This window comes from Acinetobacter sp. P37 (assembly GCF_057480965.1).
In genome coordinates, this window is the sequence record NZ_JBLIYY010000007.1 from 115,343 (window position 1) to 173,013 (window position 57,671).

51 protein-coding genes and 1 pseudogene (1 of these 52 cut by a window edge) are annotated in these 57,671 nt (G+C 41.0%); 22 read left to right on the plus strand and 30 right to left on the minus strand.

Annotated elements, in window-relative coordinates; all coding sequences use genetic code 11:
- Positions 1-52: 52 nt before the first annotated feature.
- Positions 53-646 carry a LysE family translocator gene (locus AC25JC_RS08430; protein ID WP_078192265.1) on the minus strand — a complete coding sequence of 198 codons (594 nt, stop codon included), beginning with the start codon at positions 644-646 and terminating at the stop codon, positions 53-55.
- Between the two features lie 437 nt (positions 647-1,083).
- Here AC25JC_RS08430 and AC25JC_RS08435 point away from each other — a divergent pair, with 437 nt between their 5' ends.
- Genes AC25JC_RS08435 through AC25JC_RS08445 form a run of 3 tightly spaced genes read left to right on the plus strand, consistent with a single transcriptional unit; the run spans position 1,084 to position 4,572 of the window.
- A complete protein-coding gene (locus AC25JC_RS08435) occupies positions 1,084-2,091 on the plus strand; it encodes a TAXI family TRAP transporter solute-binding subunit (RefSeq protein WP_168379308.1) in 1,008 nt (335 codons plus the stop codon).
- Positions 2,069-2,563 carry a DUF1850 domain-containing protein gene (locus AC25JC_RS08440; protein ID WP_227591861.1) on the plus strand — a complete coding sequence of 165 codons (495 nt, stop codon included), beginning with the start codon at positions 2,069-2,071 and terminating at the stop codon, positions 2,561-2,563. The genes AC25JC_RS08435 and AC25JC_RS08440 overlap by 23 nt, the downstream gene beginning before the upstream one ends.
- Positions 2,560-4,572: a TRAP transporter permease gene (locus AC25JC_RS08445; RefSeq protein WP_486923848.1), complete on the plus strand. Its 2,013-nt coding sequence runs from the start codon at positions 2,560-2,562 to the stop codon at positions 4,570-4,572. The genes AC25JC_RS08440 and AC25JC_RS08445 overlap by 4 nt, the downstream gene beginning before the upstream one ends.
- Before the next feature lie 500 nt (positions 4,573-5,072).
- Here AC25JC_RS08445 and apbC read toward each other — a convergent pair whose 3' ends face one another.
- A complete protein-coding gene (gene apbC / locus AC25JC_RS08450; protein WP_180034518.1) occupies positions 5,073-6,344 on the minus strand; it encodes an iron-sulfur cluster carrier protein ApbC in 1,272 nt (423 codons plus the stop codon).
- Between the two features lie 347 nt (positions 6,345-6,691).
- Here apbC and AC25JC_RS08455 point away from each other — a divergent pair, with 347 nt between their 5' ends.
- Positions 6,692-7,030, plus strand: coding sequence for a hypothetical protein (locus AC25JC_RS08455; RefSeq protein WP_486923849.1), 339 nt, complete (start codon positions 6,692-6,694; stop codon positions 7,028-7,030).
- 49 nt (positions 7,031-7,079) lie between these two features.
- Here the strand turns inward: AC25JC_RS08455 and AC25JC_RS08460 are convergent, their stop codons facing one another.
- A complete protein-coding gene (locus tag AC25JC_RS08460; protein WP_180114713.1) occupies positions 7,080-7,478 on the minus strand; it encodes a hypothetical protein in 399 nt (132 codons plus the stop codon).
- Positions 7,479-7,720: 242 nt separating this feature from the next.
- Entirely contained in the window at positions 7,721-8,515 is a 795-nt protein-coding gene (locus tag AC25JC_RS08465; RefSeq protein ID WP_180114859.1) for a hypothetical protein, read from the minus strand.
- Positions 8,516-8,686: 171 nt separating this feature from the next.
- On the opposite strand from AC25JC_RS08465, the gene metG reads away from it, so the two are divergent.
- Positions 8,687-10,744 (plus strand): methionine--tRNA ligase, encoded by a 2,058-nt coding sequence (metG, locus tag AC25JC_RS08470; protein WP_180114711.1) that lies wholly within the window; start codon positions 8,687-8,689, stop codon positions 10,742-10,744.
- A gap of 111 nt (positions 10,745-10,855) precedes the next feature.
- Here metG and AC25JC_RS08475 read toward each other — a convergent pair whose 3' ends face one another.
- Both AC25JC_RS08475 and AC25JC_RS08480 read right to left on the minus strand, forming a co-directional pair.
- The gene (locus AC25JC_RS08475; RefSeq protein WP_180114709.1) at positions 10,856-12,454 is read right to left on the minus strand and encodes a DUF6119 family protein; all 1,599 of its coding nucleotides are present in this window, start codon (positions 12,452-12,454) and stop codon (positions 10,856-10,858) included.
- 336 nt (positions 12,455-12,790) lie between these two features.
- On the minus strand, positions 12,791-13,414 hold the full coding sequence (locus AC25JC_RS08480) for a LysE family translocator (protein ID WP_078192408.1): 624 nt from the start codon (positions 13,412-13,414) through the stop codon (positions 12,791-12,793).
- A gap of 171 nt (positions 13,415-13,585) precedes the next feature.
- Here AC25JC_RS08480 and AC25JC_RS08485 point away from each other — a divergent pair, with 171 nt between their 5' ends.
- Complete coding sequence (locus tag AC25JC_RS08485; protein ID WP_180114707.1) at positions 13,586-14,044, plus strand: DIP1984 family protein; 459 nt, start codon at positions 13,586-13,588, stop codon at positions 14,042-14,044.
- A gap of 236 nt (positions 14,045-14,280) precedes the next feature.
- Here the strand turns inward: AC25JC_RS08485 and AC25JC_RS08490 are convergent, their stop codons facing one another.
- A complete protein-coding gene (locus tag AC25JC_RS08490; protein WP_180023154.1) occupies positions 14,281-14,484 on the minus strand; it encodes an NF038215 family lipoprotein in 204 nt (67 codons plus the stop codon).
- A 306-nt stretch (positions 14,485-14,790) separates the two neighbouring features.
- Between AC25JC_RS08490 and AC25JC_RS08495 the strand changes: the two genes are divergently transcribed.
- The 5 genes from AC25JC_RS08495 (at position 14,791) to AC25JC_RS08515 (ending at position 20,430) form a co-directional block, all read left to right on the plus strand.
- A complete protein-coding gene (locus AC25JC_RS08495; RefSeq protein WP_180059305.1) occupies positions 14,791-15,339 on the plus strand; it encodes a TetR/AcrR family transcriptional regulator in 549 nt (182 codons plus the stop codon).
- A 6-nt stretch (positions 15,340-15,345) separates the two neighbouring features.
- Positions 15,346-16,995 carry an MFS transporter gene (locus AC25JC_RS08500; protein ID WP_486923850.1) on the plus strand — a complete coding sequence of 550 codons (1,650 nt, stop codon included), beginning with the start codon at positions 15,346-15,348 and terminating at the stop codon, positions 16,993-16,995.
- Positions 16,996-17,057: 62 nt separating this feature from the next.
- Positions 17,058-18,176, plus strand: coding sequence for an HlyD family secretion protein (locus AC25JC_RS08505; RefSeq protein WP_486923851.1), 1,119 nt, complete (start codon positions 17,058-17,060; stop codon positions 18,174-18,176).
- Between the two features lie 130 nt (positions 18,177-18,306).
- Positions 18,307-19,197, plus strand: a complete 891-nt coding sequence (locus tag AC25JC_RS08510) for a 1-aminocyclopropane-1-carboxylate deaminase/D-cysteine desulfhydrase (protein WP_111884903.1) — start codon at positions 18,307-18,309, stop codon at positions 19,195-19,197.
- Positions 19,198-19,230: 33 nt separating this feature from the next.
- Positions 19,231-20,430, plus strand: coding sequence for a BaiN/RdsA family NAD(P)/FAD-dependent oxidoreductase (locus tag AC25JC_RS08515; protein WP_486923852.1), 1,200 nt, complete (start codon positions 19,231-19,233; stop codon positions 20,428-20,430).
- Positions 20,431-20,881: 451 nt separating this feature from the next.
- Here the strand turns inward: AC25JC_RS08515 and AC25JC_RS08520 are convergent, their stop codons facing one another.
- From AC25JC_RS08520 to AC25JC_RS08535, 4 genes are all read right to left on the minus strand, one after another.
- Entirely contained in the window at positions 20,882-21,028 is a 147-nt protein-coding gene (locus tag AC25JC_RS08520; protein ID WP_472584597.1) for a hypothetical protein, read from the minus strand.
- A 139-nt stretch (positions 21,029-21,167) separates the two neighbouring features.
- A complete protein-coding gene (locus tag AC25JC_RS08525) occupies positions 21,168-21,350 on the minus strand; it encodes a hypothetical protein (protein WP_486923853.1) in 183 nt (60 codons plus the stop codon).
- A gap of 70 nt (positions 21,351-21,420) precedes the next feature.
- Positions 21,421-23,199: a mechanosensitive ion channel gene (locus tag AC25JC_RS08530; RefSeq protein WP_486923854.1), complete on the minus strand. Its 1,779-nt coding sequence runs from the start codon at positions 23,197-23,199 to the stop codon at positions 21,421-21,423.
- Between the two features lie 281 nt (positions 23,200-23,480).
- Positions 23,481-23,759, minus strand: a complete 279-nt coding sequence (locus AC25JC_RS08535) for a hypothetical protein (RefSeq protein ID WP_078192282.1) — start codon at positions 23,757-23,759, stop codon at positions 23,481-23,483.
- 348 nt (positions 23,760-24,107) lie between these two features.
- Between AC25JC_RS08535 and AC25JC_RS08540 the strand changes: the two genes are divergently transcribed.
- The 5 genes from AC25JC_RS08540 (at position 24,108) to AC25JC_RS08560 (ending at position 28,052) form a co-directional block, all read left to right on the plus strand.
- Positions 24,108-24,530: a hypothetical protein gene (locus AC25JC_RS08540; RefSeq protein ID WP_078191199.1), complete on the plus strand. Its 423-nt coding sequence runs from the start codon at positions 24,108-24,110 to the stop codon at positions 24,528-24,530.
- A gap of 337 nt (positions 24,531-24,867) precedes the next feature.
- Positions 24,868-25,815 carry a transporter substrate-binding domain-containing protein gene (locus AC25JC_RS08545; RefSeq protein ID WP_180083553.1) on the plus strand — a complete coding sequence of 316 codons (948 nt, stop codon included), beginning with the start codon at positions 24,868-24,870 and terminating at the stop codon, positions 25,813-25,815.
- A 70-nt stretch (positions 25,816-25,885) separates the two neighbouring features.
- Positions 25,886-26,629, plus strand: a complete 744-nt coding sequence (locus AC25JC_RS08550; protein WP_078191087.1) for an amino acid ABC transporter permease — start codon at positions 25,886-25,888, stop codon at positions 26,627-26,629.
- Positions 26,629-27,312, plus strand: a complete 684-nt coding sequence (locus tag AC25JC_RS08555; RefSeq protein ID WP_078191088.1) for an ABC transporter permease subunit — start codon at positions 26,629-26,631, stop codon at positions 27,310-27,312. The genes AC25JC_RS08550 and AC25JC_RS08555 overlap by 1 nt, the downstream gene beginning before the upstream one ends.
- Positions 27,309-28,052: an amino acid ABC transporter ATP-binding protein gene (locus AC25JC_RS08560; RefSeq protein WP_078191089.1), complete on the plus strand. Its 744-nt coding sequence runs from the start codon at positions 27,309-27,311 to the stop codon at positions 28,050-28,052. Before AC25JC_RS08555 ends, AC25JC_RS08560 begins: the two co-directional genes overlap by 4 nt.
- Before the next feature lie 430 nt (positions 28,053-28,482).
- Here AC25JC_RS08560 and AC25JC_RS08565 read toward each other — a convergent pair whose 3' ends face one another.
- Complete coding sequence (locus AC25JC_RS08565) at positions 28,483-29,244, minus strand: ferredoxin--NADP reductase (protein ID WP_168378569.1); 762 nt, start codon at positions 29,242-29,244, stop codon at positions 28,483-28,485.
- Between the two features lie 85 nt (positions 29,245-29,329).
- Here AC25JC_RS08565 and gigC point away from each other — a divergent pair, with 85 nt between their 5' ends.
- Positions 29,330-30,208, plus strand: a complete 879-nt coding sequence (gene gigC, locus AC25JC_RS08570) for a LysR family transcriptional regulator GigC (RefSeq protein WP_180114703.1) — start codon at positions 29,330-29,332, stop codon at positions 30,206-30,208.
- Between the two features lie 23 nt (positions 30,209-30,231).
- Here gigC and AC25JC_RS08575 read toward each other — a convergent pair.
- From AC25JC_RS08575 to ndhC, 16 genes and pseudogenes are all read right to left on the minus strand, one after another.
- Positions 30,232-30,988, minus strand: a pseudogene (locus AC25JC_RS08575) (cold shock domain-containing protein).
- Between the two features lie 108 nt (positions 30,989-31,096).
- Positions 31,097-31,390, minus strand: a complete 294-nt coding sequence (locus AC25JC_RS08580) for a cold shock domain-containing protein (RefSeq protein WP_078192288.1) — start codon at positions 31,388-31,390, stop codon at positions 31,097-31,099.
- 85 nt (positions 31,391-31,475) lie between these two features.
- A complete protein-coding gene (gene upp / locus AC25JC_RS08585) occupies positions 31,476-32,111 on the minus strand; it encodes a uracil phosphoribosyltransferase (protein WP_078192289.1) in 636 nt (211 codons plus the stop codon).
- A 126-nt stretch (positions 32,112-32,237) separates the two neighbouring features.
- Positions 32,238-33,782, minus strand: coding sequence for an NADH-quinone oxidoreductase subunit NuoN (nuoN, locus tag AC25JC_RS08590; RefSeq protein ID WP_078191095.1), 1,545 nt, complete (start codon positions 33,780-33,782; stop codon positions 32,238-32,240).
- A gap of 3 nt (positions 33,783-33,785) precedes the next feature.
- A complete protein-coding gene (nuoM, locus tag AC25JC_RS08595; protein WP_078192291.1) occupies positions 33,786-35,399 on the minus strand; it encodes an NADH-quinone oxidoreductase subunit M in 1,614 nt (537 codons plus the stop codon).
- Between the two features lies 1 nt (position 35,400).
- On the minus strand, positions 35,401-37,290 hold the full coding sequence (nuoL, locus tag AC25JC_RS08600) for an NADH-quinone oxidoreductase subunit L (RefSeq protein ID WP_486923855.1): 1,890 nt from the start codon (positions 37,288-37,290) through the stop codon (positions 35,401-35,403).
- A complete protein-coding gene (gene nuoK / locus AC25JC_RS08605; protein ID WP_067665227.1) occupies positions 37,287-37,595 on the minus strand; it encodes an NADH-quinone oxidoreductase subunit NuoK in 309 nt (102 codons plus the stop codon). Before nuoK ends, nuoL begins: the two co-directional genes overlap by 4 nt.
- Positions 37,595-38,113 (minus strand): NADH-quinone oxidoreductase subunit J, encoded by a 519-nt coding sequence (nuoJ, locus tag AC25JC_RS08610; RefSeq protein WP_171262661.1) that lies wholly within the window; start codon positions 38,111-38,113, stop codon positions 37,595-37,597. The genes nuoK and nuoJ overlap by 1 nt, the downstream gene beginning before the upstream one ends.
- Positions 38,113-38,655, minus strand: coding sequence for an NADH-quinone oxidoreductase subunit NuoI (nuoI, locus tag AC25JC_RS08615; RefSeq protein ID WP_078191099.1), 543 nt, complete (start codon positions 38,653-38,655; stop codon positions 38,113-38,115). The genes nuoJ and nuoI overlap by 1 nt, the downstream gene beginning before the upstream one ends.
- Positions 38,656-38,673: 18 nt before the next feature.
- Positions 38,674-39,690, minus strand: coding sequence for an NADH-quinone oxidoreductase subunit NuoH (nuoH, locus tag AC25JC_RS08620; RefSeq protein WP_078191100.1), 1,017 nt, complete (start codon positions 39,688-39,690; stop codon positions 38,674-38,676).
- Between the two features lie 3 nt (positions 39,691-39,693).
- Positions 39,694-42,372, minus strand: coding sequence for an NADH-quinone oxidoreductase subunit NuoG (nuoG, locus tag AC25JC_RS08625; RefSeq protein ID WP_078192292.1), 2,679 nt, complete (start codon positions 42,370-42,372; stop codon positions 39,694-39,696).
- Positions 42,373-42,383: 11 nt separating this feature from the next.
- Positions 42,384-43,715, minus strand: coding sequence for an NADH-quinone oxidoreductase subunit NuoF (gene nuoF / locus AC25JC_RS08630; protein WP_078192293.1), 1,332 nt, complete (start codon positions 43,713-43,715; stop codon positions 42,384-42,386).
- Entirely contained in the window at positions 43,712-44,221 is a 510-nt protein-coding gene (nuoE, locus tag AC25JC_RS08635) for an NADH-quinone oxidoreductase subunit NuoE (RefSeq protein WP_078191103.1), read from the minus strand. The genes nuoF and nuoE overlap by 4 nt, the downstream gene beginning before the upstream one ends.
- 14 nt (positions 44,222-44,235) lie before the next feature.
- The gene (gene nuoC / locus AC25JC_RS08640) at positions 44,236-46,023 is read right to left on the minus strand and encodes an NADH-quinone oxidoreductase subunit C/D (protein WP_486923856.1); all 1,788 of its coding nucleotides are present in this window, start codon (positions 46,021-46,023) and stop codon (positions 44,236-44,238) included.
- Between the two features lie 87 nt (positions 46,024-46,110).
- A complete protein-coding gene (locus AC25JC_RS08645; RefSeq protein ID WP_078191105.1) occupies positions 46,111-46,788 on the minus strand; it encodes a NuoB/complex I 20 kDa subunit family protein in 678 nt (225 codons plus the stop codon).
- A gap of 6 nt (positions 46,789-46,794) precedes the next feature.
- Positions 46,795-47,343, minus strand: a complete 549-nt coding sequence (gene ndhC / locus AC25JC_RS08650; RefSeq protein WP_078192295.1) for an NADH-quinone oxidoreductase subunit A — start codon at positions 47,341-47,343, stop codon at positions 46,795-46,797.
- A gap of 558 nt (positions 47,344-47,901) precedes the next feature.
- Here ndhC and AC25JC_RS08655 point away from each other — a divergent pair.
- Complete coding sequence (locus AC25JC_RS08655; protein ID WP_078192296.1) at positions 47,902-48,258, plus strand: hypothetical protein; 357 nt, start codon at positions 47,902-47,904, stop codon at positions 48,256-48,258.
- Between the two features lie 92 nt (positions 48,259-48,350).
- On the opposite strand, the gene bfmS is transcribed toward AC25JC_RS08655, so the two are convergent.
- A complete protein-coding gene (gene bfmS, locus AC25JC_RS08660) occupies positions 48,351-50,012 on the minus strand; it encodes a sensor histidine kinase BfmS (RefSeq protein ID WP_180034533.1) in 1,662 nt (553 codons plus the stop codon).
- 44 nt (positions 50,013-50,056) lie between these two features.
- On the minus strand, positions 50,057-50,773 hold the full coding sequence (bfmR, locus tag AC25JC_RS08665; RefSeq protein ID WP_067764711.1) for a response regulator transcription factor BfmR: 717 nt from the start codon (positions 50,771-50,773) through the stop codon (positions 50,057-50,059).
- Between the two features lie 588 nt (positions 50,774-51,361).
- Here bfmR and AC25JC_RS08670 point away from each other — a divergent pair.
- The 4 genes from AC25JC_RS08670 to AC25JC_RS08685 all read left to right on the plus strand — a co-directional run.
- Positions 51,362-54,193 (plus strand): ribonucleoside-diphosphate reductase subunit alpha, encoded by a 2,832-nt coding sequence (locus AC25JC_RS08670; RefSeq protein WP_486923857.1) that lies wholly within the window; start codon positions 51,362-51,364, stop codon positions 54,191-54,193.
- A gap of 135 nt (positions 54,194-54,328) precedes the next feature.
- Positions 54,329-54,502 carry a hypothetical protein gene (locus AC25JC_RS08675; protein WP_162689752.1) on the plus strand — a complete coding sequence of 58 codons (174 nt, stop codon included), beginning with the start codon at positions 54,329-54,331 and terminating at the stop codon, positions 54,500-54,502.
- A gap of 401 nt (positions 54,503-54,903) precedes the next feature.
- Positions 54,904-56,187, plus strand: coding sequence for a ribonucleotide-diphosphate reductase subunit beta (locus AC25JC_RS08680; RefSeq protein WP_078191110.1), 1,284 nt, complete (start codon positions 54,904-54,906; stop codon positions 56,185-56,187).
- A 187-nt stretch (positions 56,188-56,374) separates the two neighbouring features.
- Positions 56,375-57,671, plus strand: partial view of an ATP-dependent nuclease gene (locus AC25JC_RS08685; RefSeq protein ID WP_486923858.1) — the 5' portion only. It continues 608 nt past the right edge of the window; only the first 1,297 of its 1,905 coding nucleotides appear in the window; the start codon lies at positions 56,375-56,377; the stop codon falls past the right edge of the window.

Consider the following 57,671-nt stretch of genomic DNA (forward strand, 5'->3'; position numbering starts at 1 on the left):
AATGAAAATAAGCTTTGCCGAACTAAGCGGATTTAGTCATTTTCAAATCAATTTAAAGTTTTAAAATCGCAGAATAACTCAGTGGTATCGAAAAACTAACCAAGACTAGCGATGCTGTTCGTTGTAAATTGGCTTGATTGAGCCAACTAATTTTATTCGATGCCAAAACTGAACCAAGGAAGGTCCAAAAAAATGCAATAGGAACGATCAACAACAAAAAGATCAGCATGTGAGCTACATAATACTGCGCATTTTGCCAAGCCAACGCAGGGAAAATCGCAGATGCAAATAATAATGCTTTGGGGTTTAATAAAGTCGCAACAAAGAGTTCGCGTGCACGAATGCCCTTTTGATTAAAATTTTCAGCAACAGTTGCTGTACGCCATAATCGCATAGCCAAAAATAGAATATAGCCAGCACTAAACAGTTTTAAAATGGTCGGCAGTAAAGGCAGATGTACGGAAATTTTACCAATGAGAAAACCCCATAGGCTAATCGAAATAAGATAACCAAAGGCTTCCGCTGGAATGAGTCGGAATGATTTACGTAGCCCAACTTGAATACCCGAAGATGCGAGTAAGGTATTGGTTGGTCCTGGCGTTAACAAAATACTGATAACTAGACCAATAAAAAACCATGAAATCATACTTTGACCTCAAACTTAATCCGCGAAGATTAATTCAGTTGTTTCGTATTAGCAAAATAAAAAATAGAAACGCTTATAAAAAACTCCTTATTTAATTATAAATTCAGTAACTTAAATAGAAAAACAAAACCTTAGCTGAACAGTCATTCAGAGCATCTTACAATTCAAAGAAATATCTTGAACTTATATTTATTAATAGAAATTTCACATGATTCCATGTATACCCTACAGTTTTTACACGTAACAAAATATTATTAAAATAAACGATATAGCTCCATGCCATTCTTACGCATAACCATTATTTATTGGAGACTAAAAAATCAAAAAAAAATACTTTTCAAAAATAATTGATTAAGTTATGTTCAATTGAGTAGTGGAAATTAAAATTAAAGCTCATCAAATCAATATTCAAAATTTATGTGTAAAAGGACGTTTCTATGAACCAATGGACAAAACTCACGTTACTCTCGGTTACTTTGGCGTGTATTACTGCTTGCTCAAATGATCAATCTACTTCAAAAAATACCACGGAAGGAAAAAGCGCAGAAACTGCTACATCTGACAAACTTCAAACCAAGTTCGTAACCATTGCAACTGGTGGGGCATCAGGACCTTACAATGTGATTGGGACAAGTCTTGCAGAAATTTATAACAAAACCTTTGGTGTAAATTCTAAGACTCAAACTACAGGTGCATCCGTCGAAAACTTAAACCTTCTGAAACAGAATAAAGTTGAAATGGCATTTGTTATGAGTGACAGCTTAACAGAAGCACTGAACGGAACAGGAAGTTTCGCAAATGGTAAAGTTGAGAATGTCAGCCAAGTCGCAGCGCTTTATCCAAACTACGTACAAATCGTAACCTCTAAAAAATCAGGGATCAAAAATATCGAAGATTTGAAAGGTAAACGTATCGCTGTAGGTGCACAAAATTCAGGTGTAGAAGTAAATGCACGTACACTGTTGAATGGTTTTGGAATCACCTATAAAGATATTAAAGTTGATTATTTAGGCTATGCTGAAGCCGCTGATGCTTTAAAAGGTGGCAAGCTTGATGCAGCATTCCTGACTAGTGGCATTCCAAATTCATCACTCATGGAACTTCAACAAAGCTTTGATCTACAGTTAGTTTCAATCAATGCAGATAAAGTCAAAGAAATAGCTAAAGATCAAAGTTATTTCTTACCGATGATTATTCCAAAAGGCACATATGGCAATACTGCGGACATTCAAACTGCCGCAATTAAAAATGCATTAGTTGTTCGCACAGATATATCGGATGATGATGTCTACAAACTAACAAAAACTTTCTTTGACAGTTTGCCTCAATTGGCAACTTCACACCAAGCAGCAACAGAAATCACGCTTGAAGGTGCTCAACAAGGCCTTGTAGCGCCTCTACATCCAGGCGCGAAACGCTACTATGATGAAGTGGCTAAAAAATAATAAGCTTCAAAAAAATGCAGTTTATACTGCATTTTTTATATTGTTCTTCTTAATCTATGCTAGCTATCCAACACTGTATACGCAGGTTAGAGTTGAAACTGATATATGCAAAATTTCAACTGATCAATTTGATTTACAGTGGAAGCATTCAGTAGAAAAGACGGCTTGGTCTGAACAATATCAGCGTCAAAAGAATAAGTTTTTACTGCGCCACACCGATTTGATTTCATTTGGTGCAGGTACACCCTCAAATTATCCCATTGAGTTTCAAAAAAATGGTGTGATTAGAATGCGGGTCAATCAAAATATAGATGAAATCAACTGGGTGATTTCTAGAAATATGCAAGGCACGATCCTCGCTGACCAAAAAATTTGGTCTATTTTTCAAAGTTACCCAGACTATAGTTTGGTCAACATCTCGGTTCAATATCAACCCAAATGGAAGTCTTGGTGGATTGGAGAATGCCTATGAATTCCAAAGAAGATAAAGTTGTATTAGAACAACTCGATGAGAAACAACAACAAGCCATATTAGAAAAATTTGATCGGGAATCTGTTACTCGAATCAATATGAGCAAATCTGTTACCTACTTTGTTGCATTTGTAGCGATCTTTTATTCATTATTTCATTTATTTATTACGTTTAATCCTTTACCTGAGTTAATACAGCGTGCAGCCCATGTCGCTATTGGCCTAGCACTCATTTTTTTACTCTATCCAGCTCGTCAAACAAGCTCCCGACAGCATATTTCACTTCTCGATTGGTTCTTGGCTTTGCTTTCCATCTTCAGTTTTTTATATTTATGGAAAGAATATCAATCTATTATGACCACTCGAGGTGGTATTCCAAATACCTTAGATATCGCGTTTGCAATTATGAGTGTGGTATTAGTCATAGAAGCAACTCGCCGGGTCATGGGGTGGATGTTGCCCATTTTAAGTTTAATTTTCCTGACCTATACATTTATCAGTCACTTTGATTGGATGCCAGATCGATTACTTACTCGCCCTTATACAATCAGCGACATTTTCGGACATATGTATTTAAAAACCGAAGGCTTATATTCTTCGGCAATTGGTGCATCCGTCACCTTTATTTTCTTATTTATCCTTTTTGGTGCTTTTCTTGCAAAATCAGGTATGGGGAAATTATTCAATGATCTTGCCATGGCGCTGGCTGGACATAAACAAGGTGGGCCTGCCAAAGTTGCTGTAATTTCAAGTGGATTTATGGGCAGTATTAATGGCACTGCTGTTGCCAATGTTGTTGGTACAGGCTCATTTACTATTCCATTGATGAAAAAGATTGGTTATCACAAGAATTTTGCTGGTGCCGTTGAAGCCAGTGCATCCGTTGGTGGACAAATTTTGCCACCAGTCATGGGTGCGAGTGCCTTCATTATGGCCGAAACAACTGGCGTGAGTTATGGCACAATTGCACTAGCCGCCTTATTACCTGCTTTATTGTATTACCTTGGCGTCATGGCTCAAGTTCATTTCCGTGCGGGTAAAGATGATCTGAAAGGCGTACCTAAAGCTGATTTACCAAAAGTAAAAGAAGTTCTAAAAGAGCGTGGACATTTACTTATTCCAATTTTGGCACTGGTCTTTTTCTTATTTCAAAATATTCCTGTGAGCTATGCTGCTGTCTACACCATCGTCCTGACCATCTTTGTAGCAGCTATAAGAAAATCAACACGAATGGGCGTAAAAGATATTTTAGATGCGCTCGTTGATGGAGCCAAACAATCATTATCTGTGATGGCTGCTTGTGCTGTCGTTGGTATTATTATCGGCGTAGTAAGTCTGACAAGTTTTGGTTCAGTAATGACTTCTTCAATTATGAGTTTAGGTGCAGGTAGTCTCTTTCTAACTTTATTTTTGACCATGATTGCATCGATGATTTTAGGCATGGGGCTTCCATCTATTCCGGCCTATATCATTACTGCCACTATGGCAGCACCAGCACTCGCAAACTTTGATATTCCTGTATTAGTCGCGCATATGTTTGTGTTCTATTTTGGTTTATTTGCAAACATCACCCCACCAGTTGCCCTTGCCGCCTTTGCTGGTGCAGGAATTGCAGGCGGTGATCCAATGCGCACTGGGTTTCAGGCCTTAAAACTCTCTCTTGCTGGTTTTATTGTTCCATTTTTATTCGTTTATAACCCTGCCATGCTGATGATTGATACCACCAATGTTGCAGTCAATGCTCGAGAATTTGCCTTTCCAGCATGGACAACTATAGCGAGTATTACTGTCACTTCAGTGATAGGAATTCTCGCTTTAGGCTCCGCAGTTGAAGGTTATTTCAAGACCTATCTCAACTGGTTTTGGCGTATTTTTTTAGGTGTGGGTGCGCTGTGTATGATTATTCCCGAAACCTTTACAGATATTGTAGGCATTTTCATGGTCATCATCGCAATTACGGTGAATATTATCACTGCTAAACGTAAAGCAAACCCGTCTCTTTCCTCCTAAAAAACCAATTATAAAGCCCGGTAATTACCGGGTTTTTTAATTTCTTAGACTAGGGCGTACCCTCATTTGATGGATGGATTTTAATGACTCCAAATAATATTTAAAATAATTTGTTCCCCTATATTTTTTCAATGCTAAGCCCCTTGTAACAGAGGACATTTGGCAAAAAATCTAAGACACAATGCGTTTGTACAGTTACTGCCGTTCCAAGAATTGATCCTAGCCAAAATAATAGAAATATCGTGAAAGCTATTTTGTAAAAACTAAGTACAAACGCGACATCCTTTGATATGCCTCAAGAATTTTATCCTTGGCAGACGGCTTATAATCGCAGGAAAAATAAGAAATTGTGCAAATCGTTTTTTAGATGTGTAATTCATAGACATCGTTGAATGTCTAAAGTTCAGTACTCATAATTTTCAAACACTCCCAATACCACGTTATAAAAAATCTGGCACGAGGCCAGATTTAATGCGAGCAACTTAAATTTCAGTTAACCCTTAGAAAATACGGTTTTTATCTTTTTCAGCTTGAGGCAATGCATCTGCAATTTTTTGCGCAATTGCCATATAGCTTTCAGCAGCATCATCACCAGCAATCACAGACGGTTTCCCTGCATCGGCATTTTCACGAATTTGTACGTTCAGCGGTAAACGGCCTAAGAGTGGAATGTCGTATTGGGCTGAAAGTTGGTCACCACCACCTGTGCCAAAGATTTGCTCTTCATGCCCACAGTTCGAACAAATATGGGTCGACATATTTTCAACCACGCCCATCACGGGAATGTGTACACGATTAAACAACTCAATGCCTTTGGTCGCATCCATTAATGCAACGTTTTGTGGTGTCGTCACAATCACAGCACCTGTCACCGGTATACGCTGTGCAAGCGTCAACTGAATATCACCTGTGCCTGGTGGCATATCAATGACCAATACATCCAGATCAGGCCATAAAGTTTGGTTAAAGAGCTGCATTAAAGCCCCTGTCGCTTTCGGCCCACGCCAAGCCACTGGCGTATTGTTATCACCTGTTAAGTGACCAATTGAAAGCACAGCCATACCATATGCTTCGATAGGAACAAATTGCTCAGCTTCAATCATCGGCGTGCGGCCTGCATTGCCGAGCATCGTTGGAATACTTGGACCATAGATGTCTGCATCTAATACCCCAACTTTTAAACCCAGCTGTTGTAATGCAAGCGCCAAATTCACAGTGGTGGTCGATTTACCCACACCGCCTTTACCAGATGACACCAAAATGACATTTTTAATGCGTGGGTGTTTCGGTACATCACGTTGTTGTGGAGCGGCTTTTTGAATCGGTGGGTTATTCGGATCAACTTCGGCAGGTGCTTCGGGTGTTTTCGCAGACGCATCCACAACTGGAGGTAACTGACTTTTTGCTGCTGAACTCTCAGCTTTTTCTTGGCTAGAACAGCTTTCGCCTTCTGCATGATGATGACCACAACCACCTTCAGATTTATGCCCTGTTTTTTGTTGAATCACATGCATATTCAGTTCGTTAATGCCGCATTTTTCCAACGCATCAGCCAAATCATCATGGATTTTTTGCAAGTCATCGGCTTCTGAAGGAAAGGTATTAATCGTGATCTGTAAGATCTGACCTTGCACATTCACCTGAGTAATACGGTCTTTTAAGGCATTATTTGAATTGGGAAGTACATAGTTTTGTAAAACCTGTTGGATTTCCTCTTCTTTCACCTCTTGGGAGGGTGAAAACACAGATTTTAGAGAAGAAAGCCACGACATTATGTTGTCTCCAAACAGGAACATCAAAAGATAATAGCGATAGTTTACCTGTTCATCTGCCCCAGAGTAAGAGGGAGATGAATGACTTATCCCTATAAGCTTATAAAGTTGAGTAATTTAGTCAGCTTTCAAACAAGTTTTCAAGCGTGCACCACTTAAAATGCCCGTGTAGTTGATCTATGCGGCTAAACCAAAGCCATAAAATTTTAAATTGATTACATATCAACCATACTTTTACAGCGTAATTTCAGTTTATATTTCAATCGTTTCAACAGAATAATCATAGCGATGGATGTGCAATCTAAAGGCACATTTTGTGCTTTTAATTTTAAAAATGGGGGAAAACTATGTATCAGCAGACTATCTATAAGAAGAATATTTATAAAACGACTTTATGTGCCTTGATGCTCTTGACTTCAGCAGCCTATGCAGAAATTGCGACTGAAGCCATTCAAACACCTGACCGACAAACTGTGGCGATTGGTGATAGCCTCGATCTCATGCGCTCGCGTATGCAAGCTTCTCCGATGAAAATGGTGTCCTATCCGCTGCAAGAGAAAAATCAGCCTGCAAAATTGGCGGTAGATTACACCTATGAAATTGCCAATATGCGCTACGTAATTACCGTAGTCGATGATCAAGTCAAAAATATTAAGACTGAAAATTTGGATGGATTAAAACAATAAAACCTAAAAAAGCCGCTCTTGATAGAACGGCTTTTTTCATCAAACCTAATTAAGCTTGGTCATCTTTTTTAAACTTATGCAGTGTGTCAGTGGCTTTCTTTTTTAACTCGTCAAATTTCACTGTCGCCTGCACTTTTAGTTCATCAAATTTTTCCACAGCCTCATGTTTCAGTTCGGCTGCTTTGACTTTTGCTTCATCAAATTTATGACTCGCTTCTGCTTTTAACTGCTCTAGACGATCTTTGGTTTCTGCATGCTGTTCTGCATGTTCATGTTTCGCATCATTTAAGGCTTTTTCACCCTCAAGCTTGAGCTCTTCAACTTTATGCTTTGTACCATCGAGTGCTTTTTCACCTTCAAGTTGCGCCTCTTTGGCTTTGAGCTTTAGATCATCACCCAACTCTGATGCTTTATTTTTTAAATCATTTAATGTGTTTTCTGTTGTCATCTCGCTCACCCTGTTCTCAGTTATTGTCTAACAATAGTTATAACGCGATTTGAAGCAGATACCTGAATTAGACGCATTTAGAAACAATTCAACCACAGGAAAACGCCATGTGATTGCCTATTTTCACAATGGTTTAATGCAAATATGTATGGTCGATTTTACTCGAAGCTTTTAATTTTAAAGGGTGATGTTATGCAAAGAGACCAACGCCATTCCGATGCATTGATCTCTTGAAATTAAACTTATTTGCTGACCGTACTCATAAAGCTCACTGCGGAAAACAGCCAAATAAACAGGATGAAACTCCGTCCCTGATTAAAATGTGCGACATCGGTACCATGCAAAATATTATGGCGCGTCATCGCTACTGTTGAACTGCTATCCATTTGATAGGCTGCCAATTCGGCAAAATACGGATTCAACTCATTAGCAATTTTAGATTTGTGCCACAGGCTTTTAATTTCGCTGCCTTTAAGCCCCGGTACAATTTTATAGACATCGACAAACTTGGTACCGCTCTGCTTTAAAAAGCCCGTTTGAATCAGTACATCCGTTAAAATGCCTTCTAACTGTGCATACAAGACAGGGATACAACCGGCATGGAAGTTCAGCTTATACAGTTTAAAAGCTTCAAGTAGAACCAAACGACGTTGCGCTTTATTTTCACCAATCTCTAAGGCATCAAAGGCTTTCAACATTTCTGTCTGAAAAAACTCGGTGTTAATCGCATCGAGTAAATGAAACTGTTTTTGATCTTCATGTTGATGCAGCAATTGCCAAAAATACAATAAATTTAAAGCATCATTCGCTACTTTCATTTCTACAGGCTGATCTAGTTCATCGGCCAAAATATCGAAATAAGGCTCATCTTGTGCCAAATGACGCAGGGTTTGAATCAGTAAGGCATGCTCATCTGCAGAAATCTGTTCTAAATATTGCTGCGCATCTTTAATAATGTGATGCCCCAATTTATGACGCTGTTCATTTTGAGGAATACGAGTGATTGGCTGATCGTCTTCATAGTCATCTTCATACATGGGCTTGTTACTCTTAGGCATCACAGTTATGCCCTATTATCACTGTAATTGTGTCAGCAATATAGATTTTTTTACTTTTGCAAAGATTTCACCTATTCCCTTGTGCAAGTACTGGCTATCTCATGTAAAATTACAGCCCATTGCATAAATACGAATGAGAGAGTCATATCCGTGCGTAATATTTTAGTTACTAACGCCCTTCCATACGCGAATGGCCCAATTCATATGGGTCATTTACTCGGTTATATCCAAGCTGATATTTGGGTTCGTGCCATGCGTGCAATGGGTCATAACGTGACTTATGTATGTGCGGATGATGCTCACGGCACAGCGATTATGCTACGTGCGGAAGCCAATGGTATTTCGCCTGAACAGCAAATTGCCAATGTGCAAAAAGAACATGAACGTGACTTTGCTGGCTTTAGAGTTGACTTTGACCATTACGACTCAACTAATAGCCCTGAAAACCAAGCACGTGCTTCTGAGATTTATATCAAAAACCGTGAAGCGGGCAACATTGCAGTACGCCCTGTGACGCAATTGTTTGACCCTGAAAAAGCAATGTTCTTGTCGGATCGTTTCATTAAAGGTACATGCCCGAAATGTAAAGCGGAAGACCAATACGGCGACTCATGTGAAGTGTGCGGTACAACCTACAACGCAACTGAGTTACTCAATCCAAAATCGACTTTGAGCGGTGCGACACCTGTAGAAAAATCTTCAGATCACTACTTCTTTAAACTGCCAAACTTTGGTGAATACCTGCAAAAATGGACACGAGACGAAGGCCGTCTGCCTGTGTCAATTGCCAATAAACTTGATGAATGGTTTGAAGCAGGTTTATCTGATTGGGATATCTCCCGTGATGCGCCTTACTTCGGTTTTGAAATTCCAGATGCGCCAAACAAATACTTCTACGTTTGGGTAGATGCGCCAATCGGCTACATGTCTAGCTTTGAAAACTACATCAAAACTAAACGTCCTGATTTGAGCTTTGACGATTACTGGAAAAAAGATTCTAAAAATGAGGTGTATCACTTCATTGGTAAAGACATCGTTTACTTCCACGCTTTGTTCTGGCCTGCAATGCTTGAAGGTGCAAACTACCGTACCCCAACAAGCTTATTCGTCAACGGTTTCTTGACTGTAAACGGTCAAAAGATGTCTAAATCTCGCGGTACGTTCATTAAAGCGGAAACGTATCTTGAGCATTTGAACCCTGAATACTTACGTTACTACTTCGCATCTAAGCTTTCTGACAAAGTTGAAGATTCTGACTTGAACCTTGATGATTTCGTTCAAAAAGTGAATTCAGACCTTGTTGGTAAAGTGGTCAACATCGCAAGCCGTTGTGCGAAGTTTATCAATACGAAATTTGATAACAAACTTTCTGCAACTTGTGCTGAGCCTGAGTTAGTTCAAAGCTTTATTGATGCAGGTGCATCAATCGCTGCTCAATATGAAGCACGTGAATTCTCAGCGGCAATCCGTGAAATCATGGCGCTTGCTGACAAAGCCAACCAATATATCGACGAGAAAAAGCCTTGGGCTTTAGCGAAAATTGAAGGCGAAGAACAACAAGTTCATGACGTATGTTCTGTCGGCATCAACTTGTTCCGTCAATTGGCTGTGTATCTTGCACCAGTACTTCCTACATTGGCAGCAGAAGTTCAAAGCTTCTTAAAATTAGAATCTTTCGACTTTGCTTCAGGCAAAACGATTTTAGTAGATCATCAAATTGCTCAATTCCAACCATTGATGCAACGTGTAGACCCGAAAGCAGTTGCTGCTATGGTCGATGCGTCTAAAGATTCTTTAGCTGCTCCTGCGGAAGCACCAAAAGCGGAAAAGAAAAAAGAGAAAGCCAAAGAGAAGAAACCTGAACCTAAAGTTGGCGAAGCTGAAATCATCGGCATTGAAGACTTTATGAAAGTTGACTTACGTGTAGCGGAAGTTTTAGAAGCAGCTCATGTTGAAGGTTCAGACAAACTGCTTCAATTGACTTTAAATGTCGGCGAAGCTGAGCCACGTAACGTGTTTAGCGGTATTCGTGAGTTCTACCAACCTGAAGACCTTAAAGGTAAACTGGTGGTGATGGTGGCTAACCTTGCACCACGTAAGATGCGTTTTGGTATTTCTAACGGTATGGTTTTAGCTGCGGGTAATGGTGAAGGTGTTTGGGTGATTTCACCTGAAACTGGTGCTAAACCGGGTGATAAAGTGTCTTAAGATTTAAGTCTTAGATAGGAAAAGCCTCTACTTTGTAGGGGCTTTTTTATGCCTTTAGTTTCCCTCTCCTTTTAGGAGATGAGAAGCGCTGCTTCGCAAGGGAGAGGTGTTTTATGAATCAATTTTTATATGGTTAGAAATATATATCTTTGGTTTTAAATCAAAAAACTCTACTCTTTTTTTCCATGAATCCACAGCTAATAAAAACTGTATCGAGTTTATTTCAATTAAAGATGAAACAGGCTGCTCTAAAACAAGCCATAATGCAGCTGACTCAAGTTTATCTTCAAAAGGAATAACTCTTTGTTTGATAAGTTCTACAGCCCCTTTCGACTGTTCTATATTATAAATTAGATCTTGAGGTTTTCCTGAAATTTTAACTGAAATTATTTCATTATCCTTATATAAATCAGCAACTTCAAACTTATAATTACGCCCTTTACTAGATAAGGATTGTATTGCTTCTAATTGCCTATCAAGCAATTTATAGCCATTGTTAAGACTAAGTTTCTCATTAAAATAGTATTCACGGTACGTTATTTCATTACCTAAATTTACTCCATTTCTGATTTGGGTTTCTTTATTTTTTTTCCAAGTTAAATAATCACTTTCAATTAAATCCTGTTCAAATATTAGTGTTATTTGTTCTAAAGATTTTTTTAAATATGCTTTGAAAGTTTCGTTGAATTTAAACCATTTTCCACATTTTAGAAAATATTGAGCATCTTCATATGAGGTGTAGAAATCTAAAATTTCTTTTAGTGGTTGTGTGAAACGACCACTACCTTCTATTTTAAATTTCACGTACAAATCATCAATACTTTGAAGATTATGTTCTTTAATAAAACTAGAAATCATAGAAATATCAAATGAATTGCCAAGTTCAAGTTTTGCAAGTTGCTTACGCTCTTTCTTGTAAATTAATTCGTAGTTATATTCATTAAATCGAAAAGAAATATTAATTCCAGCCACATGTATTTCTTCAAGACAGATAGATACATTTTCTTGTAAAGAATCTATAATTTCGGCATCTAATTGGGTTATTAAATTTTGATCTATAACTGGTTCTAATTTAGGTAGTTTTATTATTTCTTCAGTACCTAAAGTATCAGAAATTTCATTTAGAATTTGTGCCAAATCACTAGGAGACTTATCTACATTTAACTGTACTGAATCAGCAAAAATAATATTTTTATCTCCCCATATTTCAGAGTTGGAAGCTTTAATTTTTAGATGCTCAACTGACTCCCCTGATTCATAGCTATTTATATTAAAGTTCTCATAGGATGAAACTTCATGTCTTTTCGTACCTGTAAAGTATCTACTTTTTTTAAGAATGGTAGTTTGTTCATTACCCATTCTTACAGCTAGGCTGATCCCAAAATTTGGCTCAATAAATTTTGCAAGATAAAAGTGAGATTTCCCTAAACTCACAGCATATATTTCTTGAAGGTTGTCTTCATTTTTACAAATCAACAATCCAAAATGGAAAATATTTTTTGGCGAATTATTTTGAGAAATCAAAAAATCCTTGTATGTTTCGTGCCACCAAACATCATTACCTTCAACTTTTTCTGAAAAATAAAAAGTCATTTCATAGTTATCGTAAATTTGAGTCTTTTGCTCTACTAGACCTACTGACTCGAGTTTTTCGAGTAATCCCTTCATTTCAGAAAATTTTAATTTATATATATTGTATGTATTGATCATTTTTTCATCTAATTATGTTAATTATTAATCCTATAAATTTGTACAAAAAATGTAAAGTTTTTTTATCAATACTTTTTTTTAGCAAAGATAATCTATTTTAAAGTCCTTAAATAAATGCCATAAACAAGAAAAATCCCTTTAAAACTTATAACAATCCTAAGAAAACTTTATAACCAATATTTTTAGTAATTACCCTAAGCTACTTTCAGTAAACTCTCCCCTTACGAAGCAGTGCTTCTCATACCCTAAAAGGAGAGGGAATTCATTGTAAATTTAAATATAAATCCAATAAAAAAGCCTCTATTCGTAGAGGCTTTTTGGGGGAGCTAAGTTCAATCACTTCATCCCAAAAATCAGCTTTAAACCTAGCACTGTCATCACTGCCCCAGCTGCCCGATCAAAACCCGCTTTAAACTTCAAATAAACTTTGCGTGGTTTTTCTGCCGATAAAGCTACAGCGACCAATGAGCACCACCCTGCATCGATAAAGAAACACAAAACTGGCAGTACAAAGTAAAAATACGTCGGAATGTCTTTCGGTAAAAGTGCCGTAAAAATACTGGCTAACACAATTGCAATTTTCGGATTCGACAACTGGGTAATTAAACCAGTCGTAAATGCACGACGGAGTGACATCTGCGAGCTGCTGGCATCACCAGCTTCAATCGGTTCTTTGGCATGTTTTATAATTTTAAATGCCATCCAAAGCAGATATAAACCACCACAAATTTTTAAAGCCAAATATGCAGAAGGTACAGCCAATAAAAATGCCTGCAAACCCAATACCGCTAATAGCCCAAATATTGCAGCGCCCAAACCTGTACCAAGTGCAGTAAATAAACCGTGTTTACGTGAAATCGCAATGGAATTCTTCGCCACATAAATTGACGTTGGCCCCGGGCTCATTGCACCAAGTAATAGTGCTGCCGCAATCGAGCCTAATATCCAAAATGATTCCACTGTCACACCGTTTTCACTTAAATTCGTGGCAATTTTACAGACAGAATCTCTGAATTTCTCCCTATAATTTGCAGTGTTTATTTTAATTGACAAAATTTTTCACTATAAATAACTTGAATACTGCATTAATCCATCGCATGATCGCTAAAAGTACAAATTAATATCAAGACAATGAAATTAGCCGAAGCCCTACTTTTACGCAGTGACTTACAAACTAAATTGGCCTCGCTGCAACAACGAATCAATAACAACGTGCTCATTCAAGAAGGTGATGCACCTAGCGAAGAACCGAATGCTTTAATTCAAGAAGCATTTGCTGTAAATACAGAACTTTATGGTTTAATTGAAAAGATTCACGCCACCAATGCACAGGCTAAAACCAGTTCAGGACGCTGCATGCTTTCAGTGCTCAATGAACGTGATTTATTGACCCAGCAGCATCGTATCTTGCAACAAGCGATTGACAGCTCACGCCGTGAAAATGGTCGTTATAGCTCAAGTGAAATCCGTTGGATTAAAACCATTGCAGTGGCAGATTTACAAAAACAGGCCGACAATATTAGTCAGCAACTTAGACAAAATAACTTAGAAATTCAGGCATCCAATTGGCAAATAGACCTGATAGATTGACCTGATTTAAGCATCTGAACCACGGTTCATTCCAGTTCGGGCATACTGGGCGAGTACAGAGCCTTTTTAAATGTTTGTAAGGCTTTAATCCAACAAACTACACTGCAGAAGTAAGGCGTCTACTTCAAAATGTTCACACATCTGACGTAGCACACTGCATCTGTGACTCTTTACATGTCACGTCTCACTACCGTGTACTGACAGTATGTCCACCCTATTTTTTATGCACCTATGTGCTAATCGTCATCTGCAGCGGCTTCATTGAGCGCAACATCTTCACGCGGTAATTTATAGTCATGGTCATTTACAGGGACACCACCAATGATCATGGTGCGATGTTCGTTTTGAGGACGATGCAATTCGTCAGTCGTATCACAGCCAACCATCCAAAAACTGCATAGGCACAGCATAGGCAGCACAGCCCGACTTAATTTGCGCATTGGATGCCCTCCATTTTTATAATTATCTTGTTTATAAATTCAGCATAGCATTTTTATGCAGATATTCACCTTATTTATCTGCCGATTTAGGGTCAATTGTCAGGAATTATGTCTCGACTGTCTTACCAATGCGTATGCAGATTGATGCCGATAGAAAAATATTTCCTTTAAAAATAAATAATTTATTCATTTTGTTAAACCTACATAGAAGACAAGTTACAAAACTGCTATCGAATACGATTTTACTTCGGACACTTTTGTCCGTTTAATAGCTAGATAAATTTATAATGATGATGTCAAAGAATAATGTCCACACGTCAACAACTCGCTGCACAAAACCGAGAAATCCTTTTAGAAGCTGCGATTGAGGTATTCCGTATTCACGGAATCAATGCGCCTTTACAACTCATCATGGATCAGGCTCAAGTTGGACGTGCGACGTTTTATCGTAATTTTAATGACCGTCGTGAGTTGGTACTCGCCTTAATGCAAGCTGCCTTGAACCGACTTGAACAGCGTGCGCTTAATTATGCACAGTTCGATGATGGATTTATTCGCCTCATTCAAGACCATATTTATAATATTCCCTATCTCACAGCCCTAATGGAATATTGGCGCGTGATCGATCGAGATGATCCTGCCATGGTTGAAATATACCAACGACGTGATGCCATTTTGCAACCGATGATTGATCAGGCCATTCAAAATGGTCGCTGCCGAGCAGACTTTAAACCGGCAGACTATGCCATGGTCACCTCCATTTTACGTGCAGCTTTGCAAGGCCATACCGAGGCAGATCAGGAAAAACTCGCCAAACGTGCCGTGGAATTTTTACTACATGGTATTTGCGGGTAACACGTCATGTCCAAATCACCGCGTTTATTGGAACCTGCTCCGGATTGGACACCCGAAGAAAAACCGACTTTGCCCGGATCTCCCGCTGCCATTGTACATCCCACCTATAAGCGTTTTTTATACTTCTTTATCGGTTTATTTGTTGCGATCTCGGGGAGTTTAAGTAATGGATTTATCACGGCAAATCTTCCCCTTCTACAAGGTGAATATGGCTTAACGCCTTCAGAAGCGGCATGGATTCCTGCAGCATTTGTTATGGCCAATGTCAGCTCTAACCTGATCTTATTTAAAGCCCGTCAACAATATGGACTTAGGCTATTTTCAGAAATTGGTTTGGTTTTATTTATCGCGGTGATGGTGCTGCATTTATTCGTCCATACCTATGAAATGGCAATTTTTGCACGGGTGATTAGCGGCTTACTTGCAGCTCCACTCAGTTCGCTTGGGATGTATTACATCATGCAAGCATTTAAACGTGCTCATTTTGGTCGTGGGCTTTATCTAGCTTTGGGCTTTCAGCAGTTGGGGATTCCGCTGGCCTGGATCATGTCGCCTTATCTGGTCGATGTCAACGATTGGTCTATTTTTTACACCTTTGAATTAGGACTTGCCTTATGTTGTTTGGCGATGGTGGTCTCTCTAAAACTGCCACGAAGCCTACGTATCGAAGTGTTTGAAAAGCAAGATTTATTCACCTTTGCATTATTAGCACCCGGCTTTGCTTTGCTATGTATCGTGCTAACTCAAGGCCCGATTCTTTGGTGGTTTGAGGCTGAATGGTTGGCCTATTTACTCATCGCCGCTTTGATTCTTTTAGTTGTCGGCCTGACCTATGAACATTTTCGGGTCAATCCCCTGATTGTCACACGCTGGCTCGGAACATCGTCTACCGTGAGTTTTATTATCGGTGCCTTTGCCATTCGCTTCCTCATGTCAGAACAAAGCTATGCAGCCGTGAATTTTTTGAAAACCATGGGCATGGGACCCGACCAATTTGTTTCCTTTTATACCGTCGTGCTGATCGGGATTGTCTTAGGAACAGTGTTTAGTGCCCTGACCTTTTCCAAAGAAAAAATTGTGCTTCATCTGCTCGGTGCAGCAGGTCTCGTGCTCTTTGCCTGTGCACTGGATTATCACCTGACCAGTGATGTTCGACCGCATGATTTTTATTGGAGTCAGTTTTTGGTGGGCTTTGCCAGTGGCATGTTTATTGGACCACTTTTGCTTACAGGCATTGTCAGTGCTTTACAAAAAGGCCCATCGCACATGGTGACGTTTATCGTGCTGTTTTCTGCAACGCAAACCTTTGGGGGATTGGTCGGATCATCGTTCTTTTCGACCTATCAGCAAATGCGTACCCAAACCTATCAGGCACAGATTTATAATGATTTATCGCAAACCTCACCTATAGTGGAACAGCGCCTACAACAATTGGCGCAAAGTGCGCATCAATATTCTTTAGACCCTAATTTAGATCAACAACAAGCCATACGTAGCCTTAATCAAACCATCACTCGAGAAGCCCAAGTTCGAGCCTATAACGATGTGATTTTTTTAAATGGCATATTCGCCGTTTTATTGTTGCTTTGGGGTTTATTGCTGATGGGCAAAAATAAATATCAATTACGCCAACAGCAACGCACGGATAGTAGTTAAAATTTTCCCGACTTAAACAACATAAGCAACCGCCAAATGACCTAATCGATATTGAGAACAACATGACCGAAGACCATAAACCCACTGAGCAAGCAGCACCGCAGCAACCACAAACAGAAGCTACTATGCCTGCGCCATCGAGCAAGATTATTTCTACGCCGCTGCGTACCTTGATTTTTATGTTGATCATCCTCTTGTTGGGAATTGCGCTGATCTTATGGGCGTGGCGGATTGGTCCATTTCATAACAGTATCGAGTCGACTGAAAATAGCTATGTCAAAGGCAAAACCACGGTGCTTTCATCACAAATTAATGGTTATGTGAAAGATGTTTTGGTGACGGATTTTGATCATGTGAAAAAAGGTCAAGTGCTTATGCATATCGATGCAACGACCTATGATCAAAAAGTCACACAGGCTGAATCTGGGGTGGAACAAGCACAGAACTCACTTGCCAATCAAAGCCAGGCCATTGAACAACGCAGAGCAGATATTACGGCAGCCGAAGCGAAAGTGGACCAATCACGTGCGGCCTATGAATTAGCTCTTGCACAAATGACGCGCTACCAACAACTCGGCAATACTGGCGCTGCATCGAAATCAGAACAAGATAAAGCGATTGCAGACGCTAAAAATAGTTTGGCCCAACTTCATCAAGCAGAAGCCAATTTACTAGTTGCCAAAGAATCATTCAAAACTGCACAAGTTGCAGCGACAGGGCTTAAAGCGCAAGTGAATAGTGCCAAAGCACAATTTGATCAGGCAGTGACCACTAAAGACTACAGCACGATTGTGGCACCTATGGATGGTCAACTTGGCGAAGTCAGCCCACGGATTGGTCAATATGTTGCGGCAGGCTCTCAACTGATGTATTTAATTCCACAGCAGCGCTGGGTGACTGCCAACTTTAAAGAAACGCAAATTGCAGATATGCATATTGGTCAAAAAGCGTGGTTCAGCGTCGATGGCATGAAACATCAAAAATTTTACGGCAAAGTTGAGCAAATCTCCCCTGCGGCTGGTTCTGAATTTAGTGTATTGAAACCTGACAATGCCACAGGAAATTTCACCAAAGTCGTGCAACGTATTGCCGTAAAAATTGCGATTGATCCTAATCAACAAGGTTTAGAAAACTTAAGACCCGGTATGTCTGTCGTCACCTCTGTTGATGTTGCTAGTTAGCGGATGCTGGTAGTGAAGTGCATTAAGTAAAGTTGAGCTGAACAAGATGTAAAGGATTTCATCTTCCGCACCTACCGTTTTACAATGCCTACCTATTTGACCTCTAACCACCAAGATAACGATTACCAACATGTTTGAATCTATCGCCCACGCCATTCCTGAGCAGACTATTCAATATCAAGGGGTTGATTTGTGTATTAAGCGTTTGGACTTGGTTCACCCACAAATATCGGGCAATAAATTTTATAAACTTAAATATAATTTTATTGAGGCGCAAAAATTAGGCTTTAAACAGGTGCTTAGCTTTGGCGGCGCTTATTCAAATCACATTGCAGCCACTGCATATGCTGCACATTTATTCGGATTCGGCAGTCTAGGCATCATCCGTGGGGAAGAATTACAACATCAAGCCCGAAATCCTACTTTAGCCACCGCCGAACAGTTTGGTATGCAGTTCAGTTTTGTCACACGCCAACAGTATCGAGAACAGAAACAAGCAGACGCTTTAGCGCAATTACGACAGCAATATCCCGAATACTATGTCATTCCTGAAGGTGGAACCAATGCATTGGCTATCCGTGGCTGTACGGAAATCTTAAGCCATGAAAATCAACAAAATTTTGATCTCATCTGCTGTGCAGTCGGTACAGGTGGAACCATAACGGGCTTGATCGAAGCCAGTGCGGAACATCAACTTGTTCTTGGTTTTTCAGCGCTCAAAGGCAATTTTCTTTGCGACGATGTTGCTCAGTTGACACAGAAAACCAATTGGAGCATCAGTGATGAATTTTGCTGTGGTGGCTATGCCAAAACAACGCCGGAACTTTTACAGTTTATGCATGACTTTGAACAACGCTTTGCGATTCCATTAGAACAGGTTTATACGGCTAAAATGCTGCGAGGTATTTTCTGCATGATTGAGCGGGGTCAAATTACAAGCCATCAACGTGTTTTAGTAATTCATACTGGTGGCCTACAAGGTCGCCTGAAAGGTTCAACCGAAGCGCTAAAAAGCGTATAATCCTGCGTCCTTTCTTCCACGCGGAAACTTACCATGTCGCAAAATCAATATGATGTCCTTGTTTTAGGTGCTGGTGCATCAGGCTTAATGACGGCATATAAAGCGGCGCAGCGTGGACGCAAAGTTTTGGTAGTTGAAAAAGCCAATAAAGTTGGCAAAAAGATCCTGATGTCTGGCGGTGGTAAATGCAATTTCACCAATTTGTATGTCGAACCAGAAAATTATATTTCACATAATCCACACTTTGTTATTTCAGCATTAACTCGCTATACCAACTGGGACTTCATTGGTATGGTCTGCGAATATGGCATTGAGTACGAAGAGCGCAAACATGGGCAATTATTTACCCAAAATGGTGCAAAAGAAATTCTCGCCATGCTATTGGCAGAATGTGACAAAACTGGTTTGGTGGATATTAAAACCAACTGTGAAGTAAAAGCAGTCAATGCCTTGCCTGAACAAGGCTTTCAAGTGGCAACCAATCTAGGCTATTTTGAAGCAGAATCGGTGGTTATTGCCAGTGGCGGTCTTTCTATTCCTACTTTAGGTGGTTCAGGAATTGGCTATGAAATTGCTAAACAATTTGGACATTCTGTCTACCCCACTCGTGCAGGCTTAGTACCATTCACTTTCTCCGATAGTTTTAAAGAAGTCACCACACGCTTGAGCGGCAATGCTGTTGAAGCCACGTTATCGAATGAGTTAAATAGTTTTACTGAGGCTTTACTCTTTACTCACCGTGGTTTAAGTGGTCCAAGCTCTTTACAACTTTCAAACTACTGGGATGTCGGTCAACGTTTTAATATCAATTTCCTTCCAGCTTTAGATGTTTTAGATTTCCTCAAATCTAAAAAATCCAGTCAACCAAAAGTGTTACTGCGCACATTGTTCAATGAACACTTACCGAAAAGCGTGGTTGTGGAATTACAAAATCTGATTTGGCCTGAACAAGCTGAATTAGCCATTGGCAATATCAGCGATGAAAAACTAGAACTCATTGTAAGCCGTTTAGAAAGCTTTGAAGTGAAGCCATCAGGCACTGAAGGTTACCGTACTGCTGAGGTTACACTCGGTGGTGTGGATACCACTGAAGTCTCATCAAAAACCATGGAAAGTAAAAAACAGAAAGGCTTGTACTTTATTGGTGAAGTACTCGATGTAACGGGTCATTTAGGTGGATACAACTTCCAATGGGCATGGGCTTCTGCGCATGCCGCTTCTGAATACGTCTGATCTCGACATAGCGTTAATTAAGCACTAAAGTTACGACAGTAAGAGTAATATCACATTTATAAAAAAGATTTTTAGGTCTATTTGACGGAGTCTTACATCTAAGGATTGAATAAAAAATTAGCCTTCGGCTTGAGGTACTCTTACGAAGCACGCTTCTCATTAGGCAAAATGAGAAGCGAAGCTTCGCAAGGAAACCATCTTGCGGAGCAGTGCTCCTCACCGCAAAACTCGTTCACTATCTTCAAATGATTCGATGTATTGCAAAAACATTTTTGATTAAATGTAATCCTGTCTGAAACAATTGCGGATGACATTACCGCGTATCATTCTTTTATTTAAATCAAATAGGACTTCTGATGTCACGTAGAAACATCAGTTGATCATAATCCGCAGATGAACTCTGCATAAAAAAGGGCTGATTCATTCAGCCCTTTTTCTTACCCGATCTGATTTATTCAAGATAGTCGGTTTTAAATAATGATACCGACGACGTCGAAGTTCGTTGAATCGTCAAATCCATTTTTTCAACGGCAACTGAAATATGTTGTGGTTGCACGCTTGCGGTTTGTTTGAGTGTCGATACTAAAGTATTGAGCATTGAAATTACCCCCATTTTGCCATTCCTTTGCACAGATCATAAGTGTCATTCATGACAGCAATATGAATCCTAAGTTTTTATATTTTAAGTAATATTCCATATATCACTATTACTTAAAATACCAATTTTCGGGTAAATTTCAATCATTATTTTTGGACTGATTGGTATCTTTATTTTCACTGTTTAGCGGTGATTGTTCTGTCTGCTCCAAATCAGTGCGTTTTGATTTTGCAAAAAAAAAGCGTCGTGCACTCGCCAAAAAACCAACTGTGATCCCTGCAATAATCACTGGGGCTAAAAATTTATTCGGTGCTTTTGCCATACAAATATTCCTTATAAATCATTAAAATCGACCACATAAACGTGGCCGATTTTTTTAAAGACAGAATAGTTTAATTTGGATCATCTGGTTTTGGCGGGGTTAAAGGTGCCGAAGGTGCATCGACCTCTTTTTCAGCCTCACCAGTTGAACCAAATGGATTATTTTGTGGTTGATCACTTGGGTTTACATCCAACTGATCTGGCGTGGCCGTTTCTTTTTCACTGACACCGGGAGCAGCCTGTTGAATGTTTGGATAGCCATCATCGGTTTTCACTTCAGAAGTCATCACAGATGTTGATGGCGTTGGACTCGCTACAGACGATGTAGGTGTATTAAAGGTGGTTTTCGCCTTTGCCTGCTCCTGTACTGGATTCGGTTCATTGGCTTCGCGTTTCGCTTTATCGATAAGATCTGATAACAATCGTTCCGCCGGATTGCGACCACCTAAACCAAAGGCCAAAGCGAAAGCAACTGCAACCGCACCGAGGGTTAAACCAAAGGCCAAATTCACGATCGAGTCAGCAATACCCATGGCACGCAAGCCCATGGCTACAACCAAGCCCATAATCAGCACACGGACCAAATTACCTAACCAACGTGAACTGTTATATTCCCCTCGTTGCACCACATTTGCCACAATATTGGCAAGCCAGAAACCCACCACCAAGATTACAGCACCAAGTAAAATACTTGCACCGAACTGGATAAACATAGCAATAAGGGCACTGATTTGCTCAAAGCCTAAACGGTTAGCAGCTTCAGATACCGCAAATAACATGGTGAAAAATACAATGAGGCAACCGACAACATCCGACACTTTGGTTTTGCCCAAAAAGCGTTGAATGTCTAATTTTTCTGGCACAGTATCAACACCTGTACCCGAGATCACATCCACCACTAGACGCGCTACAAAGCGTGACACCACATAGGCCAAGATTAAGATTAAACCTGCGGCAATGATGTTCGGTATCGCATACATGATCTCATGTAACATGGCTGTTGCAGGCTGAGAAATCGCCTCGATACCAAGTGCTTCGAAAGCCACAATTAAAGCCGTGATAATGACTATAGCAAAGACAAAATTACCCAAAACTTGAGCAAGTTTTGCGTTTTTAAACATGCCCACTTTTTCGACTTGCTGCTGCAGGCTTAAACTGTTCACCAAGCCTTCCACGATGCCTCGTACAATCTTCGCCAAGATATAACCAACAAAGACGATGACACCGGCAATAAAGATATTGGGAAGATAAGAAACAACTTCAGTGACCATATTTTGGATTGGGAACAAGAGACCGTTTAAACCCAATATCGACAAAACAATCGGTAGGAAGAGTAGTAATATCAGCCAATAAACAATTTCACTAATATTTTGACTGATTGGGCTGACGCCAACCTCAGAACTGAGTTTTTCATCGAGTTGGGTTTTATCCAGCAGTTTCTTTGAACCGACTTTGACCAAACTTGCCACGATCCAACCAATAAAACCTACAGCTACCGCAGCCAAAAGCTGTGGAATAAATAACAAGAACTGCTGAATCATATTACTGAATGGGCCGCTGACACTGGTCAAATTCAGCACATTGAGTGCACCAATGACGGCAATGATCAAAATAATCCAGAACACAACTCTGGAGACTATATTTTCAACATTGGAACGGTGCCCAGTTGCATTTGAAAGTTTTTGATTTGTGCCTAATTTTTGCAGAATTTTTTTGACGCCAGCAGCAACCAATAAAGCAATGACCCAACCTATCAGGAGAATTGCTACTGCACTTAAAATGGGGTGAAACTGTTCCCAATAATACATAGCATCAAAACGGCCACGCGGACCACCCAGATAATCATTCATACGTTCGCCCTCATTGTTATACATGATCTGTTGTTATGTGCATTTTTACGTATGCCGCGTATCACACAGCATTAGTACTTTGAACTTAAGCTTTCTTTTCCACCTTAGTTTTTGCGTATTTTTTAATCAACCAAAGTATGCATAACTCCAACAAAAGCTCACAATTGAATGTAATAAAGCCTTGGAACAACCAAGGCTTTATTTATGTCACTCTGAAGAGACTCTTAAGGTTCAGATCTTGCACTCATGTAACTCTGACTCATGTTTATCATCAATTATTATCAACGATCTGTCGCAGTTGCAGTATTTGAATCATTAGCAACAGCTTCATCCCCCGGTGTACCGCTAGTCGTATCATTGGCTGTTGCAGTTTGTGCATTGGGTGCAGGATGATCAGGCGGTGCATCCGAAGCAGAAGGTTTCATATCTGCAAACATATAAAATAATAATGCGATTAAAAAGATACCCACTAAGATCAGTATGTACACAGGGATACGTTTTTTTTGTGTTGTTTCTTCCGTACTGGTGGTATGGGGTGGTTTATTAAAATCGTGTGTCATATTCCCCTCGCTATTTTGTTGTTCATAGTTGAATTTTTATACTAGCAATACAATATCCTGTATTGTGTGAAGAACAATTACAATCAGTGAAAACGTGTAACTTGAAAGATCAATTCAATTTATATCCGTTTTTCTGTTTAGATAACTCCCTTAATTTTAGATTTAAAATCAATCTCTAAGGTATAAATATCGGAAAATGAACTGAATACTACATTTCAATCGTATTCATTTTCAGAGTGATAAGTTTTTCGAAAATAACAGCTTTTTTGAGCCCGGTGGAATTATCTGCTTTTGATGGATGAAATGAGCTATAATCATGCACCTTATTTTTCACCTGTTATCAAATCTATGGCGTACCATCAACAAGGTGTAACGCTTGATCTTGACACTGACGTCACTCATCAATGTTCCCTTCATTACACTCGCGATCAACATCTTATTGGCATTATTGAATTTAGTAAGCCAAGTTATGTGTTGAAATGGGGTGATTTGGAATATTTTCGCCGACGTACTGAAGAGTTTTCAGTGATGCCTTTCCCTGAATGCATCAATGCGATGGTGATTGATATTCGAAATATTGCGGCTTTTTTAGATAATGAAGTGCCTATTATTCCTTGGCGCTTGCTCGAAGAAGAATGTCCGATTCGCTTAGTTGTTCCCCAAGATCGACTGGAGCATTATGCTGGCTTTTTTGAACCGACTTGGTTGACTTCTGACGTAGACACAGCGATTCAAGAAATTCGTGAATTTATGGATATGTTTGTGCATTAATACGGAGATTAAACTAAAGTTTAATCCCAAAAACCTCCATCTGGAGGTTTTTTTATGCCCTTTTATTTTAATTATTTATTTCACAATAAAATTAAATTATTTTATATTTAATGACTTATAGCAAACCTTCTTATAAAAAATGTTCATAACTTATCCCATTTCTTAGTAACAATTCGGCAATAAATTTTGCTTGAGCCTTGCTCGATATATCACCTAAGATGTAGAAAATGATCTCTTTTTTATTGTTGAAACATTCTTAAAAACAAAGCAATAAAATCTAACGAGAAACAAGATCATAAAAAGTGGATATTAAATCAGGGTAAAAGGAGTTTTAACGATGACGTCAAAAAAACATTTAGCAACTTTGTTCTGTGCAAGTGCGCTCACTTTAGGGCTTAGCGCATGTAGTGACAATAAAGCACCTACAACGGATAAAGCTGCAGGAAGTGAAGCTGCTGTTTCTGACTCAGGGACTTTAGATAAGATCAAAAAATCCGGCACGATTGTATTAGGCTATCGCGATTCATCGATTCCATTTTCATATATCGCAGATAATCCAAACCAACCTGTAGGTTATGCACACGATCTTCAATTAAAAGTCGTTGAGGCGGTTAAAAAGCAATTAAATCTTCCCGAATTAAAAGTCCGTTATAACTTAGTGACTAGCCAAAACCGTATTCCATTGGTTTCTAATGGCACCGTCGACTTAGAGTGTGGTTCTACCACCAACAATAAAGAACGCCAACAACAAGTTGATTTCTCAACAGGTTTCTTTGAAGTGGGTTCACGCTTACTTACTGCAAAAGACTCTGGGGTTAAAGACTTTGCTGACCTCAAAGGCAAAAAATTAGTCACCACAGCAGGGACTACATCTGAGCGTTACATTCGTCAACATGAAAAAGAGTTAGGTATTGGTGAAGTCATTTCTGCCAAAGACCATGCTGAGTCTTTCCTCATGCTACAAAATGGTCGTGCAGCGGCATTTATGATGGATGATATTTTGCTGGCGGGTGAAAAATCAAAAGCCAAAGATCCAAATAAATGGGAAATCGTAGGTACAGCGCCGATTCATGAAATCTATGGTTGTATGCTGCGTAAAGGCGATACTGGCTTTAAACAAGTGGTTGATGATGCAATCAAAGCAACTTATAGCTCTGGTGAAATCAATGACATGTATAAAAAATGGTTCCAAACGCCAATTCCACCAAAAAATATCAATTTGAATTTCCCGATGTCTGATCAATTAAAAGCATTGATTAGTAATCCACATGACCGTGACGAATAACTTTCCCTAAACATTCTAAAGATGCTTAAGCCAAACGGATTTTGGCTTAAGCTCATTATAGGGAGTTCCTATGAATTATAGCTGGAATTGGGGTGTGCTGTTCCAATCTACAGGTGTAGGTGATTCGACCTACCTGAATTGGATTTTAATTGGGATCGGCTGGCTGTTTGTCATCGCTTTGGTGGCATGGAGCATTGCGATGGTGCTCGGCAGCATCTTGGGTATTATGCGTACCCTACCGAGTCCTGTAGCACGAGGTATTGGTACGGCCTACGTGACTATTTTCCGAAATGTACCCTTATTGATTCAACTATTTATATGGTTCTATGTTGTACCCAACTTCCTCCCTGCTGCAATTAAAAGCTGGTGGATGAATGACCTTGGGGCAAATACGACCGCCTTAATTTCTGCAAGTGTCGGCTTGGGCCTTTTTACAGCTGCACGGGTCTGTGAGCAAGTCAGGACTGGTATTGAAGCGCTTCCTTTGGGGCAAACCAATGCAGGTTATGCCATGGGATTTAGCACGGCTCAACTTTATCGCTATGTGATCTTACCGCAGTCGTTCCGCACGATTTTGCCACCACTGAGCTCTGAGTTGACCAACTGTGTCAAAAACACCTCAGTCGCGTCTTTGGTTGGTGTTGCAGAAATCATTTCACAGATGAAAACCATCAGTGAATACACGCAAAACACCATCGAAATTTATACCTACGTCACCATTATTTTCATCGTGATCAATATCTGTTTAATTGGTTTCATGAATTTTCTGGAAAAACGCCTACGCGTTCCTGGCTTAATTGCAGGAGATAAATAATGGAATGGCTCAGTTCTTTTATTCAAGACCTCCAAGCGTCTGGCCCTGCGCTATGGCATGGTTTCAGTATCACACTCAAAGTGGTGATCACGGCAACCATTGGTGGTGTCTTTATTGGGACTTTATTGGCGTTGATGCGCCTGTCTTCGATTAAAGCTTTTAATATTTTTGCTAAAGGCTATGTGAACCTCTTTCGTTCTATTCCTTTGCTCTTGGTGCTGATGTGGTTCTACTTTGCAGTACCCTTTATCTACACAGGGATCACCGGTAACTATCTAACGATTGATACTGCCCTCGTTTCGAGTATCGTGGCCTTCATGCTATTTGAAGCGGCTTACTTTTCAGAGATTGTCCGTGCCGGGATTCAATCAATTCCTAAAGGTCAAACTTCTGCAGCTTATGCTCTCGGTATGAGTTATAGCCAAGCAATGCGCTTAATTATTTTGCCGCAATCTTTTCGCAAAATGACGCCACTTCTCTTACAGCAAACCATCATTCTGTTCCAAGATTCAACCATGGTTTATGCCATCGGACTGTTAGACTTTTTCCGCACCAACTATGTTCGAGGCGACCTCATGTCATTGTTAACTCAATACATTCTGTTTGCCGGTCTGGTGTATTTCACTATTAGTATGATCGCTACCTATGCAGTTAAAAAATTACAACGGAGGTTAAGTGTATGACCGATCAAAAAACGATGATTGACCTCCAAAATGTCAGTAAATGGTATAAAGATTTTCAAGTGCTTACCGATTGCACGACTCAAATTAAACAAGGTGAAGTGGTTGTGGTGTGTGGACCTTCGGGTTCAGGTAAATCAACGCTCATTAAAACCGTTAATGGACTTGAGCCTTTTCAGGCCGGTACGATTTTAGTCGACGGTATTTCCATTAATGACCCAAAAACCGATTTAAATAAATTGCGTAGTCGTGTCGGTATGGTGTTCCAGCACTTTGAATTGTTTCCACATTTATCCATTACCGAAAACCTGACCATTGCGCAGGTTAAAGTCTTGGGTCGATCAGAAGCCGAAGCCAAGAAAAAAGGTTTGGCTTATTTAGACCGTGTGGGTTTAAGTGCGCATGCCGCTAAATTCCCTGCACAGTTATCAGGTGGACAACAACAACGTGTTGCGATTGCACGTGCGCTCAGTATGGACCCGATTGCCATGCTGTTTGATGAACCGACTTCGGCACTTGATCCAGAGATGATTAACGAAGTGCTTGATGTGATGGTGGGTCTTGCCAAAGAAGGTATGACCATGATGTGTGTAACCCATGAGATGGGTTTCGCGCGTCAGGTTGCGGACCGTGTGATCTTTATGGATCAAGGAAAAATTGTGGAAGACTGCAGTAAAGATGATTTCTTTAATGCCCCTCGTGGTGAACGAGCGCAGCAGTTCTTAAATAAAATTCTGCATTAATATCAAAACGTTTATTTAACTGATGTTACGCAGTAACATCAGAAGCGTAATTTGATTCAAATAAAAGTACGATACGCGGTAACGTCATCCACAAGTGTTTGAGATAGGACTTCTTCTAATCAAAAATGTTTTTGCGATACTTTAGATAATTAGATGCTAGTGAACGAGTTTTGTCGGTGAGGTGCATTGCACCGCAAGATGGTTTCCTTACGAAGCACGCTTCTCATTTTGCCTAATGAGAAGCGTGCTTCGTAAGAGTACCTCCAGCCGAAGGCTAATCACTTTATTCATTCCCTTGATGTAAGACTCCATCGAATTGGCTTAAAAATCATTTTAAAAATGCAAAATTACTTTTGCATGCATAACATCAGTTATTTAATTTCCGAAAATAAAAAAGCTCATCCATCGATGAGCTTTTTTTCATGGCAGATTACCAATAATTTTCTACAGCAATATTTCCTTCACCACGACGGTTCATAGTCAAACCACGCGCCTTTAATGCTGCTTTGGTATCATCAACCATTTGTGGATTACCACACAGCATGACATGCGTCGTTTCCACATTAAATGCTAAGCCAGCCGCCTGTTCTAATTCGCCATTTTCAATTAAAACTGGTAAACGGTCATGCAATGGTGCATTTGGATCACGTGTCACAATAGGAATAAATTTGAAGCCCGTATGCCCTTCGCCAAAGGTCTCGGCGATTTCTTGAATACGCTCGACATAAGCCAGTTCTGATACGGTGCGTACACTGTAAACTAGATTAATTTTTTCGTATTTAGTCCACGTTTCAAAGTCTTGTAGCATCGATAAAAAAGGGGCTAGGCCCGTTCCTGTCCCCAACAGCCATAAGTCCTTCGGCAATGGCAACTGATAACGCGCCAAAGTGAGGAAGCCATAAGGCACTTTTTCTAAATACAGCTCATCGCCCACTTGTAGATGCTGCAAATTTGAAGTAAACGCACCGTCAGGAACGACGATAGAGAAAAATTCTAAAGTTTCATCAAAGGGTGACGACACCACAGAATAGGCACGAACCACCAATTCATCGCCCACTTTCAAACCAATTCGAGCGAACTGACCAGCAGTGAATTTAAAATGTGCAGGGCGTGTCATGGTAAAACTGAACAAAGTATTGGTCCAACGGTGTACAGATAAAACCTTTTCTAAGCTAAATTTTTCAATTGACATGATTTGAACGTGGCGTGACAGACTGTGCTCATGTTAGCATGACAGCATAATTTATTAATATTTTTTAAATGTTAAGGCCTGATTCATGCGCATGACTTTACGCCAGTTGGCTGTTTTTGTAGCAGTCGCTCAAGAAGGTACCGTTACCAAAGCCAGTGATGCTGTCAAACTTACTCAAAGTGCAGCAAGTATGGCATTGGCAGACCTCGAAGATGGTCTCGGTGCTCCACTGTTTGACCGACTTGGTAAACGCTTGCAATTGAATGACTTGGGTCGTTTTTTATTGCCACAAGCTTTGGAAATTTTAGGGCGCTGCGAAGCTTTTGAACAAGCAGCGAAAGGCGAACTACAAAGTATTGATCTACGTTTGGGCGCTACCCTGACCATCAGCGACTACCTGATGCCAGACCTCATGGCAGATTTCCTACAAATTCAGCCTCAAGCACATTTACAACTTCAAGTCGGCAATACCCGCCAAATGATTGAAGCGGTAAACCAATTTCAGTTGGATTTGGCCTTAATTGAAGGTTCATGCCACCTACCACAACTGCAATGTATTCACTGGCGTGACGATGAACTTGCCGTGTGCTGTTCCCCAGAGCACCCTTTAGCGAAGTTGGATCGTGCACTCACTGCAGCTGACTTTGATAACGTGGAATGGATCTTACGTGAAGAAGGTTCAGGCACACGTGAAGTATTTGACAACGCAATTTTAAAAGACCTGCCAGATGCCAACATACGTTTAACCTTGGGTCATAACGAAGCCATTCTAAAAATCGTGGCAGGTGGTCTTGGTATGTCATGTATTTCTAAACTTGCGATTGAGCCTTTACGTGAAAAAGGTCAATTGGTGATTTTAGATACGCCGTTCTGGCAACTAGCCCGTCCATTATTCATGTTGGTACATCGTCAGAAATACCAAGGACCGGGTCTCAAAGCCTTTATGCAATTTTGTGAAAAATAAAAAAAGCGCCTTAAGGCGCTTTTTTATCTATTTTTAAATTGGCGTTCACATGGTTCGCCATCATTATTGCCGTCCATTTTCGTATTTGGACAATTATTATTAAAGAACACTGCTTCTTCGTATGAACGCATCTGACTACAATGCGTACGCCCATCACAACTAAACTGTGCTTTCTCTACTGCCCTTGGCGTATCACTTGAAGAAGGTGCCTGCGCAGTGTATTGAACAACAGACTGAGCTTGCGTTGAAGCTGTGCCGTATAGATTTTTTTCACCTTGCTCAGTCAGCACCCGATCGGGTAAATCCCCCTGTGCTTTTCGTTGTTCTTTTACAATATTTTCATTTTCTTGCATGAGCTGTTGTAAATGTAGTTGCTTCTGTTCTTGGTACTGCTGATATTTCCCATATACAGCCACAGCTAATACTACAATTACAATGAGTCCAATCATGCTGAAGATTTTACTGCCCCAAACTGTGCCTTTGGCTGTATCGTGAGGAGTAGCTTGGTCATTCACTCGATCCGACCTTGATTCAAATGACGGATTTATCTGTTCATGAGTGGACTGCTCTTTTTTCAAATCTAAACGGATGATATTTACCGCTTTAAATTTACCTTGATCTGCTTCAATCCTGTATTTGAGATTTTCTCCAACACGTGGTTCGATGTGTCGGCTAGGAAAATCACGAATATGAAAAAAATAAATCCTGTGCTTGATCTTGTTGTATAAATCCAAAGCCGCGCTCAACGTTATAGCTTTTGATTTTCCCCTCTTTAAACATAAAAATTGTCTCTCATCTTTTCTTTTAATACTCTTATGATAATAAAAAAAGAGGCCCTATAGACCTCTTTTTCAATTTCAAAGATTTCCATGAAATCTTAAAATCACATTATTTACGCAAATTCGAAAGCAAAGCTGAAGTAATTGACTGGTTATTTGCCACTACTTTAGATTTTTTAGCTTTTGCAGATTTGTCTTCTTCACGCTCAATGTTTATGGCTTTATAACGATCACCATTTTTCACCACATTAAATTTCACACGATCATTACGTTTTGGCTCGACACCATCTGCGGGAAAGTCAGAGATATGGAAAAATACATCACCTTCTTCACATGAAAGAAAGCCAAAGCCCTTTTCAGGATTGTACTGCTTCACTTTACCTTTATATTGTTCGGACTTCATAAAGTACCCTATTCCATTTATGCCAATGTCTTTAGTATATAAAAAAGAGGCTATAAAAGCCCCTTTTCTGTTCATGATGCAAAAATTAGTCTTTTTGAACTGAACCGAAAATTTTATCGCCTGCATCGCCAAGACCAGGAACGATATAACCGTTTTCATTTAAACCTTGGTCTACAGATGCTGTGTAAATGATCACATCTGGGTGAGCTTCATTCACACGTTTAATGCCTTCTGGAGCGGCAACAAGCACCATGACACGAATATCTTTACAACCACTGGCTTTTAGAACGTCAATAGCAGCAACGAGCGATGAACCTGTTGCAAGCATTGGGTCAATAATCATCGCTAAACGGTTTTGTACGTCTGGTACTAATTTTTTGTAGTAAGTACGCGCTTCTAAAGTTTCTTCATCACGCTCTAAACCCAAGACAGATACTTTCGCACTTGGAATCAGGTTTAAGAAACCATCTAACATACCAATACCTGCACGTAAAATCGGTACGACTGTTATTTTTTTACCGGCAATACGATCTACAGTTACTTTACCATTCCAACCATCAATTTCATGATCGACCATTGGTAAATCTTTCGTTGCTTCATAAGTCAGAAGCATAGTCACTTCTTGAGCAAGCTCACGGAAGTTTTTAGTACTAATATCTGCACGACGAAGTAAGCCGAGTTTATGTCGGATTAAAGGATGACGGATTTCATGGATAGCCACGGGAGAACACCTAAAAGGTTAAGATAAAATTTCAACCATTATAAAGCTATTTAACAAATGATAAAAATAAAAAAGCCCCCTTTACAGGAGGCTTTTTTGTAATAAGCAAATTAATTGCTTAATTCATTAGTTAAATCCACTTTGAATTAAGCTAAAAATGAACTGTTGTAATTCAGGTGAGATCGCAAAGTATGCCACTTGAGATACTGCAATGATTGGATCTGGATATACACCGATCAACAACACAAGAGCAGCTGCGCCAAGCACCATAATACCACCCACTTTTTGACCCCAATGATCGACAGCGTCGATACGTGGGTTTTCCGGTGGAGTCATGTACATCACAATCATCACACGTAAGTAGTAGTACAAACCGATACCTGAGCCAAGGATCACCATTGCAGCTAAGAACCATGAACCACCAGCAACCGCTGTTTTGATCACAAGGAACTTACCAATGAAGCCCGCTGTTAATGGGATACCTGCAAGAGATAACATCATGACAGTGAGTGTTGCAGTCAACACTGGACGACGCCAGAACAAACCACGGTACTCAGCAAGGCTACCTGCTTCGTCTTTGTTGTTGTAAGGGCTAGACATCAGTGTCACAACACCGAACGCACCAATCGTTGTTAATACATAAGTAATCACATACACGTTGACGCTGCTAAATGTTGCAAAGCCTTGTACTTGAACAAAATCAGTATTACGTGCACTGACAATCGCAACAAGTAAGTAACCAAAGTGAGCGATTGAAGAGTATGCAAGGATACGTTTCAAGTTCACTTGACGTACTGCTAGTAAGTTACCCGCAAGGATAGACAATACTGCAATGATGGTCACGATCGTGATGAAGCTGTCAGAAAGGATTAAGCCAGAAGCCAAGAAGTAACGAACGAATAGACCGATCATTGCCACTTTAGCCACAGTCGCTAAGAATGTCGCGATTGGCGCTGGCGCACCTGCATACACGTCTGGTGTCCATTTGTGGAATGGCGCAAGAGACAATTTAAATGCAACAGCAAAGACAATCAGTGCAAGACCAAGGACTACACCCGGTTGGCTGAATGTTGTGAACATTTTGCCTGGTTCAGCAACGAATGCCATTGTACCTGTATACGCATATACATAAGCCATACCCATCAACAACATCGCAGAAGCGGTTGCTGAAAGCACCAAGTATTTCACACCCGCTTCAAGCGACTGTGAACGTTGGTGTGTATAAGCCAATAGGCCGTATACAGGAATCGACATTAGTTCAAGGCTGATAAAGAATGACGCATAGTGAGAACTTGCAACCATTAACAATGCACCTGTTACAGAGCACAGCATCAAGATATAAAGTTCTTCACGGTTATCTTTATAGGTTTCGATATACGCATGTGACAATGTGCAGCAAGCAAGTGCTGCAATCAAAATCACGAATTGGTACAACATCGTAAATGGATCTACGATGAACAAATTCATTACGTTTGCAGGTGCATACTGCCCTGCAACGAAAACAAAAATAATATAAAAGGCTGCAAGGTTCAGACCGATAACGGAAGTCGTTGCAACTAAATTGTGGTTACGCTTGATTGCAATTAGCAACATCACGACGATCGCAGTTAAAGCCACGATCATCACAGGAGCTAATGGCATAAGCTCAGAAAATGACATTGTGAAGTCCATGGCTTATTGCATCTCCACATTTTCAGGTTGTACAGCAATCTGCTGCACAACATCAACGACTTCTTGAACTGGGATATAGCTATTTGCAATCCACGCCATGCTTGAATTTGAAATATCAAGGAAGCTTTGTGGGAATAGACCAAGCCATACTAGACCAAGAGCACAGATTAAAAGAATCACAACTTCACGCGCATTTAAGTCTTTCAACGGATTTGCGTAATGCTGTTTTTGTTCTTCGTTTGGTGTACCAAACAACGCTTTGTGGATCAGGATTAAACCGTAAAGACCGGCAAATACTAAGCTTACTGCAGCTAGGATTGTATACACAGGGAACTTGTCATAAGAACCCATCAAGATCAGGAATTCACCGATGAAGTTACCTAGACCCGGAATACCTACAAGTGCCGCAACAAAGAACATTAAGAAGAATGAAAGGTATTGGAACTGACCACGAATACCGCCCATCAAACGCATGTCACGTGTATGCAGACGTTCGTAAACCTGACCACACATAATGAACAATGCAGCAGAAGATAGACCGTGAGCCAGCATCATAATCATCAAGCCTTGGAATGTCAGGATGTTACCTGCATACAAGGCAAGAAGTACGAAGCCCATGTGCGAAATAGATGTGTACGCAAGCAGACGTTTCATGTCTGTTTGTTGGAATGCACACCATGCACCGTAAAAAATACCGATTAGACCAAGAATGATCGCGATGTCAGCAAACTGAGCAGATGCTACCGGGAAGAATGGAATAACGAAACGTAAAAGACCATAAGCCGCAGTTTTAATCAAGATACCTGCAAGGTCGACAGAACCCGCTGTAGGTGCTTGTGCATGTGCATCTGGTAACCAGCCGTGTAATGGGAAAACTGGAAGTTTTACCGCAAAACCAATGAACATACAGATCATGAATGCATACGCAAGTGCTGGAGCTTTCGCCTCAACAGTGTGTGCAACACTCATCAAGAAGTCATAATTAAAGCTGATTTGACCGTGAAGTTGGAAGCCAACAACCACTAGACCCAAGATACCGATCAACATGATCAGACCCGCAACCTGAGTATAGATAAAGAATTTAGTTGCAGCGTAAACGCGTGACTTACCTTCTGCCCCTTTATGACCCCAAAGTGCGATCAAGAAGTAGATTGGTACCAGCATCATCTCCCAGAAGAAGAAGAATAGGAACATGTCAATCGCTAAGAATACACCGATCACACCACCTAAAGACCACAGTAGGTTTAAGTGGAAGAAACCAACATTCTTTTGAATCTCACCCCATGAACAGCCAACTGCAAGTACACCCAGTAATGCAGTTAAACCTACCATAAGCAGTGAAAGACCATCGACCGCAAGGTGAATGTTAATGCCTAAAGTGGTAATCCACGGTAGGTTAAATTGAGCAGCCCACTGTGGAGCTTGTGTACCCAACTCGTAGTTATAAGTACCGCTTTGCCATAAAACGACGGTTAACACCAACGTTAATAGCATACCAATTAAGGCAATATAGCGTGGTAAGTGCTTGTCGAGTTTATCGACAAGCCAGCATACAAAACCTGCAATGAACGGAATAAGGATCAGAGCGGGTAGAATTAAATTGTTTGGAGTTTCCATTTTATTTCCCCACGACCTGAATCACGACCAGGATCAATAGTAATGCAAACGTACCGAATGCCATACTAGATGCGTATTCACGCAATGAACCTGTTTGACGTGAACTTGTAAAGCTATTACCGCCTTTAACAAGTGCAGGCAATACAAGCCATAAGCCGTCAATTGGATCACGACCAAAGATTTTAGCCAGTAGCAAATAAGGCTTAACGAAAACAATGTTGTACAAAGCATCGAAACCAAGTGCATTACGACAGATATTTGCCAGACCCGCGCCCAGTGAAGTTTTCGCGAACGATTTCACTGCACCATAAGCAAAGGCAAATAACACCACACCAACTGCAAGACCTGCAAGTGCAATACCAACAGCTGTGTATTCAGCGCTATGCATACCATGTTCTAGTGCTTCTGGAATATTAAACGCTGGGATTTGTGCAGCATTTAAAATATTCGTTACTGGTGCTTTTAATACATAAGCTAAACCAGTTGAAAGCACTGCAAGAATCGACAATGGACCCCAGTAAGTAACACCTTTGATTTCGTGGTAAGGCGTGTTTTCTTTACCAAAGAATACAACCCAAATAAGACGGAATGTATAAATTGAAGTTAAGAACGCACCTGCTACACCAGTCCAGTACAAGCAGTCATAAACTGCAATCGCTTGACCTTTCACCCATACCGCACCAAGAATCGCATCTTTCGAGAAGAAGCCGATTGTGATGAATGGAATCGCTGCCAATGCACCGCCACCAATCGCGAAACAAGCAAACAAGAATTTGTTTTTGTGGAATAGACCACCCATCTTGAAGATGTTTTGTTCGTGATGGTAAGCCAAAATCACTGCACCAGAAGACAAGAATAATAATGCCTTGAAGAATGCGTGAGTCAGCATGTGGAATAGACCAGCTTGGTAAGCTTCAGCACCTACAGCCATAAACATATAACCCAACTGACTCATAGTTGAGTAAGCAAGAATACGTTTGATGTCTGTTTGTACCAATGCAGCAAAGCCTGCTACCAACAATGTCACTGCACCCGTGATTGAGATGAACATCATCACTTCTGGCGCTTGTTCAAACACGCTGAACATACGGCTACATAGGTAAACACCCGCTGTTACCATTGTTGCTGCGTGGATCAATGCAGATACTGGTGTAGGACCAGCCATCGCATCTGCCAACCATGTTTGTAATGGGATCTGAGCAGATTTACCTGCAGCCCCCAAGAACAACATCAATGCAGTCCAAATCGCAATTGAAGAACTCTGAGCCAAAACTGTTGGCGCAGCAGCTACAACTTCTGCAATGTTTAAAGTGCCGAATTGTTGGTAGATCAAGAACAATGCGATCAGTAAGAATACGTCACCCACACGTGTCACGGTGAATGCTTTAATTGCAGCAAAACCGTTTGCAGGTGTTTGGTAGTAGTAACCAATCAATAGGTATGAACATAGACCTACACCTTCCCAACCCAAGAATAACAACGCTAAGTTGTCACCCAACACTAAAAGCAGCATGCTTGCTACGAATAGGTTGAAGTATGAGAAGAAACGTGCAAAGTCTTCTTCGCCACGCATGTACCATGTTGCAAAGATGTGAATTAAGAAACCCACACCTGTGATCATGCCCATCATCAATAATGATAAGCCATCTAAATGAAGCGTGAAGCCCGGTGCTAAGTTACCTGCACTGAACCAAGTCCAAAGATGCTGAGTTGTTGCAACTGAACCATTATTAACAAAGTCGATACCGGCAATTAATGCAAATAAAGCTGAAAGACCAACTGAACCTGCACCAATAATTGCAGCAACTGATTCAGGAAGGTTTTTACGACCTGCCGCCAACAGGATAAAACCAATTAGCGGGAAAAGTACTGTTAAATATAAATAACTCATCCGCGCATCTCACTAGCAGCATCCACATCCAGATGATGGAAGCGATGATAGAACTGAAGGACGATCGCAAGACCGATACACGCCTCTGCTGCAGCAAGCGTTAAGATCAAGATAAACATCACTTGACCATCTGGCTGTGCCCATGCGCTTCCTGCCAAAACGAACGCTAAAGCAGCAGCGTTCATCATGATTTCAAGGCTCATTAAAATAAATAGTAGGTTGCGTCGAACCATCACACCGTAAAAACCCAGTGCAAAAAGAATGGTTGCAACGATCAAACCATGTTCTAAAGGGATGTTGCCCATTATTCTTTGTCCTCTTCTGCACCTGGCTCACGTTTGCCAAGATGGAATGCAGCGACAAGTGCGCCAAGCAATAACATCGCAGCAACTTCAACCAGCAATAAGTACTGAGTAAAGAGTGAAGTACCCACTTCTTTCGGACCGACAACTTGAGCACCCATGACAGTGCCAGCAGTTGTGTAGTCTGACTTCAACATCCAAACAAGGATTAGACCCATCAGGAAGCTCATCAACGCAGGATATGCCCACGCTGAAGAAGTCAGCCATTTGCTTTCTTGTTCAACTGTATTTTGACCAAGATTCAGCATCATCACGACGAATACGAATAGCACCATGATTGCGCCAGCGTAAACGATAATTTCGAGGGCACCGGCAAACGGCGCACCCACGATCATGAAGATACCTGCAACTGCAAGTAAAGAGATAATCAAGCTTAATAAAGCGTGTACTGGGTTCGTGTTAGTTACAACACGAACGGTAGAGACGATGGCCACAAGCGCCATCAAATAAAATGGCCACATCATGGTAATAGACTCCGTACATCAACTGGTGTGCTTTCGCGTTGAGCCTGACCTTTATCTTTACCAGCAACAGCCATACCTGTTACGCGGTAGAAGTTATAGTCTGGGTATTTACCAGGACCTGAGATAAGAAGGTTTTCTTTCTCATATACTAAGTCCTGACGAACATACTCACCTAACTCAAAGTCAGGTGTCATTTGAATCGCAGTCGTAGGACATGCTTCTTCACACATACCGCAGAAAATACAACGTGAGAAGTTGATACGGAAAAATTCCGGATACCAACGACCATCTTCTTTTTCAGCTTTTTGTAGTGAAATACAGCCGACTGGACATGCAACCGCACAAAGGTTACATGCAACGCAGCGCTCTTCACCATCAGGGTCACGCGTTAACACGATACGACCACGGAAACGTGGTGGTACGATGTCTTCCGCTTTAACCTCTGGATATAAAATAGTGTCACGTTTACGTGTCGCGTGTGAGAATACCATCCACAACGAACGTACAATTGACCCAAATCCAGCTAGAAATTTAAACATTTTATTCTCCCTGCTGTCTTAGGCCTGATTCATTAGAATCACAGCACCAGTTACCAGAAGGTTAACCAACGCCAATGGCAAGCAAATTTTCCAACCAAAGTTCATGACTTGGTCATAACGTGGACGCATTAAAGAGCCACGAGCCAAGACAAACATCATTACAAAGAATGCTGTTTTAATAATGAACCAGAACGCAGCTGGAATGAATGGAATATCTAGGTTGAAAGGCGCTAACCAACCACCGAAGAATAAAGTCACGATTAATGCAGAGATCAGTACGACGTTGACGTATTCCGCAACGAAGAACATACCCCATTTCATACCGCCGTATTCGACATGGTAACCTTCCGCCAATTCTTGTTCTGCTTCTGGTTGGTCAAATGGATGACGGTGAGTTACCGCAACACCCGCAACCACGAAGATCAAGAAACCTAAGAACTGAGGAATTACAAACCAAACATCACGTTGCGCTTCAACAATTTCACGCATGTTGAATGAGCCTGCAATCGCAACCACACCCATCAGTGAAATACCCAAGAACACTTCATAAGAAATGGTTTGAGCAGCAGAACGTAAACCACCGAGTAATGCGTATTTGTTATTTGATGACCAACCACCGAACAATACTGCATATACCGCAATACCAGCCATTGCCATAAAGAACAATAGACCGATGCTCATGTCTGAAACACCTAGATAAGGTGAAACAGGAATAACCATGAACGATAGCACCGCAGTTGCCATCGCAACTGCTGGAGCCATACGGAAAGTCAATTTGTCAGCAAATTTTGGTGTCCAGTCTTCTTTGAACATGATTTTCAGCATGTCGGCAACGATCTGGAACATACCGCCCGGACCTACACGGTTCGGACCGTAACGGTCTTGCCACAAGCCGAGTAAACGACGTTCAATAAAAGACATCAACGCAGCGATCAATACCACAACCAGTAAGATCACAATTGCTTGAAGAACTGAATAGGCGATTGGCCAGTTTTCAGCCCACAGCGGCGTTTGACGGATTAATTCTTGTTCCATGAATTACACTCCTACCGCGACTGAAACAGGTTCTGCAAGCGATACTGTAGGTGCTAGACCCACTGGGTAACCGATATAACCTGTAGGTAAGTATTCAATCACTTGAACTGGAAGGACGATTTCAACATCCCCTGCTTTCACAGCGATACGTTGACCATCTTGAACATTTAAGCGTGCTGCATCTTGCTCACCCACAGCAAACATTGCTTCAGGAATACGCGACTCCATCGCAGGTGTTTTCACTGTAAATTCACCAGAAGCGAAGATGTGATGCATCGGTACAAGACGGAAGCTTTCACCATTAACCGCAACTGGTGCAGGTGCAACGAATGTACGTGCTGGACGTTTCGCTAAACGATCGAATAAACGAACGCCTGCATCACCACCTTTTAAGTGACCACCCACGTTGTCTTGGAATTTGTTCCAAGCTTGTGGAGAGTTCCAACCTGCAGACCAAGCAAATGGTACAAGTGAAGCTGGAGTTTGGTTACCTACATAACCTTCCATAGAGAACGTCAACGCAGAGTCTTTATCGACTGGTTGTTTTGGTTCATGAATAGAAAGTGGTGCGCGCATCGCAGTACGACCTGAGTAACGACGTGGTTCACGTGCCACTTTCAGACCATGTACACGGAAGCCAGCATCTGGTGCTACGTCTTGAATTGCTTCAAGTGCAGGAACGTTTTTCGCTACTGACTCGATAACATCATCAAGAACTGTCCAAGAAATCGCTTTGCCTTTCACGCCAGTTTCAATGGCATGTAACCAGCGCCAAGATTCTTTGATCGCAAGTTCTGGTTTGTAGTAGCTTGGGTCATACACTTGGTAGAAACGTTGTGCACGGCCTTCCTGAGAGACAACAGTACCATCACCTTCAGCAAATGAAGCAGCAGAAAGTACGATGTTGGCTTTTTTCACAGTTTCAGTTTCAGAATGATCAAGTACGATCACTTCTTTACCAGAAAGTGCAGCATTCACCTGCGCGGCTGGTAAGCGACGATAAAGGTCATTTTCCACCACGATCACGGTATCGTAATCTTGTGCAAATGCTTGTTCTAGGCTTTGACCACCAAAGATCGCTAAGCCCATTGAGTTCACTTCAGGAACAGTCAATGTTAAGCCCGCATTACCAAGGTTCTGTGCAACTTGTGCAGCAGCCTCCATGATTGATGCGTCTTGTAAGCTTGTACCAGAGATGATTAATGGTTTTTTCGCAGCTTTTAAAGTGTCAGCAATCGTTTGTGCAAATGCTTTTGCATCGTCATCCAAACCTAAGATCACTTCACCTTTGACAGCAGCTGCGACCGCAAAACCTAAACGTGCAATGTCGTTAGGTGATGCAACAACTTCACCTGTTGCAACATCAGCTAAACGTGTTTGAGTTGCAGCAAGGATGTAAATCGGAGATTTCGCATCTTGAGCAATACGTTGTACAGGCTCAGCCAACCACTCTTGCGTACGGCGCTCTGCAGCCATTTCTTTGGCTTTATTTTTCGCAGCTTGGCGAACAGATAGAGCCATACGTGGTGCAGTTTGAGTTAAGTCTTCACCCAAAATCAACACAGCATCGTAGCTTTCGATTTCACGCATACCTGGGTTATAAACACCTTCGGTTTGCATGATAGAAGCTGCAAGCTCAACAAGTTTTTGCTCTTTTTGAGACATACCTGTTGAGAAGTTGTCTTGACCTACAAGTTCGCGAAGCGCGAAGTTTGATTCAAGTGACGCACGTGGTGAACCGATACCCAATACTTTTTTGCCTTGGATATTTTCAATTACGGTATCCAATGCTTGGTCTACAGAAACTGTAGTCACATTTGCACCAGAGCGGAATTGTGGTTGACGTGGACGATCTTCACGGTTCACATAACCTGTACCGAAACGACCTTTATCGCAAAGGAAGTATTGGTTCACGTCACCGTTAAAGCGGTTTTCTACACGACGTAGTTCGCCATAACGTTCACCCGGAGAGATGTTACAACCTGAAGAACAGCCTTGGCATACGCTTGGCGCATACTGCATGTCCCATTTACGGTTATAGCGTTCAGAGTGAGTTTTATCTGTGAATACACCTGTTGGGCACACTTCAGTCAAGTTACCAGAGAATTCAGATTCTAAAGTACCTGATTCTGGACGACCAAAGTAAACACGCGAAGCGTTTGCATACACACCAAAGTCTGTACCACCTGCATAATCTTTGTAGTAACGCACACAACGGTAGCACGCAATACAACGGTTCATTTCATGAGAAATGAAAGAGCCTAGCTCTTGGTTGTAATGCGTACGTTTTGTGAAGCGGTAACGACGACGGTCATGCTGAGTCATTACAGTCATATCTTGTAAATGACAATGACCACCCTCTTCACAGACTGGGCAGTCGTGTGGGTGGTTGGTCATCAAGAATTCAACAACAGAAGCACGGAAATTTTTTGCTTCGTCATCTTCAATCGAAATGTAGGTATTGTCAGATGCAGGCGTCATACATGACATAACTAAACGACCGCGAGTATCTTCAGGATTCGCGTATTGAGTCACAGCACATTGACGGCAAGAACCGACAGAACCTAAGGATGGATGCCAACAAAAGTATGGGATGTCGATGCCAAGGCTAAGACATGCTTGTAGCAAGTTCTCTGAGCCGTTGACTTCATACGATTTTCCATCGACATGAATTGTAGCCATAGTCGAATTCCTTAAGCTTGTTCTACGTTGCTAGTTTGAGCTGCCGCATTTACGACTTTAGCTTCAAACTCGCCACGGAAATGTTTGAGTGCGCCCATTAACGGTTCCATCGCACCTGGAGCATGCGCACAGAAAGTTTTACCAATCCAAAGCTTACGAGTCAGTTCTTGTAAGTGATCGATATCTTCTTTCTTACCTGTGCCATCTTCCAAGGCTTTAAGCGCTTTAACCGCCCAAGGTAAGCCATCACGGCATGGTGTACACCAACCGCAAGATTCACGCGCAAAGAATTCTTCTAAGTTACGGGTTGCTGAAACCATACATTGAGTTTCATCTACTACCATGAGCAAACACGTACCTAAACGTGAACCAGCTTTCATGATGCTTTCAGCATCCATAGGAAGGTCAATATGTTCAGCAGCAAGGAAGTCTGTAGAAGCACCACCCGGTAACCATGCTTTGAGTTTTAAACCATCACGCATACCACCAGCATGATCTTCAATCACTTCACGCGCAGTTGTACCAAATGGAAGCTCCCAAAGACCTGGGAATTTTACTTTGCCTGAAGCGCCATAAATTTTAGTACCTGGATCTTTCGACTTACCTTCAGATAAACCGATATACCATTCAGGACCACGAAGCATAATTGCGGGTAAGTTGTTGTAAGTCTCTACGTTGTTAACAATCGTAGGACGACCCCAAGCACCTGCAACTTGTGGGAATGGCGGTTTAGTACGAGGGTTCGCACGGCGACCTTCAAGCGAGTTAATCAATGCAGTTTCTTCACCACAGATATAACGACCCGCACCGGTATGCACGTGTAACTCGAAGTTCCAACCTGTACCTAAGATGTTTTCACCCAAGTAACCTTTGGCACGAATTTGGTCCAATGCTTCATTTAAGTATTGAGCCGCTTCGACGTATTCACCACGGATGAAGATATAACCCTGTGTTGCTTCTAATGTATAAGCAGCAATCAACATACCTTCGATCAACTGATGAGGAAGTTTTTCCATCAACAGACGGTCTTTGAAGGTACCAGGTTCCATTTCATCGGCATTACAGATGAGGTAACGAGGGCCTGAGTTATCATTTGGCGCCATAAGCGACCATTTGATCCCTGCAGGGAAGCCCGCACCACCACGACCTTTTACAGTCGCAGCTTTGATCACTTCAAGCACTTCTTTCGGTTGCATGCCAACAGCTTTCTTAAAGCCTGCATAACCTTCAAGTGCTTCGTAATCATCTGCACTGCGAACGTGTTCCTGTTTACTCAAACGCCAAGTTAATGGGTGAGTTTCTGGGTTACCGTCGCCATAAATTGGTTTTGGTTCAGTATTCATACATACTTCTCCAATAACTGTTTAATTGAAGTCACTTCAACTAGACCGTGAGTGTCTTCGTCAATCATTAACGTCGGACCTTTGTCACAGTTACCTAGGCAGCAAATTGGCAATAAAGTAAAGCGACCATCTGCAGTCGTTTGACCAAATGAAATGCCTAATTCACGCTGGAATGCTTCAGCAAGTGTTTCCGCACCCATCAAGAAACAAGCAATCGAGTCACATAATAAAATTACGTGGCGACCAACTGGTTGACGGTAAATACGGTTATAGAAAGTTGCAACACCTTCTAGGTCTGCAAGGCTCATGCTAAGCAATTGCGCAATAGCATTCATCTGTGCATCATCTACCCAGCCATTACGGCGTTGTACACACTTCAAAGCATCAAGACATGCTGCGCGTGGGTACGGATAGTGACCAATGTGATGTTCGATATCGTGGATTTCTTCCGCAGTTAAAATCCCTTCAACGTTCACACGTGGTTTTTTGTCAGTCAAAATCATCATAATGCGATTACCCCTTAGCGATCCACGTCAGCCATTACGACGTCAATTGTCGCTAAATAAATGATTAAGTCAGACATTAAGCTGCCGTTAATCACAGAAGGCATTTGCTGTAAGTGCGTGAAGGTTGGTGTACGGATACGTGTACGGTAACTCATCGTTGACTTGTCTGAAGTCAAGTAGTAGTTCGACGCACCTTTTACCACTTCCGCCATTACAGAGCTTTCGCCTGCTGGCATTACAGGACCCCATGACACGCTCAAGAAGTGCGTAATCAATGTTTCGATGTCTTGTAAAGTTTTATCTTTTGGTGGTGGAACAGCCAGTGGATGGTCTGCTTTGTATGCACCAGAAGGCATGTTGTCTAAACATTGCTTGATGATTTTCAGCGATTCTTCAATTTCACGGAAGTGAACAAGAACACGTGCATAAGCATCGCCTTCGTACTCTAAAGGCACATCAAAGTCGTAGTTTTCGTAGCCGCTATAAGGACGGTATTTACGAACGTCGAAATCAATACCTGTAGCACGTAGACCAGTACCCGTTACACCCCAAGCCAATGCAGATTTAGCATCATACTGAGCAACATTACGGGTACGACCGATAAACACTGAGTTTTTCAGTGCTGCAGTGTAGTACTCGTTCATACGCTTCGGCATCCAATCTAGGATTTCGCGAATGAGGTGCTGCCAGTTGTTTGGCAAGTCATGCGCTGTACCCCCGATACGGAACCATGCTGGGTGCATACGGTAACCCGTGATCGCTTCGATCGCGTCATAGATTTTTTGACGGTCAGCGAACATATAGAATACTGGGGTCATACCGCCGGCATCCTGAATCGCAGTACCAATGAACAATAAGTGGTTATTGATACGGAACAATTCAGACATCATGACACGGATACATTGTGCACGATCAGGAACGGTAATCCCTGCCATTTGCTCTACGCCAAGAACGTAAGGCATGTTTTGCGCACAACCACCTAAGTAGTCAACACGGTCTGTATACGGGATGAATGAGTGCCATGTTTGACGCTCAGCCATTTTTTCCACGCCACGGTGGTGATAGCCGATGTCAGGAACACAGTCTTTCACTTCTTCGCCGTCCAACTGCAAGATCACACGGAAGGCACCGTGCGCAGATGGATGGTTAGGACCCAAGTTTAGGAACATGAAGTCTTCATCATCGTTCCCACGCTTCATACCCCAATCTTCAGGTACGAAACGAAGATGTTCTTGTTCGTAATCCTGTTTCGCTTGGTTTTGGCGATAAGGCGTGTATTCGGTCGCACGTGCAGAATATTCTTTACGTAACGGGTGACCTTCCCAATATGTTGGCAACAAGATACGACGGAGCATTGGATGCCCTTCGAAGTTGATACCAAACATGTCGTAAGCTTCACGTTCGTACCAGTTGGCATTAGGCCAAATATTCGTTGCCGTTGGAATGTTTACATCATTCTCAGCTAATGCAACTTTAATACGAATATCACTGTTACGCTCAAGCGATAACAGATGATAGAACACAGTGAAGTCAGATGCAGGCAGACCATCGCGGTGTGTACGTAAACGCTCATCAACCGCAGACAAGTCAAACAGCATCACGTATGGACGTGACACCGTACGCAAGAACATTAAAACGTCTTGTACACGTGCGCGCTCAACCCAGACTGTTGGAAAGTCTTCAAAAGTCGTTTGCACGTAGAAGTTCTCACCAAATTTGGTTTTGAGCTCTTCTACAATTGCAAATGCAGGGCGGGAATCAACTGGAGTTGATTCTGGCATAGCAATGTCAGTTTCAGCCATTGGCTTGGCTTCCTATTTAATACAAATTCAGTCAATCAAAACGACAATTACACCCAGTCCGGGTGTATCAATATTTCGTCGCAGTGATTATTTAATTTCATCCATTGAGCGTAAGTTTTTCACTGCAATACGCTGTGCGTTCTTACGGTCACGTTCTGGCATCATCTTTGGCTTATACACTGGCTTAAGATCATCACCAATCACGGCCGATAAAGGACGGCGCTCAAGTTGAATCTGGTCTTGCAATAACATCAATGCCTGAATTAAAGCTTCAGGACGTGGTGGGCAACCCGGGATATACACATCGACAGGGATGATTTTATCCACACCTTGTACAACTGAATAAATGTCGTACATACCACCAGAGTTTGCACATGCGCCCATTGAGATTACCCATTTAGGCTCAAGCATTTGCTCGTACAAACGTTGAATTACAGGCGCCATTTTCATGAAGCATGTACCTGCAACAATCATCAAGTCAGCCTGACGTGGTGAAGCACGAATAACCTCGGCACCGAAACGTGACAAGTCATGCACGCCTGTTAAAGTCGTTGCATACTCTACGTAGCAGCAAGATGTACCAAAGTTGAACGGCCAAACTGAGTTTTTACGACCCCAGTTTACTGCTGTATGTGCAACATCCTCTAAACGAGTCATGAACACATTTTTATTCACTTCTTCTTCAAGCGGATCGGTAACGATTTGACGCTCTTGAAGTGGATATTGATCAGCATCCGGATTCGCACGGGTTAATGTATATTTCATCCCGTCTTACTCCTTGTCAGATGATGCAGTCGGTGACTTAGATTTCACACGACCAGATGATTGCGCTGGAATTTGACCTGTAGGGTCCATAACCAACTCTTCAATAGAGTTAAAGCGTGTGATTTCTGCGATATCCATATTTGGCGAACCAATTTTAGGTTTAATTCCCGCCGCTTTACGTTTGTCAGAAGGTGACCAATTCAAACCACCAGAAGACAATTCATAAACCAAACCAGCAAGTAAAACTAAAATAAAGACTGCTGCAGCTGCAAAACCAACCCACCCTGTTTCACGAACAGAAGATGCCCATGCATAAAGGTAAAGTGCTTCGATATCGAACACCACAAAGAAGATCGCAACTAAATAGAATTTCGCAGACAAGCGAATACGTGCACCACCAGCACCTACTACACCTGACTCAAACTGCTCTTGCTTAGCACGACCCCATGATTTACCCCCAAGGAGTAAAGGGACGGTCAGCATAAAGACGCAAAGGAATGTAACGCCGATCACGAAGGCAATAATTGCCCAATCGTATGGAGTAATGGCACTCATGCGGGGATAACTCCTGGCAGGCCTATTTATTAACAAAGAATGTATGTATTGGCCTTCAAATACACCAAACACAAAATTAATCCCGCCAATTGTACCTGATTGAGGAGGCTTCTTGCTAGCTTATCGATATTCGTCTTTAGGATGATTTTTTAATCATTTCAGCATTTAAATTGGGTTTACTCCCTTAAATTTAGGATTAATCGTTTAATTAGATTAGATCTTATTTTTTTATTAATTATTACATTTATGTGATTTTAACAGAAAATTATGACTGTTCAGTTTCATGAACAAATCCTTCAACTTTTAGCTCATGTATTAAATTTTCATGGCCGTATCATTTATTAAAGAAATTCCATCTTGTTTCAAATTGGTTGCCTTTTTTATCCCATCTATTAGCTTTGATCTTTCCCCTAAAATGAAAAACAAGTTGAATTAGCACAAAGAAAAAAGTCTTTTTTTAGCTTCTTGTGACTTTTTTTGCAATTCTTTGACACGACCCACAAAGAGTGTGATATTTGTAGTTAAAACACAAAAAGCAATCACAACGGAGAGACAATAATGACTTTAGAATTTACGCATAAACCTGATTATTTTCTATCTGCGCAATTGGTGATTCACCATATTAAAAGCTATTTAGATAAGCATCCTGATGCTCAAAATGCCATTTTTGATTTACGTGATATCTATGAGTTGTTACGACAAGATTTAGCTTCTGCAACAACCAACCTTAACGGGATTATGAATATTGCAGATGAATATAAACTTGAAACTTTAAACGGTGATCAAAAACTTATTAGCAATTATTCTATCGATGCTAAAAACAACTCCTTACTCATCGATTTTAATGCAGATGCTCTTGCCGCATTAAAAAATGGCAAACCTATTATTGAACCCGATGCAACAATTACGGAATAAGTAGAAAACTGATATCAAAAAGCCATTCAAATTGAATGGCTTTTTATACTTATCATTCACTAAAATCAGCTTAGCTACATATCTAAGCTTACTTAATTTTCATTGGTACTCGGTTCTTTAACATCTAACTTCGGTTTATTTTTCTTAAAACGAGTTGCAGGCCATGTCATGGTGAAACGCGCCCCGCCTAATATTGGACTTTCATCAATATCAATAGTCCCGCCAAACCAATATGCAATGCGACTAACAATCGATAAGCCTAAACCATAGCCCCCTGAGGCACGTGTGCGACTATCATCTAAACGTGCAAAAGCATCAAAGATACGTTTACGATCTTCTTCTGGAATGCCGGGGCCATCATCTTCAACACAGATATAAGCCATACCTTCATCATTCACACCACCACTAATCAGCACTTTATCGTCACAATATCGCACTGCATTCCCCACCAAGTTTTGTACAACACGGTGTAAATAGCGACGCTCGGTTTCCACAACCACTCCAATTGGTGGTGCTTGTAATTCCAAGGTTTTCCCAGTCTTTAAGGCTTCAGTTTCAATCAGGACCTGATCTAAAACTTCAAACAAGCTAACATCTTCAAATTCTAAAGATGGCATGCCCTGTTCGAGTTTGGCATAAGTCATGATTTCATCAATTAAAGTATTTAGAGCCTCAATATCTTTATCAATCTGTTCGACTTGCTGCTGACGGTAGTCATAATCATCTTCATCCGCCATCATTTCTACACCAAAGCGAATACGTGCCACGGGTGTCCGCAGTTCATGCGATACCGCGCGCATCAACTCACGCTGTGCTTCAATTAAACGCTCAATATGATCTGACATGGAGTTATAGCTCGATGCTAAAGTACCAAACTCATCCGTGCTTTCGACAGGCAGACGTACAGATAAGTCCCCGCCCTTCATTTTATTTAACGCATAATTTACAGCACGCAGCTTACGTTGCATCGGCACCAATAGACCATAAACACCCAAGCTCAAGACAAACAAACTCAGTAGCGTAATACCCGCTGCCAACTGGAAAGGCATCCAATTAAATAATGGTACCGGCCCCATGACCAAGACTTCTGAAGTTGAGCTTGGAATTGGTGATACGATCGAAATAGTTGTGCCGCGCTCAGTCGCACTATCACGATACAAAATAATGCTGTGATCTAAACGTAGTCGGCCGATTTGCTCAGAGTCTAAAGGTAAACTTTGAACATTTTGAATTGAAATTGGATAAGAAAAATGATGTTGGATTTTTTCAAGATATTGTTTTTCTTGACCTGGGTAATACACCAAATAATCCAGTATAAATACAGGCAATGCTTTCATTTGGCGTTCTGAAATATTATCAGCTTTTATATACAGTAGATGTGCAGGGTCATCTTTTAAGCCAATAATAATATAAGCTGCTGTGGTTTGTGCGTCCCAACGCACTACAGCTTTACGCTCTTCTATACGTTTTGTTTCCGCTCGGGTTAAATCAACCTGATTAGCTTTTACATAATAAATAGGCAACTCAAGTAGATCAGATGCATCTGACACCCAATCTGACTTTTGTTGTTCATTTGGCTGACGTGCAATACCTTCACTTATAATGAAAGCCAAACCGTCAGTAAGCGATTCACGATATTCTTGCGCGCGCTGGTAGTTAATGATTTGCACCAGCAAATAGCCAAATGTAGCGACTAAAAAGACTAAAATCAGTAGCCCCGCATAAACGCGCAAAAATATACTGTGTTTAAACACGTAAAAGTGTCCTACTTTGCCAAACTAAGGGACGGTATTTTACATTAAATGCCGTTGGTTTCTTTTACGAATAAATAACCTTTACTACGTACGGTCTTAATGCGTTTCGGGTTTTCTGGATCATCACCAATTTTTGGACGAATTCGCGAGATACGCACGTCAATTGAACGATCTTGACCATCGTATTCAATACCACGCAGACGCTCAAAAATATCTTCACGAGAAAGAATGCGACCCGCATTAGATGCCAACAACCATAAAAGGTCATATTCTGCACTGGTAAAGTCAACCAACTCATTATTGAGTGTGACAGAACGACCACCATTATCAATTACAAGATCATCAAATTCGATGCGCTGTGCAACCTCATCTTCTGGTGCTTTGTCTGTACGACGTAATAATGCACGAATACGCGCAAGTAAAACGCGAGGTTGAACAGGTTTTGCAACATAATCATCTGCACCCATTTCTAGACCCAACACTTGGTCCATGTCTTCGGTACGTGCAGTCAACATTAAAATTGGTTGATGGTAGTGTGGACGAACTTCACGACAAATGGTTAAACCATCGGCACCCGGAAGCATCACGTCGAGTAATACCATATCTGGTTGTTCAGCGATAATACGGCGAATCGCACGATTACCGTCTGGTTCTACCCCAACTTCAAGTCCGTTACGGATTAAGTATTCTTGAGTTAAACGAGCAAGACGCTCATCGTCTTCAACAATTAAAATTTTAGGTAACTTTTCTTCTTGGCTCATTGATTGCCCCTTATTTGATTGGGCGTATCCTATTTGAAATCCGATAGATACGCTTAAACATAGTTTGCAATATACACACGTTTACATTGTAAACAAGATGGCATTCACCAAACTGATACATCAATATCGTATTTTGTAATAAATTTTAACCTGCTACATTTTTGCAGCCGTATTTACCAATCATTTCCATGACCTATTGCTCACAATACCAACAATTATAAATTTGGATACATTTTCATCGAATAAAAACTGACTGATTAATTCACAACTTTTTAGGCTTTCTGAAGTTATCCACAATGTTATCTATAAGCACTCTTTTTCGACTTTGCTATGCTATGCCCTTGTCGGATAAGGCATATATAACAAAGATAAAAAATAGGGATTTTTTGAGATGGATTTCTGCCAGAAAAGTTCAAAGCATTTAGTAAAATGTCAATATTGATATACCCTGAATTTTCCCGTATCTTGTGTTCAATAAATTTTTAAACCACTAGGTCTTGTGTTTAAACCTCAAACACTGTGGCATAAAAATTGCCCAGTTCAAACGGTCCTAACATAAAAATAGATGACAAATGGAGCTATGCTAGCATGAGCGTAACGAATTCAACCCCTGGTCAAATTCAGGTGATTAAACGCACCGGTGACGTTGCACCTTTTGATGCAGAAAAAATCTCTGTGGCGATTGGTAAAGCGTTCTTGGCCGTTGAAGGCCAGCAAAGCGCTGACTCCAGCCGTATTCATGACCGTATCTCTCAATTAACTGAGATGGTATTGAATACCTTTAACCGTCGTTTACCTTCTGGCGGTACCATTCATATTGAAGAAATTCAGGATCAGGTTGAACTTGCGCTTATGCGTACAGGTGAGCAAAAAGTTGCTCGCTCTTACGTGATTTACCGCGAACAACGTGCCGAAGCTCGTAAACAAACTGGTGCTCACCACCACCCTACGTTACAAGTGACAGGTTCAAACGGTCAGCTTAAACCGCTTGATCTTGGCGCGCTTGAGGCAAATATTGTTAAAGCAGCTGAAGGTTTAGAAGGCATCGATGTTCGAGCGATTATCGATGAGACTGTAAAAAACCTTTATAACGGCGTAAAAGAGTCAGACATCTCAACGACCATGATGATGGCTACTCGTACACGTATCGAACAAGAACCAAACTATACATATGTGACTGCGCGTTTATTGCGTAACGACCTTGTTGCTACAGGGTTAGAGTTCTTAGGTTTAGATAGTGACACGAATGAAGGCGACGCTTTAGAAACTTTCTTGAAGAAAGGTATCGAGCTTGATCTTCTTTCTCCAGAACTACTTAACTTTGACCTTGCAAAATTGGCTGCTGCGATTCAACCAGAACGCTCAAACCAATTTACTTATTTAGGTCTACAAACCTTATTTGACCGTTACTTCATCCACTCAGATGGTGTACGTTTCGAATTACCACAATTATTCTTCATGCGTGTTTCAATGGGTCTTTCATTGAACGAAGCAAACCGTGAAGAACGTGCAATCGAATTCTATAACTTATTGTCTAGCTTCGATTACATGGCGTCTACGCCTACTCTATTTAACTCTGGTACTTTACGTCCACAGTTATCTAGCTGTTACTTAACAACCATTTCAGATGACCTTTACAACATTTATGGCGCAATGCGTGATAACGCAATGTTGTCTAAATGGGCGGGTGGTTTAGGTAATGACTGGACACCAGTTCGTGCGCTTAACTCGTACATCAAAGGTACAAATGGTAAGTCACAAGGTGTTGTACCGTTCCTTAAAGTTGCCAACGATACTGCTGTTGCAGTCAACCAAGGTGGTAAACGTAAAGGTGCAGTATGTGCATATCTTGAAACTTGGCACTTGGACATCGAAGAATTCCTAGAACTTCGTAAGAACACCGGTGATGACCGTCGTCGTACACACGACATGAACACAGCGAACTGGGTTCCTGACTTGTTTATGCAACGTGTATTCGAAGATGCTGAATGGACTCTGTTCACACCATCTGAAACACCTGATTTGCATGACCTAACAGGTGCAGCATTTGCTGAACGCTATGCTTACTATGAAGGCATTGCGAAAGAAACCAACATGCTACATAAGAAAGTCCGTGCGAAAGACTTATGGCGCAAAATGTTGTCTATGTTGTTTGAAACTGGTCACCCTTGGATCACATTCAAAGACGTATGTAACTTACGTTCACCACAACAACACGTTGGTGTAGTTCACTCTTCTAACTTGTGTACAGAAATTACGCTGAACACGAACGAAGATGAAATCGCAGTATGTAACTTAGGTTCAATTAACCTTGTACAACACGTGCAAGGCGGTGTGTTAGATCGTGAAAAACTTGCTCGTACAGTTAAAACTGCTGTTCGTATGCTCGACAACGTGATTGACATCAACTACTACGCTGTTCCACAAGCGCGCAACTCGAACTTGAAACACCGTCCAGTGGGTATGGGTATCATGGGCTTCCAAGATGCTTTATACGAAATGAAATTGGCTTATGGTTCTGATGCTGCGGTTGAGTTCGCTGATGAATCGATGGAAGTGATTTCTTACTACGCGATTCAAACATCTAGCGATTTGGCACTTGAACGTGGTACTTACGAGACATTTAAAGGTTCACTTTGGGATCAAGGTATCTTGCCAATTGACTCTTTAGATATCGTACAAAAAGCGCGTCCTGACCGTATGTTCGAAGTTGACCGTACAACACGTTTGGACTGGGATACTTTACGTACTAAAGTTCAAAAAGACGGTATGCGCAACTCAAACGTGATGGCAATTGCACCGACTGCAACCATTTCGAACATTTGTGGCGTATCACAGTCAATCGAACCAACTTTCCAAAACTTGTATGTGAAATCTAACCTTTCTGGTGAATTCACAGTGATCAACCCGTACCTAGTACGTGCGTTAAAAGATCGCGGTCTTTGGGATTCTGTAATGGTCAACGACCTGAAGCACTTCGAAGGTTCGGTTCAAAAAATTGCACGTATTCCTGAAGAGCTTAAAGCAATCTTCGCGACTGCGTTCGAAGTTGAGCCACGTTGGATTGTTGATGCTGCATCACGTCGTCAAAAATGGATCGACCAAGCTCAGTCTCTTAACCTTTACATCTCTGGTGCAAACGGTAAGAAACTTGATATGACGTACAAAATGGCATGGTTACGTGGTCTAAAAACCACTTACTACCTACGTGCATTGGGTGCGACTTCTGCTGAGAAATCAACCATTAACACTGGCGCATTGAACGCAGTTAAGCCTGCTACTGTTGCAGCACCTGTAACAGCTGTTGCGAAAGAAGAGCCTAAAGCTGAAGTTGCTGCTGAAGAAGAAGGTTTTAGTCAAGCAGCTCCAGTGCCAATGGCATGTTCAATTGACAACCCTGATTGTGAGGCTTGTCAGTAAGTTAACCCATTTAGGAATCAACCGAGATTTTCTCATTATTGCGGTATTAGCAATGGTTGATTCTTATGAGTGGTTAGCATAAGAACTCACTTTATTGCTAATTCGTTATGATTGATTCCCTTAGAGGAAAAGAACATGTCGAAAGAGCTGAAAAAATTTAAGAAGAAAGCTCGCATTGTGCGTAAGCAAACTCAGAAATTCTGTATGCAATGCCTTCTTCCCTGTTCCTTGGTTGTATTCATTTATGCAAACCAACCAAAAGAGCAAAATATTGAAAATTTTAAGCCAACTACTCAGGTAGCTGCTTAATACAATCCCCCTAAATCCCCCTTTTCCAAAGGGGGACTTCCGTGAAAACAAAATAATTCACGGAAATCCCCTCCTTTATTAAAGGAGGGGTTTGGGGAGGATTTAATATTTAACAATCAAGGACACCACCATGCCACATATGACACATAACTATCAGTTAGGGCTTATCGCTTTGGTGGTTTCCTTTATTTTGACTTTTTATGTCCCGATCGCCTATTTCTGGTTTAAGGCATATAAATCGCGTAATCAAAATAAGTAGTGGGGATATTTGCTCTACCGAACACTTTTAGAGCAGTGATCGACAAAACTTAATTTTGCTTACACAAATTGAGCGTATAGTAGGACATCTCAGCGACGCTGGATGTCTATAAAAGATATAAAGCAACGAAGAGAGAACTGTTATGTCTATCCTAAGTTGGGACGATTTCGAAGATGATGAACCGAAACAAGCTGCACAAGCTCACCAGCCTGCGCCCGTCGAACCGCAAAAAACGACTGATTCGCAAGTGGTATCTAATGCACAGCACTCATCGCCGAATTTGGCAGCTGCACAACCCGCTCGAACCAGTACAAATCGACCAACAGATCCAACCGATCCGTTGGCAAGAGCATCTAACGCTCTAGAAAATCTAGACGTTGCACCGGGCTTAGAAGAGCTAGAAATGGGTGCTCAGCGTGTTCAAGTTGACGATAAAGCGATGATCAACTGCCGCGCTGACTTAAACCAACTTGTACCGTTCAAATACGAATGGGCTTGGCAAAAATATCTAGACGGTTGTGCAAACCACTGGATGCCGCAAGAAGTGAACATGAACCATGACATCGCACTTTGGAAGTCTGAAAATGGCTTAACCGAAGATGAGCGTACCATTGTTATGCGTTCTTTAGGTTTCTTCTCCACTGCGGATTCTTTGGTTGCAAACAATTTGGTTCTTGCAATCTACCGTCACATCACAAACCCTGAATGCCGTCAGTACATCTTACGTCAATCATTTGAAGAAGCGATTCACACGCACGCTTACCAATACTGTATCGAATCTTTAGGCATGGACGAAGGCGAAGTCTTCAATATGTACCGTGAAATTCCTTCAGTGGCTCGTAAAGCAGCTTGGGGTCTGAAATATACACAATCTTTAAGTGATCCTACGTTCAAAACAGGTACACCTGAAAACGACCAAATCTTGCTTCGCAACTTGATCGCGTTCTACTGCGTACTTGAAGGTATCTTCTTCTACTGTGGTTTCAGCCAAATCTTGTCTATGGGTCGTCGTAACAAGATGAATGGTGTTGCTGAGCAATTCCAATACATCTTACGTGATGAATCTATGCACTTGAACTTTGGTATCGACATGATCAACCAAATCAAGATCGAAAACCCTCACCTATGGACTGCTGAGTTCCAAGAAGAAATCATTCAAATGATTCTTGAAGGTACTATGCTTGAAATCGAATATGCTCGTGACACTATGCCACGCGGTGTATTGGGTATGAATGCAGGCATGATGGAAGAATACTTGAAGTTCATCTGTAACCGTCGTTTGAGCCAATTGGGCTTGCCTGAACAATTTGCTGGTGTGAATAACCCATTCCAGTGGATGTCAGAAATGATGGACTTACGTAAAGAGAAGAACTTCTTTGAAACTCGCGTAACGGATTACCAAACTGGTGGTGCGTTAAGCTGGTAATTGATATTCAAAACGTCATGCGACACAAGGTTTGTCAAAAACGACACATTGTTTGTCATAAGACGACGCATGGTTTGTCATAAAAATACTCTATTACGATAATTCAAAGCAATTATCGTAACCAAGGCTGATATTACTTCCGTATATCAGCCTTTTTATTAAAAAAATATTAGGGGGAACAAATTAAATGAAATTAGACACTTTAAGAATTAGTAACTTTCAATCATTTGGACAAGAGCCAACTGAAATTACTTTTGAAGATATTAGCTATTTAATAGGACCAAATGGCTCTGGAAAAACATCCACCTTACAAGCGATTTCTAGATTATTTGGTTTCGATCCAAACTTAAGAAGAATCTTGAAATCTGATTTCCATATTAATCAAGATGAGGAAACACCTCCGATTGAAAGAAATCTTTGGATTGAGGCAAATTTTTTATTTCCCGAATTACTAGATGATGATGACCACTCAACAATTCCAGAATTCTTTAATCAAATGAGATTAGATGTAGGAGAAGAAATTCCTAGAATCCGCTATCGTTTAACAGCCTCAATGGGAATAAATGGTGATATCGAAGAAAATCTTTACTATATTTTAGACGTTGATGAAAATAATGAACCTATTACTAAAACATTAGTACCACGTTCTGATCGAAATCAGATACAAGCTCACTATCTTCCCGCAAGACGTGATCCATCAAATCACATAGGCTTTGGTACAAATGCTTTACTAGGCAGATTATTACGCTCAATAAATTGGGATACTGAAAGAGAAAACATCAATTCATTATCTGAACAAATCAACTCCTGTATTACAGGCAACTCTTCCATCTCGACTCTTTGTACAAAGTTAGATGAAAGTTGGGGTTACTTACATACTGGTAAATTCTTTACAAAGCCTCAACTCTCATTCGGTAATTCAGAAGTTGAAGCTTTGTTGAAACACATGTCTATTTCATTTTCACCAGGTCACGGTGAGACAAACGTTGACTATTCCAGATTAAGTGATGGTCAAAAATCAATGCTTTATCTCTCCTTAGTCTTATCTTCTATAACACTTAATCGAGATGTAATTTCTGGAGAAGAAACAGCATTCGATAGAGATAAATTAAATCCACCTGTATTCAGTCTAATTCTAATAGAAGAGCCTGAGAATAGTTTGTCTCCTCACTATTTAGGGAGAATAAGTAATGTACTTAAAAAATTATTAGGTAATGATACACAGGCTCTAATTGCAACACATGCCCCATCCATATTAAGACGCGTCGCTCCAGAGAAAATTAGATATTTACGTTTAAACTCAGAGTCTCGTGCAACTCAAGTTAAAACCATTACACTTCCTCAAAAATCAGGTGACGCACACAAATTTGTTCGAGAAGCTGTTCAAGCCTTTCCTGAAATATATTTTGCACGTTTAGTGGTATTAGGTGAAGGAGATAGTGAAGAAATAGTATTGCCGAAACTATTTGAAGCACTAGAGCTAC

Excerpts from the sequence above, each read along its gene's own strand:
- AC25JC_RS08580 (WP_078192288.1), bottom strand. The coding sequence starts at position 31,390 with ATGAAGTCCGAACAATATAAAGGTAAAGTGAAGCAGTACAATCCTGAA.
- AC25JC_RS08675 (WP_162689752.1), top strand. The coding sequence starts at position 54,329 with ATGTCGAAAGAGCTGAAAAAATTTAAGAAGAAAGCTCGCATTGTGCGT.
- gigC (WP_180114703.1), top strand. The coding sequence starts at position 29,330 with ATGCGCATGACTTTACGCCAGTTGGCTGTTTTTGTAGCAGTCGCTCAA.
- AC25JC_RS08500 (WP_486923850.1), top strand. The coding sequence starts at position 15,346 with ATGTCCAAATCACCGCGTTTATTGGAACCTGCTCCGGATTGGACACCC.
- AC25JC_RS08520 (WP_472584597.1), bottom strand. The coding sequence starts at position 21,028 with ATGCTCAATACTTTAGTATCGACACTCAAACAAACCGCAAGCGTGCAA.
- AC25JC_RS08670 (WP_486923857.1), top strand. The coding sequence starts at position 51,362 with ATGAGCGTAACGAATTCAACCCCTGGTCAAATTCAGGTGATTAAACGC.
- ndhC (WP_078192295.1), bottom strand. The coding sequence starts at position 47,343 with ATGAGTGCCATTACTCCATACGATTGGGCAATTATTGCCTTCGTGATC.
- nuoL (WP_486923855.1), bottom strand. The coding sequence starts at position 37,290 with ATGAGTTATTTATATTTAACAGTACTTTTCCCGCTAATTGGTTTTATC.
- AC25JC_RS08560 (WP_078191089.1), top strand. The coding sequence starts at position 27,309 with ATGACCGATCAAAAAACGATGATTGACCTCCAAAATGTCAGTAAATGG.
- AC25JC_RS08510 (WP_111884903.1), top strand. The coding sequence starts at position 18,307 with ATGTTTGAATCTATCGCCCACGCCATTCCTGAGCAGACTATTCAATAT.
- AC25JC_RS08535 (WP_078192282.1), bottom strand. The coding sequence starts at position 23,759 with ATGACACACGATTTTAATAAACCACCCCATACCACCAGTACGGAAGAA.
- AC25JC_RS08465 (WP_180114859.1), bottom strand. The coding sequence starts at position 8,515 with ATGTATGAAGATGACTATGAAGACGATCAGCCAATCACTCGTATTCCT.
- AC25JC_RS08445 (WP_486923848.1), top strand. The coding sequence starts at position 2,560 with ATGAATTCCAAAGAAGATAAAGTTGTATTAGAACAACTCGATGAGAAA.
- AC25JC_RS08430 (WP_078192265.1), bottom strand. The coding sequence starts at position 646 with ATGATTTCATGGTTTTTTATTGGTCTAGTTATCAGTATTTTGTTAACG.
- apbC (WP_180034518.1), bottom strand. The coding sequence starts at position 6,344 with ATGTCGTGGCTTTCTTCTCTAAAATCTGTGTTTTCACCCTCCCAAGAG.
- AC25JC_RS08530 (WP_486923854.1), bottom strand. The coding sequence starts at position 23,199 with ATGAATGATTATCTGGGTGGTCCGCGTGGCCGTTTTGATGCTATGTAT.
- AC25JC_RS08455 (WP_486923849.1), top strand. The coding sequence starts at position 6,692 with ATGTATCAGCAGACTATCTATAAGAAGAATATTTATAAAACGACTTTA.
- AC25JC_RS08540 (WP_078191199.1), top strand. The coding sequence starts at position 24,108 with ATGGCGTACCATCAACAAGGTGTAACGCTTGATCTTGACACTGACGTC.
- AC25JC_RS08490 (WP_180023154.1), bottom strand. The coding sequence starts at position 14,484 with ATGCGCAAATTAAGTCGGGCTGTGCTGCCTATGCTGTGCCTATGCAGT.
- AC25JC_RS08550 (WP_078191087.1), top strand. The coding sequence starts at position 25,886 with ATGAATTATAGCTGGAATTGGGGTGTGCTGTTCCAATCTACAGGTGTA.
- AC25JC_RS08545 (WP_180083553.1), top strand. The coding sequence starts at position 24,868 with ATGACGTCAAAAAAACATTTAGCAACTTTGTTCTGTGCAAGTGCGCTC.
- AC25JC_RS08525 (WP_486923853.1), bottom strand. The coding sequence starts at position 21,350 with ATGGCAAAAGCACCGAATAAATTTTTAGCCCCAGTGATTATTGCAGGG.
- AC25JC_RS08555 (WP_078191088.1), top strand. The coding sequence starts at position 26,629 with ATGGAATGGCTCAGTTCTTTTATTCAAGACCTCCAAGCGTCTGGCCCT.
- AC25JC_RS08515 (WP_486923852.1), top strand. The coding sequence starts at position 19,231 with ATGTCGCAAAATCAATATGATGTCCTTGTTTTAGGTGCTGGTGCATCA.
- nuoJ (WP_171262661.1), bottom strand. The coding sequence starts at position 38,113 with ATGTGGCCATTTTATTTGATGGCGCTTGTGGCCATCGTCTCTACCGTT.
- nuoF (WP_078192293.1), bottom strand. The coding sequence starts at position 43,715 with ATGAATACTGAACCAAAACCAATTTATGGCGACGGTAACCCAGAAACT.
- nuoK (WP_067665227.1), bottom strand. The coding sequence starts at position 37,595 with ATGGGCAACATCCCTTTAGAACATGGTTTGATCGTTGCAACCATTCTT.
- AC25JC_RS08565 (WP_168378569.1), bottom strand. The coding sequence starts at position 29,244 with ATGTCAATTGAAAAATTTAGCTTAGAAAAGGTTTTATCTGTACACCGT.
- bfmR (WP_067764711.1), bottom strand. The coding sequence starts at position 50,773 with ATGAGCCAAGAAGAAAAGTTACCTAAAATTTTAATTGTTGAAGACGAT.
- AC25JC_RS08505 (WP_486923851.1), top strand. The coding sequence starts at position 17,058 with ATGACCGAAGACCATAAACCCACTGAGCAAGCAGCACCGCAGCAACCA.
- AC25JC_RS08485 (WP_180114707.1), top strand. The coding sequence starts at position 13,586 with ATGAAATTAGCCGAAGCCCTACTTTTACGCAGTGACTTACAAACTAAA.
- nuoH (WP_078191100.1), bottom strand. The coding sequence starts at position 39,690 with ATGGAACAAGAATTAATCCGTCAAACGCCGCTGTGGGCTGAAAACTGG.
- AC25JC_RS08645 (WP_078191105.1), bottom strand. The coding sequence starts at position 46,788 with ATGAAATATACATTAACCCGTGCGAATCCGGATGCTGATCAATATCCA.
- AC25JC_RS08460 (WP_180114713.1), bottom strand. The coding sequence starts at position 7,478 with ATGACAACAGAAAACACATTAAATGATTTAAAAAATAAAGCATCAGAG.
- nuoN (WP_078191095.1), bottom strand. The coding sequence starts at position 33,782 with ATGGACTTCACAATGTCATTTTCTGAGCTTATGCCATTAGCTCCTGTG.
- nuoM (WP_078192291.1), bottom strand. The coding sequence starts at position 35,399 with ATGGAAACTCCAAACAATTTAATTCTACCCGCTCTGATCCTTATTCCG.
- nuoC (WP_486923856.1), bottom strand. The coding sequence starts at position 46,023 with ATGGCTGAAACTGACATTGCTATGCCAGAATCAACTCCAGTTGATTCC.
- AC25JC_RS08680 (WP_078191110.1), top strand. The coding sequence starts at position 54,904 with ATGTCTATCCTAAGTTGGGACGATTTCGAAGATGATGAACCGAAACAA.
- nuoI (WP_078191099.1), bottom strand. The coding sequence starts at position 38,655 with ATGTTTAAATTTCTAGCTGGATTTGGGTCAATTGTACGTTCGTTGTGG.
- nuoE (WP_078191103.1), bottom strand. The coding sequence starts at position 44,221 with ATGATGATTTTGACTGACAAAAAACCACGTGTGAACGTTGAAGGGATT.
- AC25JC_RS08655 (WP_078192296.1), top strand. The coding sequence starts at position 47,902 with ATGACTTTAGAATTTACGCATAAACCTGATTATTTTCTATCTGCGCAA.
- AC25JC_RS08495 (WP_180059305.1), top strand. The coding sequence starts at position 14,791 with ATGTCCACACGTCAACAACTCGCTGCACAAAACCGAGAAATCCTTTTA.
- AC25JC_RS08435 (WP_168379308.1), top strand. The coding sequence starts at position 1,084 with ATGAACCAATGGACAAAACTCACGTTACTCTCGGTTACTTTGGCGTGT.
- AC25JC_RS08440 (WP_227591861.1), top strand. The coding sequence starts at position 2,069 with ATGATGAAGTGGCTAAAAAATAATAAGCTTCAAAAAAATGCAGTTTAT.
- AC25JC_RS08475 (WP_180114709.1), bottom strand. The coding sequence starts at position 12,454 with ATGATCAATACATACAATATATATAAATTAAAATTTTCTGAAATGAAG.
- nuoG (WP_078192292.1), bottom strand. The coding sequence starts at position 42,372 with ATGGCTACAATTCATGTCGATGGAAAATCGTATGAAGTCAACGGCTCA.